Raw genomic sequence first — 57,130 nt, 5'->3', positions numbered from 1 at the left:
CAACTTGGTGTCGGGCATCATCCTCATTTTTGAGCGGCCCTTCCACGTGGGCGACTTCATCGAAGTGGCCGGGAAATCGGGGCGGGTGCAGGACATTGGCATTCGCTCCAGCAAGCTGCTCTCGCTCACGGGGTCGGAAATCATTGTGCCGAACGGCGACTTGCTCTCCGGCCACGTCATCAACTGGACGCGGACGAACGACCACATTCGCGTGGACCTGTCGCTGAAAATGACGGCCACCGCGCCCGAAGCCGACTTGCAGGCCAACCTGCAAACGGCGCGCGAGCTCATTCAGGAGGAAATCAAAAACAGCCCCTACACGCTGCACAACCTGCCGCCCGAAATCCTGCTCAGCAGCATCAACGGGCAGGTGTACGAGCTGAAGGTGCTGTTCTGGATTACCAACATCCGGCAGGAGCAGCTCACCAAGAGCGAGATTCTGGCGGGCATTTATCGGCGCTTTCAGGCCAAGGGGCTGATGCTGGGCTAGGGGCAGCCGCCATCGGTTTGGCAAGCGTCGCAGGCCAGAGCGGTTTCAACGGCGCGCAAGCGGCTCAGGCCCAGGTGTCCCCACTCGATGCTTGGTCGCTCCGACTCGCCCAATTCCCGCAGCTATCGAGGCCAAGGGCTACCAGTCCGGCACAAAGCCCAGCCCGGCAGGCCCGAAGAATTGGGCCGATTCTTTCCGCGCAGCGCAAAAAGCCAAAACTGACTTATTTTTACGCCCCGCCTCACCTAGCACAGTCCTTAGTCGCGTTGCTTTCCTGAAAGCGAATAACCCCTAAGGACTTCGCTCGTACTAGTGCGCTGCTTACCCTGTCCCGACTTTTCCTGAGCTATGAAGGCGGGCGCTCTGCTATTGAAGATGATACACATTGTTTACATGAGCCGGGCCGTGCGTCCGCTCTCCGACCAGGACTTGCAGGCGCTGCTCGACCAGTGCCGCCGCGATAACGCCGCGCGCAACGTGACGGGCGTGTTGTTTTACAGCCACGGCAACATCGCGCAGCTCATCGAGGGCGAAGCGGAAGTGCTGGAGCCGCTGTTCGACGTCATCTCGCGCGACGGCCGCCATTCCAACGTGGTGAAGCTCGTCGACAAGCCCATTGCCGCCCGCAGCTTCGAAGACTGGTCCATGGCTTTCCACCCGCTCGAGCCCAGCGGCTTCGAAGCCTTGCAGGGCTTCCTGCTGCCCCAGCACGTGCCGCCGCCCCCCAGCACCCTCAGCATTGCCGACGCCATGCTCGTCGATTTGGTGCGCTTGGCCGTGTTTGGCGCCGATGCGGCCCCGACCGAATCGGAGCCGGCGCATGCGTAAACCCACTGCGCTGAACCAGCGCCGGCGTCCCGCCCATTCTCCTTCTTACTCCGCGTTGGGCCATGCGTGAGCAACAGCTGCAAGACGTCCTCCGGCGCATTCCGGCCGGCGTGGCCACGCTGCAGGGCGAAGCCCTGCGCTTCGGCTTCGTGAACGAGGCCATGCAGCTTGTGCTGGGCAGCCCCGTGCAGGAAGGCCAGCCCGTGGCCGAGCACCCCGGCACCATTCCGACCGATTTGCTGGAGGTGATGCAGCAGGTTTTTCAGTCGGGCCGGCCCTACGTAGCCAAGGCCTACTGCATCCCCCTGCCCGGCACTGACGGCGAAAAGCCCACGCCGCGCTACTTCGACATTGCCCTGGAGCCCGTGCGCGAGGGCGATGCCCCCGTGAGCGGCCTGCTGCTTTTTGCCGTGGACGTGACCGTGCAGGAGGAGGCCCGGCAGCGCGCCCACCAGCTGTCCATCGAAACCCGCCGCCTCGATACGCGCCTGCGGGTGCTCACCGAAACTGTGCCCCAAATCACCTTCACGGTGGATGCGGCCGGCAAGTACGAGTACGTGAGCCCGCAGTGGTACTACTTCACGGGCCAGCCGCCTACGGCCGACCTGAACGCCATCTGGCCGCTGCTCATTCACCCCGACGACCGGCTGCGCGTGCTTTACCAGTCCGATTCGGCCCGGGCCGCCGGCATTGGCTGGAGCTACGAGTACCGCCTGCGCCGCCACGACGGCCAGTACCGCTGGCTGCTGAGCCGCGCCCTGCCCGAGCTGCACGCCCCCGACCAGGCCGTGTTCTGGCACGGCGCCCTCACCGAAATCCACGACCAGCGCGAGCTGGCCGAAGCCCTGCGCCGCGGCGAAGCCGAGCTGCGCTTCTTGGCCGACAGCATTCCGGAGCTCATCTGGACGGCCACGGCCGAGGGCTTCATCGACTACTACAACGAATACACGGCCGAATACTCGGGCCTGACCAAAGACGAGCTGGGCCCTACCGGCTGGATAAACCTGCTCGACCCCAGCGAGCAGGCCGGCGCCGCCCGCCGCTGGGTGCAAAGCATTGCCTCGGGCCAGCCCTACGAGGGCCTGTTTCGGATGCGGCGGCACGACGGGCGCTACCGCTGGCACATCATCCGGGCGCGGCAGCTTGCCGACGAGCGCGGCCCGCGTTGGTTTGGCGCCTGCACCGACGTGGACGACCAGCACCGCCTGCGCGAAGTGCTGCAAACCCAGTACGACGAGCTGGCCCGCACCAACCGCGACCTCGACACCTTCGTGTACACGGCCTCGCACGACCTCAAGCAGCCCGTGCTCAACCTGCGCGGCTTGTTTGAGGAGCTGCGCCGCAGCGCGTCCTTCGATGACCCGCAGGAAAGCCAAATCGTGCACATGGTAGACGAGGCCCTCGGCCAGCTCGACGCCACCCTGCAGGAACTGGCCGCCACCGTGCAGGACCAGCGCGGCCTCTCGGCACCCGTCGAAACCCTGGACCTGCGCAGCGTGGCCGACGAAGTGCTGCTGGGCCTGCGCGCCCAGGTGCAGGAGTCCGACGCGGTGGTAGAGCTCGATTTTTCGGCCGCGCCCACGCTCATCTACGGCCGCGCCAACTTGCGCAGCATCCTGCACAACCTGTTCAGCAACGCCCTCAAGTTTGCCGACCCCGGCCGGCCGCCGCACATCGTGGTGCGCAGCGCCCTCACCGAGTCCGGCCAGCCCATCCTCACCGTGCAAGACAACGGCTTGGGCATGGAGCTGCCGGGCCGCCCAGCGCCGGTGTTTCAGCCGTTTGCGCGGCAGCACCCGCACATTGCGGGCGCGGGCGTGGGCATGTACCTGGTGCAGCGCATCGTGGCCAGCCGCGGCGGCCACCTCGACGTGACCAGCACCGTGGGCCAGGGCACCACCTTCACGGTGTATTGGTTCGAAGCCTGAGCCGCCTAAGCCATAATCTTGCTTAACTAAATGCGTCGCAGGGCGTACAGAAAAGGGCCGGGAGCACTCCTGGCCCTTTTCCGTTTACGCTTTTTACTTTCCAAAACATCATGAGCTTCTTCAGCAGCGACAAACTCAAGGGCAAGAAAATTGCCATCATTGCCACCGACGGCTTCGAGCAGGCCGAACTCGACGAACCCAAGAAATACCTCGAAGGCGAAGGCGCCGAAACCCACGTCATTTCGCTCAAAAGCGGCTCCATTAAGGGCTGGGACGGCCCCAAGAAAGACTGGGGCAGCAAGGTCGACGTCGACAAAGTCATCACCGACGCCCGCCCGGCCGACTACGACGCCCTGGTGCTGCCCGGCGGCCAGATGAACCCCGACATTCTGCGCGTCAACAAAGACGTGGTGGCCTTCGTGAAAGAATTTGCCGGCTCGGGCAAGGTGCTGGCCGCCATTTGCCACGGCCCCTGGCTGCTGGTGGAGGCCGACGTGGTGCGCGGCAAGCGCGTCACGAGCTGGCCCAGCGTGCACACCGACCTCAAAAACGCCGGCGCCCTGTGGGAAGATTCCGAAGTGGTGACCGACCACGGCCTCATCACCAGCCGCAAGCCCGAAGACATTCCCGCCTTCAACAAGAAAATTGTGGAAGAGATGCTGGAGCCCCAGCACGGCGGCCACAATTAAGGCGCGACGAAACCTGCCCTGTCATAGCGAGCGAAACGCAGTGAATCGCGGCAATCCGCCCTGTTCTCAGCGAACAGCCACACGAGTGACAACCCCAATGAAAAGCCCCGGCACTGCGCAGTGCCGGGGCTTTTTGGTTAAAGGGCGTGTCTGGTCTTGACAGGACGGATTAGCTATGCTGAACTTCGTTTGCTACGGCCTGCGGCCTCGCAATGACAACTTCTCGTTTGCTGCCGCCCTACTTCTGGCTCACAATCCATTTATAGATGTCGGCCGGCGTATCGGGGTTAAACGCGGCCGCGGCCGCATCGGCGGGCGAGTCGCTGGCAAACTGCAGGGTGTGGTTGAGGTTGGGGTAGCGCATTTCGGCCACTTTGGCGTTGGCCCGCAGGCCTTTGCGCAGGGCCGTCAGGTTGAGGGCCGCGTTTACCTCACGGTCGGCCTCGCCCTGCAGCAGCAGCACGGGGCACTTCACCTCTGGCAGCGCAGGCTGCGGGTCGAAGCTCAGGAAGCTGCGGTAGGCGGGTGTGGTGAGGGTTTGCACGGTGGTTTGCACGTCGGCCGGGGCAATGCCGGGGTAGCGCTGGCGCAGCATGTTGCTCAGAATGGCCTGGGCCTGGCTGTTGTCGGGCGTTTGGCGCACGATTTCCAGCATGGCCCGCTGGTGCTTGACGAGGTTTTCCTCGTCGCGGCGCATGGCGGCTTTCTGGCGCAGGCGCTGCTGGTCGAGGTAGGTTTGCACCTGGGCAGCGTTGGAGCCGTGGGCGCGCAGCTTGGCGGCTTCCTGCTCGGCGGCGCGCAGGGCACGCTCGTACTGGTGCTGGCGGGCCAGGTCGGTGGTGTCGTTGCCCAGCACCTTGCCGTACATCACCGGCTGGGTGGCCAGCAGCTCGCGGCCGGGCACGCCGGCGGCGGCCACGGCCACCACAAACGTGGGAGCCAGTGGCTGGGCGCCGGCCAGCAGTGCCACGTTGGCACCTTCGCCGTGCCCGATGAGGCCAAGGCGGGTCACGTCAATCTGGGCGCGGGTGCGCAGGAAATTCAGCGCCGCAATGGCGTCGGCCGAGCGCTCGGCCAGGGTAGTGGTGGTGGCCGAACCGCCCGAACCACCGTGGCCCCGCTCTTTCAGGCGCAGCACGGCCACGCCTTGGCTCACCAGGTAGTCGGCCAGCCCGTTCATCATTTCGCTGTTGGGCGAATGAGGGCCGCTGGCATCGGCGCCGCGCTCGGGCAGCAGCACCGCGGCCGGAAACGGGCCGGGGCCCGAGGGCAGGCGCAGCAGGCCATTGAGGCGCACGCCGCCGGCGGGGCTGGTCACGGCCACGGCCTCTACGCGGTCAAGGGGCTTTGCCGATGAGTCGAAACCAAGTAAAATGCAGAAGGCGGCGAGGGCAAGTACGAATGGGCGCATAAAAACAGCTTAGCAGCAAGGAACCAGAAGCTGCTTTTCCCATTTTTGGGCTAAACAGCGTGCGCAAAATTCAGCCGTGGGCAGAGGCGACGGGCTTTTTTAAGCCGAACCGGTGGTTTTTGTCGACTTACGGCTTCATTTTCCAGCCGAGAATCTACGAAGTTTTTCCCATATCGGGTTTTTAGTTTCAATATGGGAAAAACTATGGGTATAAGCCAACCTGGACGGTTTGAGTCATCTTCCCTCTGAGTATCTGGAGTAATGGCTGTGTCTAGTTGATTGATTTATAGTGTATTTTCCTTCAGATTATATATCGCACTTGTGAACCGTTAAATGGGTGAGCCCCACTTTTGGCTGTCCATCGTAGCCTGACCGCGGCAGTTCCGCTTCTATATCTTCCAGCTACGAGCAGGGCGACGGCCAATGATTCTTGGTGCGTCTGTTGCGCAACTTAGCTGGCTGCTTGCGCTGCTTCTTAAATAGAAATGCCCCACCGGGTAGGTGGGGCATCTTTACTAGGCTTTGGGTCGAGGCCCGGAGAAGTGGGTACTGCCTTGCTACTGCAGCCACGGCAGCCACCCGCGGCCCTGCCAGTGCAGCCACCCCCACATCAGGGCGTCAAACACCAGCAAAAAGCCTCCTTGCAGCCACAGCGAGCGGCCAAAGCCCAGCAGGCGGGCCGGTCGGGTTTCGCCGGGCAGGGCGGCGCGGGCGCGTAGGTAGTAGCCGGTCATTATGTAGGCCACGTCGAGCCCCGCGTTGAAGAGGAACAGGTTTTCGTTGAAGAGCTGGGCCTGCACCACGTCGGCCAGCCCCAAGCCCGACGGCGCCGCGGGCTGTAGGTGGTAGATGCCCCAGGCGGCCAGCAGGCCGTTCACCAGCGCCCAGCCCACGTTCATGCCGTGGAAGTAGTAGGCGGGCCGGCGCTTGTCGGCGCGCGACAGGTAATGCCCGCTCACCAGCAGGTTGAGCAGCACCCAGGCCGCCAGCACGGCCAGTCCCCGGCCCAGCAGGGCCTCGCGCGCCTGGTGCAGGGCCGCCACATCGAGCGCAAGAAACATAGGCAGCTACGGCAAAAGTGAAACCCGGGCCAGCGCCAAGGCCGCTAGTGCTTGAAGCCGAGGCCCAGGTACACCTGAAACACCTGGTTGCGGATGTTGTTGTCGGCCACGGTGGCGCCGGACTTGCTGTTGTACTGCAGCACGGTGCCGTCTTTGTAGATTTTGCCCAGGCTCCAGTCGAAGCGGGCGCCCAGCTTGGCAAAGCCCAGGCGGGCTTCGGCGCCGGCAATGGCCCCGTAGTCGAGGCTGTTGTAGCCGCGGTCGGAGAGGCTCACGGTGGCGTCGCCGTCGCGCACGTTGGTGAGCAGCGACACCTGCGGGCCCACGTGAATGCTGAGGGTCTCGGTGAGGTTGCCCACAAACAGAATGGGCAGCTCCAAGTAATCGAGGCGGGTGTCGCGGGTGGCGGTGCCCAGGTAGTCGGTGCGGTAGCCCTTGCGCGAGTACAGCAGCTCCACCATCAGCGAGGCGAAGTTGTTGAAGCCAAACTGCCCGTACACACCGGCGTGGAAGTCCTTGAGGTTGTCGCGGTTGGTGAACAGGTCGGCGCCCGCACCCTGGATGCTGGCCAGGTTGTAGCCACCCTTGATGCCGAAGCCGGTGTTGCGCGACTCGGTGCCGTCGCTGGCGGCGTAATCAGTGGAGGAGCCCACGCCGGGGCCCTGCTGGGCGCGCACAGCGGGCGTGGCCGCCAGGGCCAGCGCAAATACGAATAAGGCTTTTTTCATGACAATAAAAAGTGAAATGGCCCACTAGCAAACGGCCGCCCGCGCCCAAAGTTGCCCGGCCGGCCAGTTGCCCCACAAAAAAAGGAGGCCCTGCTGGAGCCTCCTTTTTTTTGACGAGCAAACGCAATGCAGCCGCAGGACCTTATTGCGTGAAGCCAAAGCCCAGGTACACTTGGAACACGTTGTTGTACACTTTCGCGTCTTCAAAAATCTTGGTCAGGCCGAGGTTGTAGCGCGCGCCCAGGCGGGCGGGGCCGAGGCGGTATTCCAGTCCGCCCACGCCCGACAGGTCAAAGCTCTTGAAGCCGTTGTCGTTGATGTCGAGGTCTTTGTCGCCCGATACGACTTTAGTCAGCACCGAGGCCTGCGGGCCGATGTGGAAGCTGAAGGCGTCGGTGATGTTGCCCACGTAGAGCACCGGCACCGACAGATAGTCCAGTCGCAGGTTATCGACGCCGTCGGTGAACTTCGTGCCCTGGCGCGAGTACAGCGCTTCCACCTGAATGGAGGAGAAGTCGTTGAACCCGAACTGCCCGTAGAGGCCCGCGTGGAAGGTGTTGGAGCTGCTACGGCCCGAGCCGGCGTCGTCGCCGTACACGTTGGCCAGGTTGTAGCCGCCCTTCACGCCGAAGCCAGTGTTGCCCGATTCGGTGGTGGCGCCGCCGGTGTAGTCCTTCGACGATTGTGCGCCGCCCGGCGCTGCCTGGGCAAAAGCAGCCGGTGCAGAGGCCACGGCGAGCAGCAGAAACAGAAAAAGCTTTTTCATGAGTGAAAGAAAGGGGTAAGGGAAAGCAAAAGCTCGGGAAGATGACTATTCCCGCTTGCCCCTATACTTTACCGGGCCCAGAAAGTTGCCAAGCCAGGCCCGCAGAAGCAAAAAAATGGCCGCCCGGTGTACGGAGGCGGTCGCCGGGCCTTACCTTTGGGGCAGCGCCGCCCACCGGGCGGGCATATTCCGGGGTGTTAGCTCAGTTGGTTCAGAGCGCCACCCTGACACGGTGGAGGTCGATGGTTCGAGCCCATTACGCCTCACGGAAACCCTCATTGCGAATAGCGGTGAGGGTTTTTTAATGCAAAAAAGCCCGTCTGGTTAGCAGACGGGCTTTTTTCGTTCGCCGAGTGGCGGGGCTTATGCCGCGCCCAGCTTCTTTTTCAGGTTGGTGTCCAGCGCTTCCAGGAACTCCTCGGTGTAGAGGTAGTCGCGGCCGTGCTCCACCTTGTTGCCGTGGATGCAGACGGCCAGGTCCTTGGTCATCTTGCCGCTTTCCACGGTTTCGATGCACACTTGCTCCAGGGCGTGGCAGAAATTCACCAGCTCCTGATTGCCGTCGAGCTTGCCGCGGAACTCCAGGCCGCGCGTCCAGGCGAAGATGCTCGCGATGGGGTTGGTGCTGGTGGGCTTGCCCTTCTGGTGGTCGCGGTAGTGGCGCGTCACGGTGCCGTGGGCGGCTTCGGCCTCCATGGTGTTGCCGTCGGGCGTCACCAGCGTGGAGGTCATCAGGCCGAGCGAGCCGAAGCCCTGGGCCACGGTGTCGCTTTGCACGTCGCCGTCGTAGTTTTTGCAGGCCCACACGAAGTTGCCGTTCCATTTCAGGGCCGAGGCCACCATGTCGTCAATCAAACGGTGCTCGTAGGTGATGCCGGCGGCCTGGAACTTGGCCAGGTAGTCCTGCTCGTAAATCTCCTGGAAGATGTCCTTGAAGCGGCCGTCGTACTTCTTCAGAATGGTGTTTTTGGTGCTCAAATACAGCGGCCAGCCCTTCATCAGGGCCTGGTTGAAGCAGGCGTGGGCGAAGCCGCGGATGCTTTCGTCGGTGTTGTACATGGCCAGGGCCACGCCGTCGGACTTGAAGTTGAACACCTCAAACGACTGCGCCTCGCCGCCGTCTTCGGGCTGGAAGGTGATTGTGAGCTTGCCCTTGCCCTTGGTCACAAAGTCCGTCGCGCGGTACTGGTCGCCGAAGGCGTGGCGGCCGATGCAAATCGGAGCCGTCCAGTTGGGCACCAGGCGGGGCACGTTCTGCATCACAATGGGCTCGCGGAACACCGTGCCATCGAGGATGTTGCGGATGGTGCCGTTCGGCGACTTCCACATCTGCTTCAGGTTGAACTCCTTCACCCGCTCTTCGTCGGGGGTGATGGTAGCGCACTTGATACCCACGCCGTACTGCTTGATGGCGTTGGCCGCGTCGATGGTCACCTGGTCGTTGGTTTCGTCGCGGTACTCTATGCCCAGGTCGTAGTACTTGATGTCGAGGTCGAGGTAAGGCGTAATCAGCTTGTCCTTGATGAACTTCCAGATGATGCGCGTCATTTCGTCGCCATCGAGCTCCACTACGGGGTTGGCTACTTTGATTTTGGTCATGAACTTGGGAGGTGGTTGAGAAGAATTGGTGGTCTGCTGCCGCGCCGCTGCGCCGGGGCCGCCCGTCTGGCCCGGAAAGGGGCTTCAGCGGAAGGCAACGGCTTCTGACGCGACGCGACAGCACCCAAAGGTAGCAGCGCCCGCAGGCTCGTGCCCCCTGTTTGCCCCGAAATCACACAATGGTTTGTGTAGAATGAGGAGGCCCGCCGCCGGGCCAATGCGGTGCTTATTTTGTTGCCGCATGATGCTGCCCATTGCCTTCGCGCCCACCTACGCCCACCCGCTGCCCAGCGGCCACCGCTTTCCCATGCTCAAGTATGAGCTGCTGCCCGAGCAGCTCCTGCGCGAAGGCACGGCCACCGAAACCGACTTTTTCAGGCCCCAGCCGCCGCCCGATGCCGACGTGCTGCGGGTGCACGACGCCGACTACTACCAACGCCTGCGCCGGGGCCAGCTCACGCGGCAGGAGGAGCGGGCCACCGGCTTTCCGTGGTCGGGGGCGCTGTTCGAGCGCGAAGTCACCATCCTGGGCGGCACCATCGAGGGCGCCCGCCGCGCCCTGCAAACGGGCGTGGCGTTCAACATTGCGGGCGGCACGCACCACGCTTTCCGGGCACGGGGCGAGGGATTTTGTCTCCTCAACGACCAGGCCGCGGCCGCGGCCTGGCTGCTGGCCCACGTGCCTGCGGTGCGCCAAGTTCTCATTGTCGACCTCGACGTGCACCAGGGCAATGGCACGGCCGCCATTTTTCAGCACGAGCCGCGCGTGTTCACGTTCTCCATGCACGGCGCCCGCAACTACCCCGCCCGCAAGGAAACTTCCGACCTCGACCTGCCGCTGCCCGATGGCACCGACGACGCCACCTACCTCCGGCTGCTGGCCGACACGCTGCCGCGCCTCCTCGACGACGTGCAGCCCGATTTTGTGTTCTACCTCGCCGGCGTCGACGTGCTGGCCACCGACAAGCTGGGCTACCTCGCCCTCAGCCGCGACGGCTGCCGCCAGCGCGACGAATTCGTGCTTGGCCTTTGCCATCGCCACCGCTTGCCCGTGGTGACGTGCATGGGCGGCGGCTATTCCGAGCGCATCATCGACATCGTGGAAGCCCACGCCAACACGTTTCGCGTAGCGGCCGGGTTGTGGGGATGACGGCCGTCCGTGCTGCGTGCTGCCTGCCTATTTTAATAGCACCAGCTGCCAGCGGAAGGCCCAGCGCCAGCGCAGCTCGTAGCGCGTGATGCCGGCGCGCTGCAGCAGCGCGACCCAATCGGCGCGCCGGAACGCGCGGGCCACCGACAGCGGCGCATCGTGCCGCACCAGATACGAACCGCCCAATAGCCGCGTGAGCCACTTAATGCTGTGGTAGGCCAGCCAGTGCCGGTGCAGGTCGTTGATGACCACGGCCACGCCGGCTTGCTGCTGCCATTGCCGCAGCAGCGTCACCAGCTCCTCGTCGCTGAAATGGTGACAGAACAGGCTGCACGTGAGCACATCGTAGGGCTGCGCCTGAAATTCGGGCGAGAAAATGTCGAACTGCTGGTAACTGATTTCGGGGTAGTCCCGGCTTTTGGCGGCCGCGTAGTCCAGCATGAATTCGTTGGCGTCGATGCCCACAAGCTCCACCGGAAAGGCCTTTTTGCGGGCCCAGCGGGCTACCTGCCGCAGGGTATCGCCGCCGCCGCTGCCCAGGTCGGCCACGCGCAGGGGGCGCCCGTGGGGGAAGCGGGGCCGCAGGCGGTGCAGCGCGTTCAGCACCGGCTGATAGCCGCCCAGCCAAGTGTTGATGGTTTCGAGCTCGTCGAGGTTCTGGCGCAGGGCGTCGGTGGCCAGCGTCAGGTCGTCCATCAGTTCCGGACCGGAAGCGCGTTCTGCGAACATCTTCAATGAGCAGGGAACAGTTAGCAGGGAACAGTTAGCAGTTAGTAGTTAACAGTTTTGCTGCCCGGCTCATCTTTTCCTGTGGCAGGTGCGCCGCAGCATTTAGGTGCTCACTACTCACTGCTAACTGTTCCCTGCTAACTGCTAACTGCAACAGCATGGCCTCCATCGTCAGGCCCGGCCCGAAGGCAAAGCTGAGCACCGGCGCACCGTTGTCGGCGGGCGTGGCATGGGCCAGCACCTCGCGCAGCACAAACAGCACCGTGGCCGACGACATGTTGCCGTAGTCGCGCAGCACGCGGTAGGCGTGGCGGTTGTCGTCGCGCGTCAGGCCCAGCTCGGTTTCGATGGTTTCGAGAATTTTGCGTCCGCCGGGATGGATGGCGAAGTGGCGCACGTCGCCGAGCTGCACGGGCAGGCTGTTCAGCAGCCCGTCGGTCAGGCTGCGGATGCCGCGCTGAATGAGTTTGGGCACGTAGCTGCTCAGCGTCATCTCAAACCCGAAGTCGTTGATGTGCCAGGCCATGTCGTCGTGCCCGTCGGGTTCCAGCCCGCAGTGGAAGGCTTGCAGCGCCAGGCTAGGCGCCTCGTTGGGCAGCGGCCGGGCCTGCACCAGGCAGGCCGCCGCGCCGTCGCCAAACAGGGCGTTGCTCACCAGGTGGTCTTCCTCCGGGCTTTTCTGGAAATGCAGCGTGCACAGCTCCACGCTCACGATGAGCACGCGGGCCTGGGCATCGGCCAGGCAAAAGGCATCGGCCAGCTTCACGGCGTTCACGGCGGCGTAGCAGCCCATGAAGTTCACGCAGGTGCGGCGCACGTCGGGCCGCAGGCCGAGGGCCTGCACCAGCTCAATGTCCAGTCCCGGGGCGTACATGCCCGTGCAGCTCACCGTGACGAGGTGGGTAATGCTGCCCAAGTTCACATCGGGTACCTGACTCAGGGAGTTGCGCACGGCTTCCACGGCCAGGGGCAGGGCCTCGCGGCGGTACGCGGCCATGCGCTGGCCCACGCTCGGGAACGGCTCCAGGTCGGGCGTGTTGGGGAAAAAGGTGTACTCGCCGTTGGCCCGGCCGTAGTCGGGCAGCACCGAATAGCGGTGCTCGATGCCCGACACGCGGTACAGCGCCCGCAGCTTGCGCGTGTCGGCTTCGCCAAAGCCCAGCGCCTGCGCCATAAATTCCGCAATCTGCGGCTGAGCAATGCGATGAACGGGGTTGGCCGTGCCAATGGCACCTAAATAACTCGGCATTCGGGAAAGGAATTACGGGCGAAAGAGCAGGAGCAAGGCCGGCGCCCGGGCCCTGCCCCGGCATCGACTCGCCCTATTTACGGGATAACAACCGGTTTTGCGCCGGGCCGGGCCAAAATCGGGCTAATAACTTTTTGGCGTGGGGCGGCCGGTCCTAAAATTCCTGGCCATGGGTGCGCCGCATCAGCGCCTGCACAGCGCCCGGCCAGTGGCGCAGGCCGCCCACCACCAGCTCGCTCAGCACCGGCCCGCCAAACAGGCGCTGCACCGCGCGCCCCACCCGCAGCCGCGCGCCAAACTGGGCCTGCCAGGCCCGGGCATAGGCCGCCTCCATGGCCGGGCGGGTGGTGGTGTGGGCAAGAAAGCCGTGCGCCGCCGCTGCTGCCAGCGCCGCGCCGTGCAGGGCCATGGCCATGCCGTTGCCGCACAAGGGCGTGATGAGGCCCGCCGCGTCGCCCACCATCAGGATGTGCTGCTCCACCGGCTGCTTGGGCGCAAACGAAATCTCGTTGATGACTTCCGGCTGCGGATACAGCACCTCGGCCGTGTCCAGAATCTCGCGCAGGCGCGGGTTGCGGGCCAGCACCGCGGCTTCCATGGCCGGAATGGTGCCGTGGCGCCGCAGGTTTTCGCGGGTGGTGAGGTAGCAAAAGCACAGCTTGTCTTCCTCGATGGCCGAGATGCCCGCGTAGCCGTCGGCAAAGTTGTGCAGAGCAATCACGTCGCGCGCAAAGCCCGGCAGGCGCAAGTGGTATTTCACCCCCAGGTAGGGCGAGCGCTGCGCAAAAAAGCCGCGTTGCAGCTGCCGGTCGAGGTTGGCGCGCTTGCCGTAGGTGCCCAGCACCACGCGGGCCGTGAGCTGGCGGCCATCGGCCAGGGCCACGCGGTGCTGGTCGGTGGCGGCTTCGTAGGCCACGTCGGTCACCGTGCTTTTCAGGTAGAACTCGACGCCGCGCGCTTGCGCTGTCTGGTAGAGGAAGTCGTCGAGCCGGTAGCGGCTCACCCCAAAGCCGCCCAAATCGAGCGGCGCCGTGAGCGTGCGCCCGCCCGGCGACGACAACTCAAACCGCCCGATGGCCGCCGGCGCCAACGCGGCCGGGTCGGCCCCGAGGCGGCGCAGGTAGGGGAGCACTTCGTTGCTCACGTACTCGCCGCACACCTTGTGGAAGGGGTAGTGCTTGCGTTCCACCACCGCCACGCGGTGGCCGCGGGCGGCCAGGTCCAGGGCCGCCGCCAAACCGGCTAAGCCGCCGCCAATCAAGAGAATATCCACCTAATTGGTCGGTAAAATGAGAACAATGAAAGCGAAATTACCGTAATTCATCGAGGTTTCTGTATATACGCGTGGCCCTAAAGGGATGGCCGCCGTATCTTTGTCAACTAAAATTTCCCCTTTTCGTTACGCTAGTACCACACGCGCTTCCTTTCCCACCTTAAGTTTACTATGATGCAACGCTACTTTCTACCTCTATTGCTGTGTATGTGTTTGTGCTTCGGCCTAGCTCCGGCACTCCGCCTGCCCGCCGCCTCGGCCGCCGTGCTGAGCCGCCCCGGCCAGCAAGGCGCTAAACCCGGCAACGACGAGAAAACCCTGGTGGTGTACCCCAACCCCAGCACCGGCATCGTGCACCTCACCATCAACAACCTGCAGGGCAAAAAGGTGGAGTTGAGCGTACTCAACGTCATCGGCTCGGTGATGTACCGCGAAACCCTCACGGAACTGAACGACCGGTACACCAAAATGCTCGACCTGAGCAAATTCGCCAACGGCCTCTACTACGTGCGCCTCGAATCCGACAACACCAGCCAGATGTGCAAGCTTGTTATTCGCTAATCTGGTCTTCGCTCTGTAGCCAGACACAAAAAAAGCAGCCCGTAAGGCTGCTTTTTTTGTGTCTGGCTACAGGAGACTATTTCACCCGCACCGGTTCCGGGGCGAGCATCTCCTTCACGTTGTTCACGGTGCTATAGGCCATAATGGCCGTGAGTACCAACAGGCCGAGCATGAAGATAAACATGATACTAAGGTGAATTCGGGTGGAAAATGGGCGGCCCGGTCAGGGAGCCGCCGCTGAGGTATTCAACCCCGAAATGCCGAAGCGGGTTTCAATAAGATTTCGGCTTTTGCTTCACGCCTGCTCCGGAAACTCGGTGCGCAGCGCGGCCATCACCTCTTCGGTCACGGCGCGTACCTGGGCCACTTTCTGAGCCGCTGCCGCCGGCTCGGGGGCATTTTCGCCGTAGGCTTCTATTTCGCGGATGACCTGACGCAGGCTTTCCACGCCCAGCCCGTCGAGGGAGCTTTTGAGGTGGTGGGCGGCGTCACCCACGGCTTCCCAGTCGGGCTTGGTCAGGGCCTCGTCGAGGGCGGTGAGGATGGCCGGCGTGGTTTCGATGAACGCCCAGGCCAAGCGGCGCACAATGGCTTCGTCGTGGCGCACCAGCTGGCGCACGTTGCTCAAGTCGTAGAGGGGAGCTGCAGAGGGCATGGAAAATAGAGGTTGATGAGGTGAGGCAGGTTCGGGGGCGGGGCGGTGCCGGGCCAGTACTTCCTGCATGGTTTCGAGGAGTTGTTCTTCGCGGTAGGGCTTGGCCAAGTAGCCGGCAAAGCCCGTGGCTTTGAGGCGCTCGGCCTCGCCGGCCTGGGCGCGGGCCGTGAGGGCGATGATGGGCGTGGCGGCCCGGGTGGCGTCGGGGTGGGCGCGCAGGGCGCGGGCGGCGGTTTCGCCGTCCATGCCCGGCATCTGAATGTCCATGAGCACGAGGTCGAAGGGCCGGTGCTCAAACAGCTGAATGGCCGCCAGGCCGCTAGCGGCGGTGGTCACCTGCCAGCCCCAGTTGCGCAGCACGGTTTCGGCCAGCAGGCTGTTCACCATGTTGTCTTCCACCAGCAGGATGCGGCCGGCCACCGTTTCGGCGGGCGGCGCGGCGGGGGCCTGTTCTGGCTCGGGCGCTGCCGCCAGCACCGGCTGAAAGGGCAGTGTGAAGGCGAAGGTGCTGCCCTGGCCCAGCTCGCTGCACACGCGCAGGGTGCCGCCCATGAGGCGCACCAACCCCTCCGAAATGCTGAGCCCCAGGCCCGAACCGCCGTATTCGCGGTCGGTGCTGGCCGTGGCCTGCGTGAAGGGCTCAAACACTTTCTCGAGGGTTTCGGGCGCTATGCCCACGCCCGTGTCGCTCACCGCGAACTGCAGCCACACGGTGCCCACGGGGGCGGCGTGCAGGCTCGGGCCGGGCACCGTTCGGCAGCGCAGCCGCACCTGCCCTTCCTCAGTAAACTTAAGGGCGTTGCTGACCAGGTTGAGCAGCACCTGGCGCAGCCGGTGGGCGTCGCCCAGCACCTGGGGCAGGTGGGCGGGCTTGTCGAGGCGCAGGCGCAGGCCCTTTTCGCGGGCCCGGGGCCGCAGCAGCGCCGCGCAGCCGGTCAGGAGCTCGTCGGGGTCGAAGGGCGTGCGCTCGGCGCGCAGCTTGCCAGCGCCCAGGCGGGCGGTGGTTAGCACGTCGTTCAGCACGTTCAGCAAGTGCTCGGCCGATTCGGCCAGCAGGCGCAGGTAGTCGTGCTGGCTGCGGCTGAGCGTGGTTTTCGACAACACCCCGGTCAGGCCCAGAATGCCGTGCAGCGGCGTCCGAATCTCGTGGCTCATGTTGGCCAGAAAGTCCTGTTTGGCCTGGGCGTCTACCTGGGCTTCGCCAATGGCCTGCTCCAGGGCCTGCTGCGTGCGCTTGAGCTCGCTGATGTCGCTGTCGACGCCCAGCACCTGGGCCGTGCCGTCGGCGCGCTCAAACAGGCGCTTCACGCTGCTGAACCACGACACCGTGCCGTCCGGATAGGTGTACGATTCCTCCAGGATGAGGTCTTCGCCGGTGGCCAGCACCTGGCGGTCCTGCTCCTGGTAGCGAGCCAGCTCGGCGGTGGTCACGGCGGGCACGCCAGCCGCCCCAAACCGCACCAGCTCGTCGGGCGTCAGCCCATACAGCGCGGCCAGGGCGCGGTTGGCCAGCAAGTAGTTGCCGTGCCCGTCTTTGAGGTAGATGGGGTGGGGCAGGGCGTCTATTACCTGCCGGAACAGGCGGTGCTGCTCGGCCAGCCGCTCGCCGGCCGCGCGGCGGTGGGCGTCGGTGGCGCGCCGGTCGGTGATGTCTTCGGCCACGCCAATAATGCTCGTGACGGTGCCGTCGGCATCGCGGGCAAAGGGCGTGTGGCTGCTGCGCAGCCAGCGCAGGGAGCCGTTGCGGTGGCGGGCGGAAAATTCCAGGGTCAGCACTTCGCCCTGGGGCAGGCGGGCCACGGCGGCCCAGTGCTCGCGCAGGCGCTGCTGGGCCTCGGGGGGCATCAGGCCGGGCAGCAGGGCGCCGTCGGGGAAAGCCAGCAGTTCTTCGCTGGTGTAGCCCAGCACCAGCTCAATGCGGCGGTTGGAGTAGGTGTTGCGCTCCAGGCGCAGGTCGTAGATGTAAATCAGGTTGGGCACCAGGTCCACCACTTGGCGCAGCAGGTGGCGGTTGTGGCGCAGCTCTTCCACCGCGGCGCGGTGGCGGCTCACGTCTTCGGCGCTGCCCATCAGCTCGCGCACCTGCCCGTCGGGCGTCCAGGCGCTGGCGCGCACCCGGATGCGGAGCCAGCGCCAGTCGCCGTCGCGGTGGCGCACGCGGCAGTCCCAAGTCAGGTCACGGTCCTGGTCGAGCAGCACGTTCAGGTTGGTGCTCTGCACACGAGCCAGCGAAATGGGGTGCAGCATGTTGGGCCCCAGCAGGTGTCCCTGGCTCACCAGGTCGCGGGGCGTGAAGCCGAGCACGGTTTCGCAGTGGCGGTTGCAGTGCAGCAGCTGGCGGCGCTGGGCGTCGTAGCTGAACAGGATGAGCGGGACCTTGTCGGCCAGCCCATTGCCAAAGAGGGGCGCCTCGGGCACCGGCCGGTGGGGGCTCTCCGAATGGGTTTCTCGCGCCACCGCGCGCCGCGCGGCCGGTACCGGGGCGCGGCGGGCCAGGCGAGGAGAACGGGAGCGGCGCATCATCGGAATAGCAGAAGAAAACGGGGCCAACGGAACGGCAAAGTACGATACGGGCGGCACGCCCGTCGGCTAGCTCACGCGCAGCTCCTGTTGCTGAATCATGCGGTAAATGGTGGACTTGCCGATGTGCAGGCGCGCCGCCACCGCCAGCACGTCGCCGTCCATCTCGTCGAGGCAGCTTTGCACGATGGCCGTGGTTTGCTCGCGCAGCGAGAGCTGGCTGCCGGGCCCGATGGTGGTGGCCCGCCCGGCGCGCAGGGGCAGGTCGTCGCCGTCAATCAGATCGCCGTCGGCCAGCACGGTGGCCAGCTCGACCACGGCCTTCAGTTCGCGCACGTTGCCGGGAAACGGGTGGGCGCGCAGCCGCTCGCGGGCGTCGTCGGTGAGTTGGCGCGGCGGCAGGTTGTTCTGGTAGCAAAAGTCGCGCACAAACACTTCGGCCAGCAGCAGCACGTCGGCGCCGCGCTGGCGCAGCGGCGGCAGCGCAATGGGCAGGCCCAGCAGGCGGTAGTACAGGTCTTCGCGGAAGCGGCCGGCCTGCACTTCGGCCAGCAGGTCGCGGTGCGTGGCCACTATCAGGCGCACGTCGAAGGCAATGGCCTGGTTGCCGCCCACGCGCGTCACTTCCCGCTCCTGCAGCACGCGCAGCAGCTTGGCCTGCAGGCTGAGGTCCAGGTCGGCAATTTCGTCCAGAAACAAGGTGCCGCCGTTGGCTTCTTCGAGGCGGCCCACGCGGCGGGCCACGGCCCCCGTGAAGGCCCCTTTTTCATGGCCAAACAGCTCGCTCTCCACCAGCTCGCGCGGGATGGCCGCCATATTAACGGCCACGAACGGCAAGGTGGCCCGGCTCGATTGGAAGTGAATGGCCTTGGCCACCAGCTCCTTGCCGGTGCCGGTTTCGCCGCTTACGCTCACGGTAATGGTGGTGCGGGCAGCTTTGGCAATGAGCGTTTGCACGTGCTGCATGGTGGGGTGCTCGCCCAGAATGGGCTGCCCGGCGCCGTAGCGCGCGCCTATTTGCCGGCGCAGCTGGTTGTTTTCGCGGCGCAGGCGGGCCTGCTGCTCCACCTTGCCCACAATGTTCCAAAGGCGGTCGAGGGTGTTTTCGTCCTTCACCAAGTAGTCGTAAGCGCCTTGGCGGAGCATGCTAACGGCCGTGCCCACGTCTTCCTGCCCCGAAATGACGAGGACTTCCACGCCGGGCAGCCGTTCCTTTATCTGGCGCAGCACTTGCTCGCCCTTGGCGTCGGGCAGGGAATAGTCGAGGGTGATAAAATCGGGCTGTTCTCCCAGTTGCTCGAGGCAGGCCTTGGCCGTAGCAAAGCGGTGCACACTGTGGTTGGGGTTCTGGCCCAGGCGGTGCACCAGCAGCTCGCCGTACCACTCGTTGTCTTCCACCACGAAAATCTTAAACGGTAGAGTAGGCATCATAGAAGAGAGAAAGTGTGAAACAAGCAAGGCTTGGCTGCTGCCTGGCTAAGCACTTAAGCAAAGCAGAAGCTTTCCTGTACGGACGGCATTGGAAAAGTTATATTGCAAAAATAAGCCGAAATTAACATTCTTGTTAAAATAACTGACAAAATGAGGCATATACGAAGTGAAATGACTGCCGGATTGCGCATGATTTTTTCTTGTATTCTAGTTTTAGGAACAAAATCCCAAATTGAGACAAGCGCAAAGCAAGCCAAAAAAACTATGTAGTTGATACTTAGGCAGAGAGTACGGAAGCGGCTTGATGGCCGCGGAATTGCATGAAATGGAGCGGCAGGGTGCCAAACTTTCAAATATTTTCTACGACTATCATGCAATTCTTTACTCCCACTGCTACATCGTTGGTCCGGTTGCGGACGTGGTTGCTGGCCGCCCTAGTCTTATCACTGGGCACAGGCGCGGCGCTGGCTTCCCCGTCGCCAGCTTACTCGACTTCCAACGTCTACTCAAACTACACCCCTTACCAAAAGACTTTTCTGGGGGTGGAAAGCGGAGTGCAAAACCCCGGGTTTGCCGCCGACGCGGACCTAACCAATTACGCCGTTCTCAACACTTTCCTCAGCGTGGCCTCGACGGCCAGCATCCGGCTGGGGCTGAGTGGGACCGGCGGTGCAGCGGGCGACCGCGCCGGCGTGCTGGTGAGCAACGCCACGACGTCTTCCAACCTGCTCAACCTGAGCCTGGTGAACGTGATTACCCTCTCTACCTATGACGGCGCGCAGTGGAGGGAGTCGTGGTTGGTATCGGCCGAAGTGGCGCGCGACTTGCTGCTGGGCAGCACGCGGCCCACGCAACTGGAGTTTGTGGCCAAGGCGCCGTTTACGCACGTGCAGCTTGAAGTAGGTGGCCTGGCCTCGGTGTCGTTCAAGCTCAACGTTCACTACGCCTACGCTGTGCCGTCGTTGGTACAGCCGCAGGCCAAGGGGGCGTTGTCGCAGTTCACCGCCAGCGGCGCGGCCCTGTCGCAATACTACGGCGCGGGCACTTCGAATGCGGGCGTGATTAGCGCCTGCGTGGGGGCCGGGGTGAGCAACCCCGAGCGGGCCGTCGACAACGACCTAACCAACTACGCCACCTTCAACAGCCTGGCCACCGTGTCGTGCCCGGCGGCGTTGTCGGTGAAGCTGGCCAGCAACCTCGACGCCCCGGGCGGCTACTACGCCGGCTTTGTGATTGGCAACGACGACCTGCTGGACCTGAGCATCTTGTCGGGCCTGCGCCTGAGCACCTACCGCGACGGCCTCCCCACCGGCGAAACCGCCACCGGCGCCGAGCTGCTGGAACTGCACGCGCTGCCCGACGGCAAATACCAGGTGAGCTTCCGCACCAAGCTGCCCTTCGATGAGGTGAAGATTGAGCGCATCGGCCTGGTGTCGGTGCTTGATGACCTGAAGCTGTATTACGGCTTTGGCGTCGAGCCCCGCGCCTTTGAGGGCACCACGCACGTGCAGTCGGACTTTCCGGTGGGCCAGACGGCTGGCAAATACGCCACCAACACCACTGGCATCTGCGTTCTCGGGCCCTGCGGCGTGACCAACCCGCAAGGCGCGGCCGACAACGACCCCAGCACGGTGGCCACCATGAACATCCCCACCGGCCTGCTCACCACCGCCGAGCTGAAGCTGGCCCTGAACGGCACCGGCACCGCCGGCAACCGCGCCGGCATGGTGGTGGGCAACGGCACCGGCCTGCTCGACGCCACGCTGCTCGACCAACTGACCCTGACTACCTACGACGCCGACGGCAAGGTGCTCGAAAGCGCCTCGGGCAGCTCCTTGCTCTCCCTGACCTTGCTGCCCGACGGCCGCCAGGAAATTTCCTTCCTCACCACCCGTCCCTTCGCGTCGGTGCAAATCACCGCCTCGGCTGGCGCCTCGGCACTCACCAGCTTTCCCATCCACTACGCCTTCGCCGACGACAAAACCGGCGGCATCCCGTCCATCATCACGCCGCTGCCGGTGCAGCTGACGTCCTTCGGCGCCAAGTGGGCCAACAACGGCGCCGACGTAGCCTGGACCACGGCTTCGGAGAAAAACAGCAGCCACTTTGTGGTGGAGCGCTCCACCGGCGTCGACGTGCCGTTTGCGGCCGTGGGCCGGGTAGACGCTGCCGGCAGCAGCACCCGCAGCCTGAGCTACAAGCTGCGCGATGCCGAAGCCGGCGCCCTGGGCGTGGCCGTGGTGTACTACCGCCTGCGCCAGGTAGACTACGACGGCAGCAGCACGCTGTCTTCCATCGTGTCGGTGGCCGTCGGCAAGTCGGCCGCGGCGGCCCCGCAACTTGAAGTATACCCCAACCCTGCCACCGATGCCCGCGCTGTGCTGGTGCACTGCCCCAACCTGCCCGCCACGGGCGGCGTGGTGCAGGCCTACTCACAGCTGGGCCAACTGGTGGGCCAAGTGGCCGTGCCCAACGCCGCTGCCAACGTGGCCATGCCGGCCCTCGCGCCCGGCCTCTACCACGTGGTGCTGCGCGGCGCCGCCGGCCAAGCGCTGGCCACCCAGCGGCTGGTAGTCGGGGCTCGCTAATCACACCTGACCTTTCTGCAAAAAAGCCCTGCCGATTCGTATCGGCAGGGCTTTTGAATTGAAAAGAGCACCGTTGCGGGCTATTGCGCGGCGCTGCGGAGCAGGCGCACGGCCGGGCCCCCATCGGCAGGGCGGGCGAGGTAGAGGCCGGCGGGCAGCTCGGCGGCGGGCAGCCAGCGCACCGAGCCGTCGGGCTGGCTGCGCACGGTGGCCACGGCGCGGCCCAACTGGTCGCAGATGGTGAGGGTTTGGGCGCCGGGCGTGCTCAGCTGGAAGCGCACTTCCTGGGTGAACGGCGTGGGGTAGGCGGTGGGGTGCGGCGCCGCGGCGGTGCGGGTGGCCAGCGGCCCGCTGGCCGACACCCGGAAGGTGAGCAGCTGCGTCTCGCTGCCTTTGATGGGGCAGGCGTCGTCTTCGGCCGTCACGGCCACGCGGTACAGGCCGGGCGTGGTGTTCAGCGGCGGGGTGAACGTGAGGCGGGCCTGGCCGTTGCCGAGGTTTTGCAGCGTGGTGCCAGGCATGGCATTGTAATCCAGGGTAAGGGTGAGGGTCTGGCCGGCGTTGCGGTCGGTGGCCGTTATCAGCACCGAAACCGGTTCGCCGGCGAGGGCCGGGATGACCTGGCTCAGCGTCTGCGTGGTGGTGCGGGTGCCGTTTTGCACCGTGAGCAGCGGGCTCACCACGGGCAGCAGGTTGGTGCCGCAATCGTATACCATGAAGTACAGCTCGCGGCGCGTGGTGCCAATGAGCACATAGCTGCCGTTGAGGCGCCGGTACTCGCTGATTTTAACGGCCGCCGCGTATTTGTTGACCCCGGTGGCCGGGAGCGCCGTGCTGTTGTAGGAGCCGGGCTGCAGGCTGATGGAGCCCGTGCGCGCGTCGAAGCGGAAGCGGGGGTTTACGCCGGATTTTTGCGGGCAGGTACCCACGGTGTCCATGTCCACCGCAATCGGTAGCGTGGCGCTGTAGTTGCCGATGGGCATGGGCTGATACACGCACAAGGGGTTGCTGCTGAGCACGGTAGGGGTAGAGGCCGGGTAGGGACTGAACGTGATGGGCGTGTTGCAAGCCTCCAGGGGCGTTTCGAGCGAGTACACCAGCGAGTCGCCGTCGGGGTCGAAGGCGTTGTTGCTGAGGGTGGAAAGGCGGTGCACCGGCACAAAGAAGGCCGGCTGCACGCTGCTCACCGGCGAGCTGTTGGCGATGGCCAGGCCGGTGGTGCCGGGCCCGGGCACCAGGTTGCTCAGCGTGGCCTCGAAGTAGAGGTCGCCGGGGTTGGCAATGTTGGCGGTGGCGGGGCGGGCGTTCTGGAAGGTGCTGAGCACCCAGCGCGCGGCCGGCGGCAGGGTCACGGTGGCGGTGTAAGTGAAGGCTTCGGTGTTGGTGATGGTGCTGTTGCACACGCCGTTCAGCGTGGCGCAATACTGCCGGGCCGCCACCCCGGGCCCCACCTGCACAAACGGCGCCGTGACGGTGGCCGCGGTGTTGCACCCGCCCGAGCGGCATTCCAGCGTGAAGGGCGACAGCGTGATGCCGGAACAGTCGCGGTAGATGTGCAGCGTGACGAGGTAGCGGTTGTTGCCCAGCGCGGCGTAGGTGAGGTCGCCGCCCTGCATGTGGCTGGCGGCCGCCGGCCGGGCCCACAGCAGCCCAATGAGGACCAGAGCCCAAGAATACCGTAGCATTTTATGCATATGAAAAAGGAAAAAGGGTGAAAGGAATGAGTGCCAAGGGGCTGCGCCCAGTCGCAATGGGCTAGCACCTCAACGTTATTATTTTGCAATAATGAAGGATTTATATCCTCAAACATCATTCCAAAAAAGCTGAGTATCAAGGCCAAAATCTTGTGGGTGCGGCCCCTCGGATAATGATAACCGAGACGTAACATTGCGGCGGTGGCCCCGCAATGCCGGTGTCGGAATTTTGTGGGCACCATTCACCATCTCATCCCACCATCTTTTTATGAAGCAAAACTTTTTACGCATGGGCAGCATGGCGCTGCTCGCGGCCCTGGCGGTTTCGTGTTCGCGCGATGCACAGGTGGCTCCGGCCGCTGGTCCTACCGCAGCCGTGGTGAACCAGGACGCCACCCGCGACAGCAACCTGGCCATGGGCAACCCCAGCGGGGCCGTGACCGACGCCACCAACTACCCCAACAACTACCTGATGACCAAAACCCAGTACAGCCTGTCGTATAGCCGCGACAAGGGCAAGCCGAACTGGGTGAGCTGGCACCTGAGCAGCGCCTGGCTGGGCAGCACCCCCCGCCAGGACAACTTCGCCTCCGACGCCACGCTGCCCAGCACTTGGTTTCACGCCACCAGCAGCAGCTACACCGGCTCGGGCTTCGACCGCGGCCACAACTGCCCCTCGGCCGACCGTACGGGCTCGGTGGCCGACAACTCGGCCACGTTCCTCATGACCAACATGATGCCCCAGGCCGCCAACAACAACCAGCAAACCTGGGCCAACCTCGAAAACTACGAGCGCACCCTCGTGAGCCAAGGCTACGAACTCTACGTCATCTGCGGCAGCTACGGCAGCGGCGGCACCGGCGTGAACGGCTACGCCACCACCATTGCGAGCGGCAAAATCACGGTGCCGGCCCGCTGCTGGAAAGTCGTGGTGGTATTGCCCGAAGGCAGCTCCGATGCCAGCCGCGTCACCACCAGCACGCGCATCATCGCCATCGACACGCCCAACACCACCAGCATCAGCTCCAGCTGGGGCAGCTACCGCACCACGGTCGACGCCATTGAGCAGGCCACCGGCTACAACATTCTCTCGGCCGTGAACAGCACGGTGCAGGCCACCATCGAGTCGCGCGTGGACACCGGCCCCACGAGCTGATAGCGCGCTCGACTACCGGGTACGGCTTCCGCCTCACCAACACACCGGAAAGCCGTCCGGCAACAGAAAAGGCCATGCAATACCTTGTATTGCATGGCCTTTTCTGTTGCCGGACGGGAGGAATGCTTTGCAGCTTTCTGCACGCGAAAGCTAAAGGTACGGCGGCTTGTGGCTGCAAAGCAATGCGTTACGAAGTAGCAAGTTTTTTTTAAAGTGAAAAAAACAGTCCGAAATATCCGCTGATTAGCCAGTTAGGGCGAAAACGCCGGCTGAAAATTTTCGCACAATTTAAAGTTAACATTACCTGAGGTTGGCCGGGTGTAATGCTTTCTTAATTTTGCATCGTGCTTCACCCCAAACACCCGTTGATGAAGCGCGGGACCTTGCTCAGCAGCAGCCCGCGAGAAGACCGGAAGGTCTGCGCTGCCATCGGTTTCCACGATTTTTCTGCTGGTATTGCCGCTGTTTTTTTGGGTTATTGCCCCGTTACCGTTTCGGATTCCGAAACGGTTTTTTTATGCACGTCTGGTTTGGATAGATAAGGTATTCCGGCGCTTCGGCGCTGTTCCCTCACTCATTAAATGCAAGCGGCTCGGCCCGCGGTCGGCATCCGGCCCGACAACCGCCAACGAGCCGTCGATAACTACAAGAAGCATGAAACTCGGCGCCATTACGTTACAAAATCCGGTGTGCCTGGCCACCGCTCCCTGGGACCTGGCCGGGGACGGTTGCGAGCACCTGGGCGCGATTTTTACCAAAACCGTGACCATGGAGCCCCGCCCGGGCCTGCCCGGCGACGAAGGTATCCTGCAAGTGGCCGACCAAACCCTGCTCAACCGCACCGACATCCGCACCGAAGGCGCCGAAGGGCTGGTGCAGGAGCACCTGCCGCGGCTGCGCCGCTTCGGCGTGCCGGTGTTTGTGAGCGTGACCGCGCCGGGCGTGCCGGGCTTCCGCAAAATTGCGCGCTACCTGCAGCGCGAAGCCGGCGAGCAGATTGCCGGCCTCGAAGTGTACATCACGGCGCCGCACTCCGGCGCGGGCCCCGACATCACGGCCCGCTACGTGCGCGAAGCCACCGAGGCCGTGCGCAACGAGCTGCGTCCCGACGCGGCCGTGATAGTGAAGCTGCCGCCGTGGCCCGACCACATCCGGGGCCTGGCCCTGGGCGCCCAGGAAGGCGGCGCCACCGCGCTGGCCGCCACCAACACCCTGAAAGTGCTGCACCTGCCCGCCGACTCCGGCGCCGCGCCCCTGGTGGGCGGCCTCTCGGGCGAGGCGCTGCGGCCGCTGGCCCTGCGCTGCGTGTGGGAGCTGGCCAACGACGCCAACCTGCACCTGCCCATCTTCGGCACGGGCGGCATTTTCACGCTGCGCGACGTGCAGGACTACCTGCGCGTGGGCGCCCAGGCCGTGCAGGTGGCCAGCGGCGAATGGCTCTCGCCGGGCCTCACGGCGCGGCTCGCGGCCGAGGTGGCGAAAATGGCCCCCGCAACTCGATAAACTGCTTCACACCCTCCCTCCCAAAATTCCCACAACCGACCACGCCGCCATGCAAAAGCTCATCACCCGTGTTCAGACTGCTAATTCCCTGCTGTGCGTGGGCCTCGACCCCACGGGCGACGATGCCGCCGTGGCGCAGCGCATGCACGAAGTAATAACCGAGACGGCCGCCTACGCGGCCGCCTTCAAGCCCAATCTGGCCTTCTTTCTGAGCCGTGAAAACGGAGTGGCCCTGCTCCAGCAAACCGTGCGCAGCATCCCCACGGACATCCCCGTGATTCTGGATGGCAAATTCGGCGACATCGCCAACACCGCCGAGCAGTACGCCCGCTTCGCCTACGACGTGGTGGGCGCCGACGGCGTGACCGTGAACCCCTACATGGGCGACGACACCATCCGGCCCTTTGCCCGGCCCGGCAAAGTAGTATTCTCCCTGGCCAAAACCTCCAACAAGCCCGTGCACGGCCTGCAGGACGCGGCCATGACGCGGGGCGGCTCCATCAGCGACTGGGCTGCCCGCCTGGCCCGCCTGATGGACGAGGAGCTGACCGAGTCGACGGTGGGCCTGGTGGTGGGCGCTACGGAGCCCGCCACCGTGGCCAAGCTCCGCGCCGCCTGCCCCGAGCAATGGTTCCTGGTGCCGGGCATTGGCGCGCAGGGCGGCGACTTGTCGGCCACCCTGCGGGCGGGTCTGCGCAAAGACGGCAGCGGCCTGCTGATAAACTCGTCGCGGGGCATTTGGCAGGCCAAAGACGCCGGTGCCGCCGCCCGCGAACTGCAAGAAGAAATCAACCACTACCGGGCCGTGACGAGCCCGCAACCCGCCTAACCCCAAAGCCGCTTCACCGCGGCTTTTTGCGTTTTTACCTCTCCTCAGCCAATGACTTCACCCCCCGACAACCCGCTTTCCGCCATTGCCCTCGACGCCGAGCTGCTGGAGCAGCAGCTGCGGCAGGAAGACGCCCTGCTGCGCGGGCACTTCCGGCTGTCGTCGGGCCTGCACTCCGATACCTACGTGCAGTGCGCCCGCTTCCTGCGCCGCCCCGACCTGGCCGCCCCGGCCGCGGCCTCGCTGGCCGGCCAGATTCAGGCCGCCGACCTGCAGCCCGACGTGGTGGTGGGCCCGGCCATGGGCGGCGTGGTGATAGGCTACGAGCTGGCCCGGCAGCTGGGCGTGCCCGGCATCTTCACCGAGCGCGACGCCGAGGGGCAGATGACCCTGCGCCGCGGCTTTGCGGTGGCCCCGGGCGAGAAAGTCATCATTGCCGAAGACGTGGTGACCACCGGCAAAAGCACACTGGAAGTGGCCCGCGTGCTGCGCGAGCTGGGCGCCGAGGTGCTGGGCGTGGCCTCGCTCATCGACCGCACCGGCGGCACCGGCGGGCTCGACTTTCCGCACTTTGCGCTGCTCTCGGTGCAAGCGGCCACCTACCAGCCCGATGCCTGCCCGCTCTGTGCCGCCGGCGTGCCGGTGGTGAAGCCGGGCAGCCGGCCGGAGAAAGCGTTTTAGTTGCGAGCAATAATAAGAACGTCATGCTGAGTATTCTGCGAATCAAGCAGAGACCAAAGCATCTCTCCCGCTTCGTTGCAATAGAGAAGGTTTACTAATGAAGTAGAGATGCTTCGGCTCCGCTGCGCTGCGCTCAGCATGACGTCGTCTCTCTGACATTCTGAATAGCATCAATGTCCGACAACACCGCCCAAAGCACCCACACCATTCAGCTCACGCTGAAACCCGGCCAGCACGACGGCGACGGCCAGCGCGTGGCCGAAGCCGCCGCCCGCCACCTGGGCCTGCGCACCGGCCGCGTGCGCAGCGCCGCCCTCTACACGGTGCGCTACCCCCTCAGCGAAACCCAGCTGCGGGACTTCGCCACCCGCTGCCTCGCCGACCCGGTGCTGCATGAGGTGCGCTTGAACGAGTTGAGCGGCGCCGATGGCTACGCCACTTACATCCTGGAGGCCCGCCGCCCTGGCGTGACCGACGACGAAGGCACCTCGGCCCAAAACGCCCTGGCCGACCTGCTGAACGAGCCGCTGGACGTGCACACCCAGCACATCTTCAGCAAGAAGCTCTACCTGCTCGAAAACGACCTACCGGCCGACGACCTGCGCCGCATTGCCGAAGAGCTGCTCGGCAACAAGCTCATCAACTGGCTGGAAGTGGGCCGCGTGGCCGATGGCATCCGCGACTACACGCCGCGCCCCGGGGGCGGCGCCGAAGCCATTACCGAGGTTGTTTCGCTCACTGGTCTGAGCGACGCGGAGCTGCTGCAGCTCTCGAAGGAGAACATCTACGCGCTGAACCTGGAGGAAATGCGCGCCGTGCGCGACTACTTCGCTGCCCCTGAGACACAAGAGGAGCGGAAGGCCGCCGCCCTGCCCGCCGACCCCACCGACTGCGAGCTGGAAATCATTGCCCAAACGTGGTCGGAGCACTGCAAGCACAAGGAGTTTGCGGCCATTATCAATTACAAGGACACCGAAACGGGCGAGGAAAAGCAGATTGATTCGCTCTTCAAAACATACATCAAAAACGCCACGTCGGAAGTGGACCGCAAACTGCGCGCCAACGGCAACGACTGGCTGATTAAGGTGTTTTCGGACAACGCCGGCGCGGTGCGCATCAACCCCGATTCGCTGTTTGTGTGGAAGGTGGAAACGCACAACTCGCCCTCGGCCATTGACCCCTACGGCGGGGCCATCACAGGCATTTTGGGCAACAACCGCGACCCGCTGGCCACCGGCATTGGGGGGGCGCGGCTGCTGTTCAACACCAACGTGCTGTGCTTCGGCAACCCGCAGTACGACGGGCCGCTGCTGACCGGGCAGCTGCACCCGCGCCGCATTCTGGAAGGCGTGCGCAAGGGCATTGAGGACGGCGGCAACAAGTCGGGCGTGCCGACGGTGAACGGCGCCATTGTGTTCGACGACCGGTACGCCGGCAAGCCGCTGGTGTATTGCGGCACCGGCGCGGTGATGCCCATGCAATTCGCGGGCAAAGACTCCTGGGAGAAAATTATCGATGCCGGCGACCGTATCATCATGGCCGGTGGCCGGGTAGGTAAGGACGGTATTCACGGAGCTACGTTCTCCTCGATTGAGCTAGACGAAACCGCGCCCGCCACAGCCGTGCAAATCGGCTCGCCCATCACCCAGAAGCTGGCGATGGATTTCCTGCTGCTGGCGGCCCGCCGCGGCCTGCTGAAATGCAGCACTGACAACGGCGCGGGCGGCCTCTCATCGTCCGTAGGCGAGCTGGCCGGCATCTCGGGCGGCGCAGTGGTGGAGCTGGAGCGCGTGCCGCTGAAATACCCCGGCCTGCGGCCCTGGGAGATTTTCGTGAGCGAGTCGCAGGAGCGGTTTACGCTGGTGGTGGAGCCCGGCAAGATGGCCGACTTGCTGGCGCTGGGCCAGGAAATGGAGGTGGAGCTGACGGACATCGGCTACTTCACCGCCGACGGTTTCCTGGACGTGCGCTTCGATGGCGCCCCGGTGGCCCGGCTGAACATGGAGTTTTTGCACGAGGGCGTGCCGCGCAAAATCCTGGAAGCGGAGTGGACCAAACCCGCCGCTGCGGAGCCGGAGATTCCGGCTGCTACCGACTACACCCCCACGCTGGGCCAGCTGCTGGGCTCGCTCAATATCTGCTCGCGCGAGTCGGTCATTCGGCAGTACGACCACGAGGTGAAGGGCCGCACCATTGTGAAGCCCCTGATGGGCGCCACCGGCCAAGCCCCGCAGGACGCGGCCGTGGTGCGCTTCAATTTCGAGAGCTGGGAGGGCGTGGCCGTGAGCAACGGCATCCTGCCGCGCTACGGCGATTTGGACGCCTACCACATGTCGGCCGGCTCGTTTGACGAGGCCGTGCGCCAGATTATTGCGGTGGGCGGCAAGCTGCCGAACCTGACGCCCGGCGACGGCATTTTCTGGTCGGTAAACGACAATTTCTGCGTACCCGATTCGGTGTACGACGCCACGACGAACTCCGACGGCAAGCAGAAACTGGCCAAGCTGGTGCGCATGTGCGAGGCCCTGCGCGACGCCACGGCGGCCTACTGCATCCCGCTCACCAGCGGTAAGGACTCGATGAAAAACGACTTCAAGGCCGACGGCGTGAAGATTTCGGTGCCTCCCACCGTGCTCTACTCGATGACGGCCAAGATGGAAGACGTGCGCCGCGCCATCACCTCCGACTTCAAGCAGGCCGATGATGTGGTGTACCTGCTGGGCGAAACCTACGACGAGTTGGGCGGCTCCGAATACTACGCCCTGCACGGCCAGCTGGGCGCCAACGTGCCCAAGGTTGATTTCGAGAAAGCCAAGGCGCTGTACACCCTCGTGGGCCAGGCCAACGACCAGCACCTGATTCAGTCCTGCCACGACCTGAGCGACGGCGGCCTGGCCGTGGCCCTGGCCGAGTGCACCTTCGGCTACGACTGCGGCGCCAGCATTGAGCTGCCCGCCACGGGCCTGCCGCTGCCGGTGCAGCTGTTTTCAGAATCGCACTCGCGCTTCCTGGCCACGGTGGCGCCCGAAGACGTGGTGGCGTTTGAGCAGCTGCTGGGCCAGCGGGCCACCCGCCTGGGCCTGGTAACCAAAGAAGCGCGGCTGCTGGTGCGGCACGCGGGCAGCACGGTGATTTCGGCCGATGCGGCCACCTTGCGCAGCATCTGGAGCAACGGGCCGGTGAATCAGCTGCTGGGCGTGGGCGAAGTGGCCCACCTCAACCACCCGCCCGCTGTGTAATGGCACAAGACGACAACCCATCGGCCCAAAACACTTTAGAAATGGTACAAGAAGCCCAGGAGGCAGCACATAAAGTTCAATCGGAAGCACAAACCCAGGCCGGCGGTGCCTCCGCCGCCGTGCGCGCCCTGATTCTGACCGGCTTTGGCATCAACTGCGAAGAAGAATTTGCGGCCGCCTATCGTCTGGCGGGCGCCGAGCCCACCATCGTGCACCTCAACCAAGTGCTGCACGGGCAAGTGAGCATCCACGATTTTGATGTTCTGAACTTCCCCGGCGGCTTTTCCTTCGGCGACGACCTGGGCTCGGGCGTGGTGCTGGCCAATAAGCTGCGCTACCGCCAGACCGGCGCCAATGGCCGCACGCTGCTCGACGACATCCGGCAGTTCATCGCCGACGGCAAGTTTGTGCTCGGCATCTGCAACGGCTTTCAGGTGCTCGTGAAGCTGGGCCTGCTGCCCAACCTGGGCGGCAACGTGACCCCCGAAGTGACCCTGACCCACAACGCCAGCGGCCGCTACGAAGACCGGTGGGTGACGCTGCGCGTGAACCCCAACACCACCACGCCCTTCCTCACAGGCATCGACACGCTGGAGGTGCCCGTGCGCCACGGCGAAGGCCGCCTCGTGATTCCGGACGCCGCCCTGCAGCAGCGCATCGAAGCCAGCGGCCTCAACTGCCTGAGCTACCTCGACGCCAACGGCGACGGCACCCACGTGTACCCCTTCAACCCCAACGGCGCGGCCCTGAACTGCGCCGGCCTGACGGACCCCACGGGCCAGGTGTTTGGCCTGATGCCGCACCCCGAGGCGTTTTTGTCGGCCTACAACCACCCGGACTGGGCGCGGCGCCGGCGCCAAAACCCCCACGCCGGTGAGGAAGGGGAGGGGCTTCGCATTTTTAAGAACATCGTGGCGCACATTGCCCACGCGCGCAGTGCCGCCACACCCGCGGCGGAATTAGCCACTCAGAAGTAGTCCCCTTTCTCGCCCAGAACCAGCCCTGCAGAAACGTCGCTCAATGAACACCCTCACCCACTTCGCCACTCCTCAACTTCCATTGCTACACCGGGGCAAGGTGCGCGACAGCCTGCGCGCGCCCAGTGGCGACCGCCTCATCATCGTGACGGACCGCCTCTCGGCCTTCGACAGCGTGCTCGAAACGGCCATCCCGCACAAAGGCGCCGTGCTGAATGGCCTGGCCAACTTCTGGTTTGAAAAGACGGCCCACATCATTCCGAACCACGTCATCAAACTTGTGGACGCCAACGCCATGCTGGTGAAGGAGGCCGCGCCCATTAAGGTGGAAATGGTGGTGCGCCAGTACCTGACGGGCTCGATGTGGCGCGGCTACCAGGCCGGCCAGCGCACGTTTTCGGGCGTGACCGTGCCCGATGGGATGACCAAGCACCAGCCCTTCCCGCAGGCCATCGTGACGCCGACGACGAAGGAGGAATCGGACCGCGAAATCACGCCCGACAACCTGGTGAGCGAAGGCTGGGTGACGAAGGAGCTGTACGACCAAATGGCCGTGAAAGCCCAGATGCTCTTTGCCGTGGGCTCGCAGCTGCTGGCCGAAAAGGGCATCATTCTGGTCGATACCAAGTACGAGTTTGGCCTGCTGAACGGCAAGCTGATTCTCATCGACGAGATGCACACGCCGGACTCCTCCCGCTTCTGGGCGGCAGAGGACTACGCCAAGAACCCCGAAACGGCCGAGCAAATGGACAAGGAGTACGTCCGTCAGTGGCTCATTGCCAACAAAAAAGACGGCCAGTACCCGCGCGCCCTCACCCCGGAAGTAGCGCAGGAAGCCAGCCGCCGCTACCTCGACATCTATCAGCGCATCACCGGCGAGGCCCTGCCCACGGCCGACACCCACGGCCCCGACGCCCCCCACACCGGCCGCCAGGACGCCCGCGCCCGCATGCTGGCCAACCTCGTGCAGGCCGGCCTGATGAAGGACGCCTGGGTGAACATTGTGATGGACTCGCCGGCCGACAAGGAGCATTGCGAGCAACTCCGCCGGCAGTTCGACGGCTACGACGTCTTCACCCAGTTGCGCGTGGCTTCGGCCCTTAACTTCGGCGAAGCCCTTGCCGGCATGGCCGAAATCTGGAACAACAGCCTGGAGCCCGGCGTCGTCCTCGCCGTGGCCGGCCTCGGCGGCGCCCTGGCGGCCACCGTGAACGTGCCCGTGATTTCGTGCCCGCCCTACCAGGACTACGCCGAGCTGGCCCTGAGCCTGAGCTCGCTGGCCCTCGTGCCCAGCGGCACGCCCAGCCTCACCGCGGTGCGCCCCGACAACGCCGCCCAGGCCGCCCTGCGCGCCCTGAACCTGCCCCGGCTGCGCGAGCGCCTGCGCCAAGAACTCAATGCCACCAAAGCCCGGCTGAAAGCAGCGGACGAGGAGCTGCGGGCACTGTAAGCAACCCCACCCCTGATGAATGCCACGGAACAGAAGCAGCTGGTTGAAGCCTACATCGCAGCGTACAACCGCTTTGATGTGGACGGCATGCTTGCGCCCCTGCACGACGACGTGGTGTTTCAGAACATTGCCGACGGCGCCGTGAATCTCACCACCACCGGCAAAGAGAGCTTCCGGCAACAAGCCGAACAGGCGTTGCCGTATTTCTCGCAGCGGGAACAGCGGGCCACCGAGTGGCAGGTGACCGATGACCAGGTGGAAGTGGCCATTGACTACACCGGCGTGGCGGCCCTTGCATTTCCGAACGGCTTGAAGCCTGGTGACACCCTGCGCTTGCAGGGCAAGTCCGTTTTCCGCTTTGCCCACGGCCAGATTATTTCCATTCAAGACATCAGCTAAGCCGCTACAGGCTTCCCCATGTTGACCACCTCAAAAAACGTTTTGCTCCTTGGCTCCGGCGCGCGCGAGCACGCCCTGGCCGAAAAGCTGACCCGCGACGGGGCCACGGTGCACGTGCTGCCCGGCAACGCCAGCATCCCGAACAGCCAGTTGGGCTTCAACCCGCTCGATTTTGAAGCGGTGCGGGCCTATGCCCAGGCCCAGGACTCCACGCTCATCGTGGTGGGCCCCGAAGCGCCGTTGGCGGCCGGCATCGCCGACTTCTTTGCCGGTTCCGACATCCGGGTGTTTGGCCCGACCCGCTCGGCGGCGCGGCTGGAAAGCTCGAAGGTGTGGAGCAAGGAGTTCATGCGCCGCCACGGCGTGGCCACGGCGCAGGCCTGGCCGTTTCGGAGCGACAACATTGCGGCCGCTCGCGCCAAAGCGGCCGAGCTGGGCGGGCACGTGGTGGTGAAGTACGACGGCCTGGCCGCCGGCAAGGGCGTATACGTGTGCTCGTCGCCGGCCGAAGCCGAGGCCGCTTTCGATGACCTGCAAGCGAGCTATTCGGGCTGGTTTTCTTTTCTGCTCGAAGAAAAGCTGACCGGCCCCGAAATCAGCATCATCGGCCTCACCGATGGCATCACCATCCGCCTGCTGGCCACTTCGCAAGACCACAAGCAGCTGCTGGCCGGCGACCAGGGCCCCAACACCGGCGGCATGGGTGCCTACTGCCCCGTGCCCTTCGCCGACGACAACGTGCTGGCCGCCGTCCGGCGCGACATTGTGGACCCCACGCTACGAGGGCTGCAACGGGAGCAGTTTGCATTCCGGGGCTTTCTCTATTTCGGCATCATGCTCACGCCCAGCGGCCCCAAGCTGCTGGAATACAACGTGCGCCTCGGCGACCCCGAGGCCGAAGTCCTGCTGCCCGCGCTGGACAGCAGCCTGCTCACGCTCATTGAGGCGACGCTGGATGGCAGCCTGGCCCAGCAGGGCGTGCGGCAGCGGCCGGGCGCGTTTGTGGGCGTGGTACTGGCTTCGGGCGGCTACCCGGCGCCGACGTTTCCCACCGGCTTCCCCATCTCCGGCCTCGACCACCTGCCGGCCGACGTGCGCGCCTACCACGGCGCCACCCGGCGCAATGATGCCGGCCAGCTGGTGACCAACGGCGGCCGCGTGCTCGTGCTCACCGCCCACGGGCGCGACCTGGAAGAAGCCACCGCCCGCGCCTACGACGCCTGCGCCCGCGTCACCTTCGAAGGCGCCTACTTCCGCCCCGACATTGCCCAGCGCCCCGCGCCGGTGCTAACCGCCAGCGCCGTAAATTGAGACCAGAAGCCCAACTGAAACTGATGAAGCTCCTCGCCTCTTTTGAGCAATTCAAGCAGTCGGCCCTTTCGTTTGGCGAGGGGGCGGGGGGGAGGAAGGTCCGCCTGGCCATCCTGCTGTCGGGCCGCGGCTCCAACATGCTGGCGCTGGTGGCAGCCACCAAAACCGGCGTGCTGAAAGACCTGGCCGAAGTGGTGGTGGTCTTCAGCAACAAGCCCGATGCGCCCGGCCTGGCCTTTGCCGCCGAGCAGGGCTGCCCGGTGGCCTCGCTGCCCAGCCAGGGCCGCAAGCGCGAAGCATTCGATGCCGACGCGGCGGCGCTGCTGCAGCAGTACCGGCCCGATGTGGTGGTGCTGGCGGGCTACATGCGCATTCTGTCGCCGGCCTTCATTCAGCCCTTCGCGGGCCGCATTCTCAACATTCACCCCGCCGACACCCACCAGCACCAGGGCCTGCACGCCTACGAATGGGCGTTTGAGAACCAGCTGCCCGAAACCAAAATCACCGTGCACCTGGTTGACGAAGGGCTCGATACCGGCCCCATCCTCGCCCAGCAAACCGTGGATTTGCGCGGGGCCGATACCCTGGCCGAGGTGGAGCGCCGCGGCCTGGCGGTGGAACACGAACTGTACGCCCGAACGCTGGCGTGGCTCATTACCAGCAAGCAATACGGCTTAATTGACCAGAAATAACCCCCCTTTGATATGTGCGGAATAGTAGGTTTTCACGGTCCCGATGATGTAGTGGCCGACATGGTGGTGGGCCTCACCGCCCTGCAGCACCGCGGGCAGGATGCGGCCGGCATTGCCACCTTCGACGGCATGGCTTTCCACCTGCACAAGGGGCAGGGGCTGGTGAACGACGTGTTCAAGAAAAAGCACGTGAAGAAGCTCAAGGGCAATAGCGGCATCGGCCACGTGCGCTACACCACGCAGGGCGCCAACGACTCGAACCTGGCCCAGCCCTTCACCACCAGCTACCCCTTCGGGCTGGCCATGGTGCACAACGGCAACGTCATCAACTTTCGCGAGGTGGCCAAGCGCCTGCACGACCAGTACCACGTGCTGCCCAAAACCACCAACGACCTGGAACTCATCATGTACACCTTCGCCTCGGAGCTGCGCGTGAAAGACCTGGACCACCTCTCCGTGGTCGACATTTTCGACGCCGTGGAAACCACCCAGGAGCTGGTGAAGGGCGCCTACGCCACCATTACGCTCATTGCCGGCCACGGCCTGCTGGCCTTCACCGACCCGCTGGGCATCCGGCCGCTGGTGCTGGGCCGGCGCGACACCGCCGCCGGGCCCGTGTACGCCTTTGCGTCGGAAAGCACCTGCTTCGATTTCCTGGGTTTCGAATTCATTAAAAACGTGGGCCCGGGGCAGGCCGTGTTCATCGACAACAACTTCCAGGTTCACTTCAAAAACCCCTACGCCCTGCCCAAGGCGTTTTGCGCTTTCGAGCAGATTTATTTCGCCCGCGAAGATTCCACCATTCACGGCCGCCTGGTGGCCCGCGAGCGGGTGCGCCTCGGCAAGCGCCTGGCCCGCAAAGTGGCCGACGCCGGCCTGCGGCCCGACATGGTGATTGACGTGCCCAGCTCCGGCTATTTCGCCGCCTCCGGGCTGGCCGAGGCCATCGGCGTGCCCTACCGCCGCGCCCTGGTGAAAAACAACCACATGGGCCGCTCCTTCATCGTGGCCACCCAGGCCGGGCGCGAGGACGTGGTGAAGAAAAAGCTGAACCCCATCCGCGAGTTTGTGGAAGGCAAAAAAGTGGCCGTGGTCGACGACAGCATCGTGCGCGGCACCACGTCGCGCCGCATTGTGCGGCTGCTGCGCGACGCCGGAGCCACCGAGGTGTATTTTATTTCCAGCGCCCCGCCCATTGTGTCGCCCTGCATCTACGGCATCGACATGGCCATGAGCACCGAGCTCATTGCGGCCAACTACACGGAGGACGAAATCTGCCGCTACATCGAGGCCGACAAGGTGATTTACCAGGATTTGGCGGATTTGGAGGAGCTGTTTGCCGAAGAAAAAGGCCACGGCGGCAGCTGCTTCGCCTGCTTCTCGGGCAAGTACCCCACCGGCGACGTGACGCACTACCTGCGCCACATTCAGGAGGAGCGCGCCAGCCACCGCAACAGTAAAAAAGGCCAGTCGGTGAGCGCGAAAGCGCCGGCGCCCACAGAACATTAACGGGCGCCTCACCCCCCGGCCTCCGCTCCTCAGGGAGAGGGGGCGCCAGACGAAGAAATCCAGTTAATCAAGCTTACCAAAACTCCTGCGCCGCCTCGGCTCCCCCTCTCCCTTCGGAGAGGGGCCGGGGGGTGAGGCGAACCGCATGAACGACACCACCAACAACCCCGCCGGCTACTCCATCGAAGAAGGCAACGCCGCTTCCCGCAACGCCTACGGCTGGGCCAAAAAAACTTTCGCCAACCGCGCCGGCAAGCCCGGCGAAGCCGCCCAGGACCTCGACGGCGGCTTTGCCAACGAAATTCGCTTCGGCAACGCCCGCCTCGGCATCAGCTCCGACGGCATCGGGACCAAGATTGAAGTGGCCGAGCGCACCGGCCGCTACGACACCCTGGGCTTCGACCTGGTGGCCATGACCGCCGACGACCTCATCGTGGCCGGCTTCGTGCCCACCAACCTTTCCAACATCATCGACGTGAACCACCTCGACTACGACGTGGTGGACCAGATGATGCGCGGCCTGCACGACGCCTGCAACTTCGCCCAAATCGCCATCACCGGCGGCGAAATTGCGGAGCTCGGTAACCGCATCGGCGGCTGGCCGGGCGCGAAAATGAACTTCAACTGGTGCTCCACGGCCATCGGCAGCCTGCACCCCCGCCTGGCGCGGCCCCTGAGCGGGCACACGGCCCAGGCCGGCATGGCCGTGGTGGCTTTGCAGTCGCCCTCGTTCCGCTCCAACGGCTACTCGCTGGCCCGCAAAACGCTCACGCGCCTCTTCGGCGACAACTGGCACGAAGCGCCCTACGACGGCACCGACGCCGACCAGTACGCCACCTGGGGCGAGGCCATGCTGGCCCCTTCGCTCATTTATTCGCCCGGCGTGGCGGCCCTGCTCGATGCCGGCCTGCCGCTGCACGGCGCCGCCCACATCACCGGCGGCGGCGTGGCCGACAACTTCCAGCGCGTGCTCAAAAACGGCCTGGGCGCGGTGCTGGATAATCTTTTTGCTCCGCTGCCCGCCATGCAGCGCCTCTGCGAAATTGGCGCCATTGACACCGAAACGGCCTACCTCTACTGGAACATGGGCACCGGCATGCTGCTCGTGACCGAGCAAGCCAGTGCCGCCGCCGTGGTGGCCTCGCTGCAGGAAAATGGCTACGTGGCGCAAGTGGCCGGCCACCTCACGGCTGAGCGCGGCGTGACGCTGCGCGTGCAGGCCGGGGAGCTGCGCTACGCTTAGGCGCGGCACCTGACAGCCCCGGCCTGCCTCGCTGCCGGGGCAGGCCGGGGCAATTATATAGTGTTGTTTGAGTAATGCGGGGCGCGGTTTGCCGTTATTTGTGCTAAACGGCATCTCTTCTGCATGAATAGGAAACGACTCCTCAACGGCGCGGCGCTGGTATGTGGCTTGGTGGGCGTGTATTTCAAGCTCAATTGGTGGGCCGGCGCCGATGCGCTGTTGCTGTCCGGCTTTGGGGCCTTGCTGGGTTCGGTGCTGGGCTTCACGGCCCGCGCCAATGCCGAAGCCGGCACCTCCGACGTGCTCAATTACGTCATGGTGGCCACCCTCACGCTGGGCATTCTGACCGTGGTGTTCCGCCTGATGCACTGGTCCGGCGACGGCCTCCTGGTCTGGGCTTCCGACGGCCTGCTCCTCGTGCTGGTCGTCATGCTCATCTTCTCCAAAAACCGCGTGGTGTCCCATCAGTTCGTCACCGTGCTGGCCATCTTCTTCACGTTGGTCATTGCGCTGCTCAGCTTTGTGCCGGGCCACCGGCCGGCGCCGCGCACCCAGCCAGAGCGTGCGGCGCCCCAAGAAGAGGCCTGGCTGGAACTCGACTAAACCGGCAGCGCCTTGTCAGCGCGCGCGCGCCGTGGCTACGCTCCGCGTACCGGCTTTTTCTCCAGAATCAGCTCTGTGCGGTACTCGCAGAGCGTTTTTTCGAGGCCCACCGGAAAAATGTGGGGGTTGAGGAAGCGGCGGATGCTGGGGTCGAGGCTTTGCACCTCGCGCTGGGCGTGGGCACGGCTTTCGGCCAGCGTGGGCAGCTCCAGCACCCGTTTGCCCTGGCGGAACACCGGCTCCAATAGCTCCTTGAACTTGGTTTCGGGCTTGATGGCCAGGCGGCGTGTGAGGTCGGCCGGGTCGATGAGGATGAGCTGGTCGGGGAGGGGCTGGGCGGTGTTGTAGAGCATGTCGGCGCGGGGCTTGCCGTACTCGTTGAGGTAACGGCGCACCTGCAAAATGCCCGGAATGCTGGTTTTGGCCACCTGCTCCGAGAGCTTGATGGTGAAATCCCAGCCCGAGTCGTCGGCCTTGCGCAGGGCGGCCAGCTTGTACACGCCGCCCAGCGCGGCCTGGTTGTAGGCCGTCACCAGCTGGGTGCCCACGCCCCAGGTGTCGATGCGGGCCCCCTGCTGCTTGAGGCTGGTGATGAGGTTTTCCTCCAAGTCGTTGCTGGCCACGATGCGCGTTTCCGTAAAGCCGGCCTCGTCGAGCACCGCGCGGGCCTCGCGGCTGAGATAGGCCAAGTCGCCCGAATCGAGCCGGATGCCGGCCAGCTCGTGCCCCTGCGCCCGCATGTCGCGCGCCACCGAAATGGCCCGGCGCACGCCCTCAATCGTGTCGTAGGTATCCACCAGAAACACCGAGTCGTCCGGAAATGCCTGCGCGTAGGCCGAAAACGCCTGCGTTTCGTCGCCGAAGGCCTGCACCCAGCTGTGGGCGTGCGTGCCCTTCACCGGAATGCCGTAGCGCTGCCCGGCCAGCACGTTGCTGGTGGCATCGGCGCCGCCCAGGTAGGCCGCCCGGCTGGCGCCCAGGCCGCCGTCGAAGCCCTGGGCGCGGCGCAGGCCAAACTCAAGCACCTGGTCGGCGGGCCCGGCGGCCTCGCGGATGCGGGCGGCCTTGGTGGCAATCAGGGTCTGGAAATTGATGAGCGTGAGCAGGGCCGTTTCGAGCAGCTGGGCTTGCAGCAGCGGCCCGCGCACGCGCACCAGCGGCTCGTTGCCAAACACCACGGTGCCTTCGGCCACGGCGTCGATGTCGCAAGTGAACTTCAGCTGGCGCAGGTAGTCCAGAAAGTCGGCCGGAAACATGGCCGCGCCTTTGCTGCCGCGCAGGCTGCCCAGGTAAGCCAGGTCGTCTTCGGAGAAACGCAGGTTTTCCACCCAGTCCACGGCCAGGGCCAGGCCCGCCGCCACCGCGTAGCCGCCCTGGAAGGGGGCCTTGCGAAAGTAGAGGTGAAACACGGCCTCGCGGTCTTGCATGCCCTGCTGCCAGTAGCCATAGGCCATGGTGAGCTGGTACAAGTCGGTGACGAGGGCGAGCGAGGGCGCGTAGAGGCCGGAAAGGGGGGCTGTGTTCATACCGCGAAGTAACAGCGGGGCCGGACTTTTTGCTTTTTGGGGCTGGGAGCAACGGCCCGCGCGGCCCTACCTTGGCGGCCCCATGAGCAAGAAACGCGCCGCTGCCCCCGTCCCCACGCCCGAGAAAACGTCCCCCGAACTGGTCCGCTCGCTCGACGTGCGCTGGCGGCTGGGGCTGGCGCTGCTGGTGGGCGGGCTGGCGGCCTGGCTGCTGCCCTACGCCCTGGCCCCGTGGATACCGGCGGCCGAAATCGGTCCGCTGGCCCGCACCGTCATGGGCTGGGTCGGGTTTGGGGCGGCCGATTTGGTGCAGGTGCTGCTGGGCATGTGGGAGGCCGATACCGAAGACATTCGCTGCGTGGCCGGCACCGAAGACCTGCCCCGCACCTTGGGCTTTGTGCTGGTGCTGGTGGCGGCCTTGGCCAGCCTGGGCGCGGTGGTGGGCCTGCTGCATTCGCTCGACAAGCTGCCGCCCCACGTGAGCACGCTGCACGTGACGCTCAGCGTAGCCGCCGTGGTGCTGGCCTGGCTGCTGGTGCACGTGGTGTTCACGCTGCGCTACGCCCACACGTATTACGACCAGGACGAAGAAACCGGCCGCGACGTGGGCGGCCTCGTGTTCCCCGACGACCAGGGCGACGCCACCCGGCCCAAGCTCAAGCCCAACTACATCGACTTCGCCTACTTCTCCTTCGTCATCGGCATGACGGCCCAGACCGCCGACATCGCCATTGCCAGCCGCGAGCTGCGCGGCGTGGCGCTGCTGCACGGCTGCGTGTCGTTTCTGTTCAATACCGTCATCGTGGCCCTCACCATCGGCACCGTGGGCGGCCTGTTGAATTAGTGATTAGTGATGAATGTCTAGTAACGCAGTACCCACCATTAATCAATAACCATTCATTATTAAGAAATCAGCCCCCGGCTCACGGCCAGCTTGATGAGGGCGGCGGTGTTCTTGGCCTGGGTTTTGGCGATGATGTTCTGGCGGTGGGTTTCGATGGTGCGCTTGCTGGTGAAGAGCTTGTCGGCGATTTCGCCGTTGGTGAGGCCTTCGGCGATGAGCTTGAGCACTTCCAGCTCGCGGGCCGTGAGGTCGGCGCCGGCGTGGGCGGCGCCGTCGTCGGAGGAGGCGCTGCCCACGCCCGTGGAATTGGCCACGGCTTTGTAGAGCATGTTCAGGCCGATTTCGGTGCACAAAAACGGATTCCCGGCCGCCACCGTGCGAATGGCGTAGGTGATTTCGCTGATGGCCGCGTTCTTCAGCACGTAGCCCAGGGCTCCGGCTTCCAGCATGCGGGCCACGTAGTTTTCGTGGTCGAGCATGGTGAGCACCAGCACGTGTACCTCCGGGAAGCGGCGGCGCAGCTCCGGCATGGTGGCAAAACCGTCCATGACGGGCATTTGCACGTCCATCAGCACCACGTCGGCGGGCGTGGTTTCGAGCATGGCCAGCACCTCGGCGCCGTTGCCGGCTTCGCCCACCACGTCGAGGTCGGCGTCGGCAGAAAGTAACGCCCGAATGCCGTCGCGCAGAATGGTGTGGTCGTCAGCTAGCAGGATGCGGGTCATAGCAGGGAAGAGGTTAGCAGTGTCGAAACGGGCATTGGGCAGCAAAGTTGGGCCCACAAGCGTATACGGAAGAACGGGCTCCGTATTTGTACCATTTCGGCGCCTCACACCCTGCTTTTTTAAGGGATTAATACGGCTTTTGTTGCCTTATTTGGGGTTCAGCTTCGCGCACCCAGTATTTTCGGGTTGCTAAAAACCAATTTTTCAGTGGCCGGTTCTGCCAACGGCTTGCTACGGTTCCCCGCTTTATTTCTATGATTCGCTTGCTTCTCACCGATGGCCACGCTCCTGCGCGCGCGGCACTGCGCTCGGGATTGGTGGGGACCAAGGGCATCGAAATAGTGGGCGAAGCCGGCCACGGCGATGAGCTATTGGCCTTGCTGGCCACCGCCGCGCCCACCGTGGTGCTGCTCGACCTGAGCCTGCCCGGCCCCGACGCCTTTGCCTTGCTGCCGGCCCTGCGCGGCCAATACCCGCAGCTGCGCGTGCTGGCCCGCGGCGAGCTCACCAACGAGCAATACGTGGCCCGGGCCTTCGACCTCGGCAGCCACGGCTACGTGCTCAAGAACGCGCTGCTGCCGGAGCTGGCCCACGGCCTGGCCGCCGTGGCCGCCGGCCGGCCCTTCCTGTGCTCGGCCATTGGGCTGGCGCTGCTCAGCCGTCTCCACGCCGGCACGCCCACCGACGGCGACGCCGCCCGCCTGGCCCTGGGCCTGAGCAAGCGCGAAATGGAGGTGCTGAGCCTGGTGGCCGAAGGTTTCACCAACGCCGAAATTGCCATCAAGCTTTTCACCAGCAAGCGCACCGTCGAAACCCACCGCCAAAACATCATGGAAAAGACCCAGACCCGCAATACGGCCGCCCTCATCCGGCTGGCCGCCATCCAGGGCCTGCTGCCGGAATAGCAAGGAGGTGAATGAGTAAGTGAGCAAACCACGGCACTTTACTCATTTACCACTTTACCCATTGCTCTGCGCGGCGATGATGAACTCGGCCAGCTCGCGGAAGCAGCCGTGGCCGCCGGCGGCTTGGCAATGAAAATCGGCCGCCGCGCGGGCAAACGACGTGGCATCGCCGGGGCAGGCCGAAAAGCCCACCATGCCCAGAATCTCGAGGTCGTTGGTGTCGTCGCCGATGAAGGCAATCTCGTCGGCCGCCAGCCCGGTGCGGGCCATGATTTCGCGCAGGCAGGCGGGCTTGTCCTTGATGCCCAGATGCAGCTCTTCGATGCGCAGCTTGGCCGCCCGCGTGCGCACCGACGGCGACACCTCGCCCGTGACGATGCCCGTGGCAATGCCGTGGTGGCGCAGGCGTTCCACGCCCATGCCGTCGCGGATGTTGAAGCGCTTCATTTCCTCGCCGCGCTCGGAATAATACACGCCCCCGTCGGTGAGTACGCCGTCGCAATCGGTGAGCACCAGGCGCACACGGCGGGCACGGGCAGTGAGGTCGGCTAGTTTCATAAAAACAAGAAAAAGCAAGAAAGAGAAACGGCCCAAAAGCGCAGGCCAGGCGCAATGTGAGCGCAAGAACGGCACAGAACCGCAAACCAGCGCCGCCCACGAATTGGGATTATCCCGCAGTGCCTATCTTAGCTGTAGTTAACTTATCCGGCTTGTATCATATGAAGAATTACTTGACTATCGTGGCCCTGACGGGCAGCCTGCTACCGTTTCAGTGCCTGGCGCAGCACCGCGATGCCGTGATTGCCGCCGAAAACGCTTTTGCCGCGCAGGCCGCGCAGGCCGGCACCCGGGCCGCTTTTTTGGCCAATAGCGCCCCCACCGCCCTGGTGGCCGAAAACGGCCGCCTGGCCAACGCCCAGGAGGTGTGGCAGGCCCGCCCGGCCCAGGCCAATATCCGCCTGCTGTGGTACCCCGTGCTGGCCGACGTGGCCCAGTCGGGCGACGTGGGCTACACCACCGGCCCCTGGAACATGCTGAAAGACGGCCGGCCCCAGACCAGCGGCGAATACGTGACCGTGTGGCGCAAGCAGCCCGACGGCACCTGGAAATTTGCCGTCGACATGGGCATCGAGCGCATCGGCAGCGCACCGGCCAAGGCGGCCACCGTGCCGCAGCCGCGCCTGCAGGTGGCCGTGGCCACGCCCAGCATGGCCCCCTCCAGCGTGGTGCTCGACGTAGACCGCCGCTTTGCCGAAGCCGAGCTGTCGAAGCCCGGCGCCACTTACCAGCAATACCTCAGCGCCGAAGCCCGCCTCTACCGCCCGGGCCTGTCGATGATGCAGGGCGCCGCGGCCGTGGCCAACATGAAAAACCTCGACTCCGGCTACGCGTTTGCCCCCACCACCGGCTACCTGGCCGCGGCCGGCGACCTGGGCTACGTGGTGGGCACGTTGCGCCGCTTCGCCACGGCCAAGCACCCCGAAGAAAACGGCAGCTACCTGCGCATTTGGCGCCGCGAGGCCGTGGCCGGCTGGCGCCTGGTGCTGGAAGTGTTCAACCTGACCAATCCCCCGGTAGACGCCGCCGCCGTGCCCACGCCGGCGCCCGAAAACGTGAGCGGCAGCGCCGGCCCATCAAAGCGGGCTCAGTAAATAAAAGCTTGCATGTAAAAACCCTCGTTGCACCAGCAGCGAGGGTTTTTTTGTATCTTTTGGGAAGCCCCCGCCGGGCCGCGGGGAACGGGCGCGTAAGGCTCGGCAAACCGGTGCGTCTAGCCCGGCACGGCGCCGATTTCGTTGGGCCCTGTTCCTTACTTTCATAATTTCCAGACCATGAAGAACTACACGCTGCTTGCGCTGCCCCTCGGCGGCATTGTGCTGGCGCTGGCCTCGGCCGCCCCTGCACCAGAAGCGCCGGGCCGGGTGCCGGTGGTGGTGGAGCTGTTCACGTCCGAAGGCTGCTCCAGCTGCCCCAGCGCCGACGCGGCCCTGCGCGAGCTGGAAAACGCCCAGACGGTACCCGGCGTCGAGGTCATCGCCCTCGGCGAGCACGTGGACTACTGGAATCGGCTGGGCTGGAAGGACGGGTTTTCTGCGCCGGCCTACACCGAGCGCCAGCGGCAGTACGCCCGCGGCTTCGGCACGGGCTCCTACACGCCCCAGGCGGTGGTGGCCGGCCGCTACGAGTTTGTGGGCAGCCGCACCGGCGAGTTGGCCGCCACCGTGGCCAAGGCCGCCCGTGCGCCGCAGGCCGCGCTGAGCGTGGCCGTGAGCGGCAGCCAGGCCCGGGTAGAGGTGCGCAGCCTGCCCGCCGGCACCCCTGCGGCCGAGGTACTGCTGGCCATCACGGAGAAGGGCTTGGCGTCGCAGGTGGGGCGGGGCGAAAACTCGGGCCGTCTGTTGCACCACGCCTCGGTGGTGCGCCGGCTGCTGCCGCTGGGCCGCGTGCGCGCCGATGGCACCTTTGCCGCTACCGCCGAACTGCCGCTGGCGCCCGACTGGAAGCGCGCCAACCTACGGGCCGTAGTTCTGGTGCAAGAAACGGCCTCGCGGCACGTAGTGGGTGCCGCCTCGGCCGCCCTGCAGGACTGATGCGAAACGCGCTGGCCGTGCCTATAGCCCCACCAATCCAGTCGCTGGCGTAATCTTGTAGCGCAACTTGTGCCCTTTAGCCTGCATGACCCCAGCCACCCCCGTTCCGGCGCTTTGGCCCGACCGTTTTGGCGACGAGCTGTACCGCTTCGCCCTCAGCCGCGTGAGCGACGCCGATGTGGCCGAAGAACTGGTGCAGGAAACGTTCCTGAGCGCCCTCGACGGCCTGACCACGTTTCGGGCCGAAGCCTCCGAGCGCACCTGGCTGTTCGTCATCCTGCGCCGCAAAATCATCGACCACTACCGGCGGCAGGCGCGCGCCACCCAGGTAAGCCTCGACGACCTAAGCGAAAACGGCGCCGCCGAAGCCGACTTCTTTACACCTGAAAACGGCCACTGGACGGGTCCGCAAGCGCCGGCCAGCTGGCTCAATGCCGACGCGGCCCTGGAGCAGCAGGAGCTGCACGAAATCCTGCAGCGCTGCCAGGAGCGCCTGTCGCCGCAGCAAGGCGCCGTGTTTGCCATGCGGTTTGTGGAGGAATTATCGGCCGAAGAAATTTGTCAGGAGCTCGGCCTGAGTTCGGCCAACTACTGGGTCATCGTGCACCGCGCCAAGCTGCAGCTGCGCCGCTGCCTCGAAAAACACGGCCTCGGCAAGAAGTAAGAACTGATTATGCTACGACTCATTACCTGCCAACACGCCACGCTGCTGCTCGAAAAGCGCGCCGACGGTGCGCTCCCGAAAGAGCAGCGCGCCAGCCTGTGGCTGCACCTGCGCTACTGTCCCTACTGCAACCGCTACGCCAAGCAAACGGTGCTCATTGCGGAATGGGCCCGCGCTGCGGCTGCCAGCCGCGCCCATTCTGCCGCCACGCTGTCGGAGGCCGCGAAGGAGCGCATGCGCCAGCGTTTGCGCGCGACCGGGTAGCCGTCCGTCATGGCCACAGCCGCGGAGCCGCACGCCCTGCAAGGCTCAAACCTTTAATCGCAAAAAGCCCCGACACTGCGTAGTGTCGGGGCTTTTCACGTTATTCGATTGGTCGCTGCGCGCCGGATGGATTACCCCGTGGCGTACGCCATGACGGCGGCTCCCGGGCAAAGCCCGTTTAGGCGCCCGTCGGGGCCAGGCGCACCACTAGGCCGTCGGTGCGGGGCGTGAGGCGAATCTGGCAGCTCAGGCGCGAGCCCAGGTGCACCACGGGCAGGGTTTCGAGCATGTCGAGCTCGGCGTCTTCGGGCTCGGGCAAGGCGGGGCCGGCCAGCACTTCCACGTGGCAGGTGGCGCAGAGGGCCATGCCGCCACAGGTGGCCATGATGTCGTAGCCGCTGGCTTTGAGCAGCTCCATCAGGCTCAGGCCCATGTCGGTGGGCGCCGTGATTTCGCGGCGCTGGCCGGGGGCTTCTTCAACGTAGATGCGGATATCTTCTTCCATATTTAGGGTAGGAGGGTAGGAGGGTAGGAGGGTAGGAGGGTAGGAGGGTAGGAGGGTAGGAGGGAGAAAGGAGCTACTAACTCCTACCCTCCTACCCCCATACCCTCTTACCCTTATTACATGCTGGGCGCACCGTTCACGGTGGTATACTTCAGCGTGTACTTTTTGTCGGGAAAAATGTATTTGAAAGCACCCTGGCACATGAGCGCAGCCTCGTGGAAACCGCACAAAATGAGCTTGAGCTTGCCGGGGTAGGTGTTGATGTCGCCGATGGCAAACACACCGGGCAGCGAGGTGCTGTAGTCCAGGGTGTCCACCTTCACGGCGTCGTTCTCAATCTCCAGGCCCCACTCGCCGATGGGGCCGAGCTTGGGCGTGAGGCCGAACAGCGGAATGAAGCAGTCGAGCGGTACGGTCTCGGCCTGGCCGTCGTTGCCGGTGATGGTTACTTCCTTCAGCATGCCGTTGCCGTGCAGGTGCGTCACGTTGGAGCTGAGCACGAGCTTGATTTTGCCGGCCTCGGCCAGCGTCTTCACTTTTTCGGCCGAGTCGGCGGCGCCGCGGAAGGTGGTGCCGCGGTGCACCAGCGTCACGTCGGAAGCCACGTTGGCGAGGAAGTTGGTCCAGTCGAGGGCCGAGTCGCCGCCGCCGGCGATGACAATTTTCTTGTCGCGGAAATGCTCGGGGTCGCGCACCATGTAGTGCACGCCGCGGCCGCCTTCAAACTGCTCCAGGTTCTCCACGGCGGGCTTGCGCGGCTCGAAGGAGCCCAGGCCGCCGGCAATGGCCACGGCCTTGCAGTGAATTTCGGTACCGTCGGTGGTGTAAAGCTGGAACGAGCCGTCGTCGAGCTTCTTGAATTGTTCGACCCGTTCGCCCAGCGTGAAGGTGGGGTGGAAGGGCTCAATCTGCTTCATCAGGTTGTCCACGAGGTCGCCGGCCAGGATTTCGGGGAAGCCCGGAATGTCGTAAATCGGCTTCTTCGGATAGATTTCGGAGAGCTGGCCGCCGGGCTGGGGCAGGGCGTCCACCACATGGCAGCGGAGCTTGAGCAGGCCGGCTTCGAACACGGCAAACAGGCCCACCGGGCCGGCCCCGATGATGCAGATGTCAGTGGAAATGGAGTTGGGCATAAGGGAAATAAAGTGCCTTTAACCGGGCGTCGGGTTTGAAGCGGCTACAACGTAGGAAGCCGTTGGGCAAAGGTACGGCCACCGGCCGGGGCCGCCAACGCGGGCCCGGGTTATAACAGCGCGCCCGCCTAATTCGTTGGCCCAAAGCCCCGAAAACCCCAAAATGCGGTGGCGTCAGGCGGCCGTGCCGGTGCGCAGCTGCAGCTCGTCGAGGAACTGCGTAGCATCCCAGATGTCGAGGAAATACTCCACGGGCATCGCCTGGCTGGTGGTCACGGCGTCGGTGTAATGGCGGGTGGGCAGGCCGGGCACATGCACCTCGGCCACCAGTGTCACGCCGCGCTGCACAATGAGTTGTTCCACGGCCTGAAACTCGGCGAGCAAGCTCACGCCGTGCTCATTCACCACCTGCATGTCGCTGAGAATGACGAAGCCCGGGCTGACTTCGGCCAGCGCCGCCTCCCAATCGTCGCGGTAGTGAGGAAGGGAAGTGGCGGCACGCATCTGACCAAAGTTCTGGTAGAAAATTCGGTTCTGGGCGGAGTCGACGGTGAGTTGATACTCGGGACGGAAAGCAATTATGCGCATTAGACAACACAAACCAAACAACCATTTCCGGCCATTCTTTGCACAATGTTACTAAAGTTTAAAAGAAAGGTGCAATAAACAAGCACGGCCTTGGGACAAGGACCCCAAATCAAGACCCAAAATAGGTATGGATGAGGTAACCCAAGCCGAACCCTTTGGCGAGCGGCCGGTGAAAGGGGAGGGGCAATACCGCCGAGGCTCCTGCGTTTAGCGCGGCACTGGTTTTCGGCCGCGGGGCATTTCGCTGCGTAATGCCTATACTTCGCCCCAAATCCTTGCCTAGCGCTTACCCTATGCCGACATCTGTTTCCGCGAAGCCCCTGGCTTTGCGTTTTTTTCGTGGCTTCCGGCTGGCCGGGGTGCTGCTGGGAACTGCCCTGCTGGCCAACTGCGGCGGCTCCGAGCCCGCCGAAACCCCTGCCGCCAAGCCCACCAAAGGGGCCAAGCCCGCAACCACGCCCACCGAGGCCGAAACGGCGCCGCTGAACGTGAGCGTCTTTTTGGAATACTCAGGCGGCATGAAGGGCTTTGTGCCCCGCGGCGGCGCCGACAAGCCGGCCACGGAGTTTCAGCAGCGCATCGGCGCCCTCATCACCGAAACGCAGGTGAACGGCGCCGTGGCCAACCGCAAGTACTACCTCTGCGAAAACGCGGCGCCCAAAGCCGTGCCTTTCTCGGAGCTGCGCAACCTGGTGCAGGGCAACGTGGCCCAGGCCGCCCTGGGTACCGAGCTGCCGCAAATGCTGGAAGGCATCTTGGCCCGGCCGCAGGCGGCGCAGGAGGTGAGCGTCGTGATTTCCGACTTCATCTACGGGCCCGAGGACCGGTCGGCGTTTTCGCAGCTGCCCAACCTCATTCGCACGTCCATCGCGCCCGTGAGCCAGAAGCAGCTGGCCGTGGCCGTGTTTGGCGAAACCTCGCGCTTCTACGGCAGCTACTTCCCGGCCGTGAAAACACCGGTGCCGAAGCGCACGCTCAACGGCGAAAAGGTGCCGTACTACGTGTGGGTAATTGGGCCGCCCGCGCTGGTGGCGCGCTACTCGGCCGAAGTATTCAAGAACGCGCCGGCCCAGCAGGCTTTCTTCGGGCTGAAGACGAGCACGCCGGCTTTCGCGCCCGTGCTGGTGAAACTGACCGACCCCAAACTGAAGCCCAGCGGCAGCGTGTACGCCGAGGATAACGGCCTGACCATGAAAGTGTCGGACGACCCGGCCGAATTTACGGTGGGGCTGAACCTGAAAGAATTGCCCGCCGCGTGGCAGCAACCGGCGTTTTTGGCCCAACATCTGCAGGTGCGCCTACCCAACGGCCAGGCCGCGGTGGTGCCCAACTCGGTGCGGACGCTCACCGAAGAGCAGCAAAGCGGGCAGCCGGTGCTGGCGCCCTACACCCACGCGCTGCGCCTGCGCGTGACCAAGCTGGCGGCTCCCACCGCCACGCTCAGCCTGGCCCTGCCCGCTCCGGAAACGCCGGATTGGGTGAGTGCCTGGAGCACCGCCAACGACAATACGCCCGCCCCGCGCACGTTTGGCCTCGACCAAATCCTGACGGGCGTCCGGCAGTCGTACCCCACGCCCTTGCCGCCCGTATTCACGGTGCAGCTTCCGCTCAAAAACGATAAATAACCCGCCATCCTTTTCATGCAAACCTTCTTCACCAGCCTGTACTCGGCCCTGATTTCCATCTTCCAAAGCCAGCGCCCGGCCGACTACGGCCTCTACAAAACCGATATTTTCTCGCTCGTGGGCTGGAGTACGTTGGGCGTGGCCCTGCTGTTGGTGCTGGCGTATTACTACGTGTTCAACTCGGCCCTGCGCACGGGCATGTTTCGCACCACGCACTGGGTGCTGACCCTGGCGCTGGCCGCCGGCCTGGGCGTGCTGCTGGCCAACTCCCTCAGCAAAAGCCACGGCGCCGAGCCCAGCAGCTACCTCGGCTATTTTATGGTGGTCAACATGATAGTGGCCGCGCTGTGGTTCTTCCTTTTCTCGGTGCTGCTGAAGCGGTGGAGCACCTACGCGCGCACCACGCCCTTTGTGGGGCCGTTTTAGTTTTTTCTGTTAACGCCTGTCATCCTGAGCACCGCGAAGGACCTTTTCACGTCTGGATGTTTTGAAATTACCGCGAACTGTTCTAGCCTGAGAAGGTCCTTCGCGGTGCTCAGGATGACAGGCGTTAAAATGACAGCTCTTTCAATCCGCTAGAAAACAATGTCCAAACTATTCATCTTCGCCGTGGGCGGCACCGGGGCCCGCGTGCTGCGCTCCCTCACCATGCTGCTGGCCTCGGGCGTGCGCATCCCGAACTGCGACCAGGTGGTGCCCGTCCTCATCGACCCCGACACCCAAAACGGCGACGTGACGCGCACCGTGGCCCTGCTCAAGCGCTACGCCCGCATTCACGAGGCCCTGTACAGCGACGGCCAAAAAGAAAAAACCGGCTTCTTCAGCCAGCCCATGAACACGCTGGCCCACCTGAACACCAGCGGCGGCGGCGAGGAGCTGCGCGACTCGTTTGTGTACGACTTTGGTGGCATCAGCCAGCCCTTCCGCGACTATTTGAAGTACAACGACCTCTCGGTGGAAACGCAGGGCCTGGTCGATTTGCTGTTTACGCAGGACAGCCTCGCGGCCAACCTCGACGTGGGCTTCCGCGGCTCGCCCAACGTGGGCTCGGTGGTGCTGAATGCGGTGGTGCAATCCAAGGAAATGCGCTACCTCGCCCAGAGCCTGCAAGACGGCGACCGGGCGTTTTTCATCAGCTCGATTTTTGGGGGCACCGGCGCGGCCGGCTTCCCGCTGCTGGTGAAAAACCTGCGCGACGCCAACTCGCCGCTGGCCCACCCCGAAGTGCGCCGCCGCCTCAAAGCCGGCGCGCTGGTGATGCTGCCCTACTTCAAGCTGCAGGAGCCGTCGGCCGACGAAAAGGCGGCCGGGCAGGATTTCATCGACTCCAACACCTTCATCACGAAGACGAAAACGGCCCTGTCGTACTACGCCGACAACCTGAAAGGGCTGGAAGCCATGTACTACCTCGGCGACCAGCCCGGCCAGCCGCTGGCCAACCACCCCGGCCGCGCCGAGCAGCGCAACCAGGCCCACCTGCTGGAAATGCTGGGCGCCCTGTCGGTGCAGCACTTCATGGAAGTGCCCGACAATCAGCTCGACGGCAACCAGCCGCTGTTCCACGAGTACGGCCTGAAATCGGACACCACCGACGTGGACTTTGCCCAGCTGCCCAGCGACCTGCGCCAGGAAGTGGCCCGCCCGCTCATTCAGCTGCACTATTTCGCCCGCTACTTCCTCAAGCACACGCCCGAAGACGAAAAAGCACCCTACTACGAAGCCGGCGACCTCTCGGCGCAGCTGCGGAACAACCGCGCCCTGCGCGAGCTGTACGACTTCTTCGGCGAGTACAACGAGTGGATTCGGGAGCTGGGCGTGAACCAGCGCCGCTACACCGCCATTCGGGCCGAGGAAATGGATTTCAACAAAATGGTGGCCGACAAGACGGTGGAAACCGGCATTTTCAGCAAAGGCATCACGCCGGGCTATTTCCGCGACGAGCTGACCAAAGCCGTGGGCAAAGCCACGCTGAAAAACCCCACCGAAAACGAGGCCCTGCGCTGGATAGTGAAGGCTTTTGAAGAAGCCACGGGCGAGATTCTGGACAAGAAGCTGCAATACTCTTAATCCAGTTGTCAGTTGCTAGTTGTCCGTTGTCAGTTATTAACGACAGCCGGGATACTAACGACTGACAACGGACAACTAGCAACTGACAACAAACTGATTAATGGCTAAAATCCTGCGTTTGCACGATACCGGTTCCAGCACCCACGAGGGCTGGGGCCCGACTGGAAAAATTGGCCCCCACGAAGTGGAGCGCCTGCGCGACCCGCAGGGCGGCCGCGCGGCCAAGGTGGCCGTTTCGATTCCCTCGCCCTTTGCCCGCATGCACTTGGTCGAAACCGCCCTGCGGTTTGTGACCCAAGGCGGGGCTGCCCACGACTCGGTGTACCACCAGCTGGTGAGCCATTTCTGGGACGTGTGGGAGATGGTGTTCAACTTCCACCAGCGCAAGCTGGCCAGCCAGCGCCTGCAAATCCGGGCCTGGCGCAAGGACGAGGAGCTGGCCAAGCTGCGCCAGAACCCTGCTACCCGGCCGCTGGCCGACGTGCTGAGCTTGTACCTCGATGGCCGCTTTGCCAAGCTGACCGAGCTGCACCTGATTTATTTCCCCGGCCCGAACGGCGTGCCGCAGCTCATTGGCGGCACTTCGCCGCTCACGCTGTTTTTCCCGGCGCCCAACGTGCGCCCGCTACCGGTGCAGCGGCCCCAGGGCGGCGGCTACTATTTCGATAGCACCTACGTGCCGCTGGAAGCCCGCGAAGCCGCTTTCCGCGACTACGTGTACCAGCTTTTCACCGGCGACCCGGCCCTGACCTCGCTGGCCCCGCTGGTGCGCGATACCCTCGACCGCAGCCTGCTGCAGAAGTGGGCCATGGACGGCAGCGCCAACCTGAGCAACTTCCCGGTGCTGACGGACGCGTCGAACAACCAGATTGACGTGGCCGGCGTGCTGCTGCGCGTGCGCCCCGACGAGGGCACGGTGCGCAATTCCGACCTGTTCATCCGGCCCAGCCGGCCGGGCGTGGCGGGGCCGCTGCCCATCGTGCTACGGCCCGGCCTGAAGGCCGTGGGCAAGCGCTATTTCAACGAAACCATGTTTGCCGACAGCGGCGCCATTGTGCCCGCCGCCGACGCCCGCCCGCTGAAGGAGCGCACCCTGCCCGGTCCGGAACTGCCGTACCCCTACCTCACGGTGAACGACCTGCTGGAGGAAACGCTGCTCACGGTGCCTTATGAGGTGGATGACGCGCGCTTTTTTTCCGGCAACCTGAAAATTGCGCCGGGCTTTAAGCCCAGCAACTGGCCGCTGCTGCCGCTCAAGCCCGCGTATTTCGACTATTTCACGGCCCAGGATTTGGCCGAGCACCTGACGGTGGAAATGGACCCGGCCAGCGTGCGGGTGCGCCTGCGCGTGCCGGTAAGCGGCGGCGACTACGTGGACTACGAGCGCGCCTACTACCCCAACCCGCAGGGCGACAACATCGGCCGCCTGCTGGTGACCAACGTGGCGCTGTCCATTTTCCCCTTCGTGAAAGTGGCCGACGCGCCGCAATACAACGACTTCTACAAAGTCATGCTGGTGGATGCCAACAACATCGACCCCAGCATGGTGACCAAGAAAGTTGACCTGAAATTCTGGGCCAACGGCCACCAGCTCAGCGAAACCGGCACCGACCAAAGCGCCACCCGCTACGAGCGCACCCCCAAAACCGGCCAGGACGAAGGCAGCACCTACTACGAGGTGCGCGGCACCCATTTCGACTACCTCGAAGTGCTGAACCCGGCCCCGGCCGAGGGCCGCGCGCTCATCATCCCGCGCTGGCCCGAAGTGCGCCAGGGGACCAAGGAGTACCGTTTTGCCATCGACTTTGGCACCACGAACACGCACGTGGCCATGCAGGACAGCCCCGGCCAGGAGCCCAAGCCGTTCAGCTTCGGCCTGACTGATACGCCGGTGGCCCTGCTGAAAAAGAGCACCGCCGAGCCCGACCGCACTGCCTACGAGCGCCTCTACCGTGGCATCGACGACGACCCGGCCAACTTCGTGCAAATCAAGCGCTGGCAGCAGTACCAGGAGCGCGAATTTGTGCCCCCGATTATCGGGGCCGACAATTCGCCCTACGCCTTTCCGGCCCGCACCGCGACGTATGAGGCGGCCAACTACGCCACCCAGGAGCTGAGCGTGCTCGGCAACATCAACGTGGCCTTTGGCATCATCACCGAGGAGCAGCGCCGGCCGAACTACCACACCAATTTGAAGTGGGACAATTCGCTGAACATCGCCAACACCAACCGCGTTCGGGCGTTTTTCAAGGAAATCTTGCTGCTGTGCCGTGCCAAAGTGGCCCTGAACGGCGGTAACCTCGCGGCCACGCAAATCACCTGGTTTGCCCCGCTGAGCTTCAGCACCTACCAGCGCAACCTGTACCAGCGCGAGTGGGACACGCTGTTCCATCAGGTGTTCCACACCACCGCGTCCATGCCCTGCATGGTCGAGTCGACGGCGCCGTACTACTACCTCACGCGCCGCAACATCGTGACGCTGGGGCCGGGCGAAAACGCCGCTTTCATCGACATCGGCGGCGGCACCACCGACGTGCTGCTCTACGCTGACCGCAAGCCGGTGCTGAGCACCTCATTCCGCTTCGCCGGCAATGACCTGTGGGGCGACGGCGGGGCGGAGGTGCGCGGCTCGAAGGACAACGGCCTCGTGCGTTTCGGCGTGGCCGGCGTGCAGAGCGCGGTGCTTTCGCCCGCCGCCCGCCGGGCCCGCGAATACGTGCTGGTGGCCGAAGGAACCGATAATTTCGGCTCCGAGGACGTGGCCAGCTTCCTGTTCAACTACGACCAACTGCTGGGTTTCAGCGAGCGGCTGCTGCGGGCCGAGCACCTGCGGGTGCTGTTCTACCTGCACTTCGGCGCCCTCATTTACCACGTGGCGCAGGTGACGGTGGCCAACGGCCAGCAGCTGCCGCGCTACCTGTGCTTCACGGGGCGCGGCAGCCTCTACGTGCGCCTGCTGGCCGCCGGGGCCAACCTGCAACCGGTGGAGAAGCTGGCCCGTCTCATCATGGAAAAAGCCACCGGCCAGACCGTGCCGGCCGATTTCCGCATCAAGCTGGCCGACGACCCCAAGCAAACCACCGCCAACGGCGGCGTGCTCGCCACCGGCCAGATTCCGCAGGACCCGCCGCTGGTGCGCCCCGTGGGCATTGCCCCCGACCCCGAGAACCCGCTAGCTGACAAAGGCGAGCACCACCTCGAAGCCGCCGGCGTGACCGACGAAATCAAGCAGGCCGTGCTGAGCAACGCCCGCGCCTGCCTCAAGCTGCTGCTCGAAGACCCCGAACTGAAGCGCGTGCAGGCCGACCTGGGCGTGAAAAACGACCAGGGCCTGGTAATGAGCACGCTGGAGCGCAGCCTCGGCGACTCCTTCAACCTCTACCGCCAGCAGTACGCCGACGTGCTGCGCGACGGCGACACCATTCCCGAAACCCTGTTCTTCCTGCCGTTCAAAAACGCCCTGTATGAGCTATCCAAGGTGCTTCATGACGCGCAGCCGCTCAACTAGCCCCGTACGGCGGTGGGCGCTGCTGCTCTTGCTGGCTGTGGCCAGCGGGGTGGCGGCGCACGCCCAGCCCAGCGCTACCGACTCGGTAGCAGGAGCGCCGGCGGCGCCGGCTTCCAACTGGCCCTGGATGCTGGGCCTGCTGGTGGGCGGCATCGCCATTGGCGTGCTGGGCGCGCGCTGGCTGGCCCGCCAGCCCCGCAAAGTGGCCGACACGGTGGACCCGCGCCCGGCCTCCGGGGCGCCGTCGCCGCCCAAAAAGCGCGCCGAAAACGTGCCCAAGGCCCCCGCAGAGCCGAAGGCGCCGCCACCGGCTGAAAACACCTCCAAGGCAGCGAACGTCCAGTCGCTGAGTAAAATGCAGGGGCGCGAGCCCCGGCCTTCCACTTCTTCAAAACCCTCGTCTAAGTCCGCCGGTGGCGCTGGAAAATCTGCTCAGCAAGCGCGCAGGCACTCTTCCCGCGGCGACTCTCAGGACTGGACGGTACCCCACCGCGCCGCAGCTATGAACCCAACCCCTCCTTCTTCGCCCACCGACCAGCCGTTGGAGCCGGGCCAGACCGTCGAATGGTCGGCGCCCACTTCCACGCCGGCGGCCATTCAGGAATTGATTGACGCCACGGCCGGCGACGTGTCCATCAATCCGGATGCCCGCGGCGAAGCCCTGACGGCCCTGGAAGAGGCGGCTACTGCCCCGGCGGAAACCGCCAGCGGCCCCGTGCACTACTATGCCCCGGCGCCCGACACTCCGAGCATCGAACACCGCAAGCTCAGCCCCAACCCGCTCCCGCAGATGCCGCTGCTCATCACGCTGCCCCATGCGAATGCTGATGCGGCGCAGTTCTCGTTCAGCCCGCAGGCCGACCAGTCGCGCATCATCGGCAACGGCGTGCGCGAGCTAAAGGAGTTCTTCCAGTTTGAGCTGCCGCCCACCGAACAGTTCACCACGATTAAAAACGTGGCTCCCGGCAAGCTCGAAAAGCGCGACGACGCGTGGCACGTGGTGCAAAAAGCCAGCATTGCGCTGAGCTAACCGTAGAGACGCATATTTGCGTCTCGTCGTTGAACATTCCATCTGGACGGTGCTTTCATCCAATGTCGAATGGCTTGGTTCCGGCTGTCCAACGACGAGACGCAAATATGCGTCTCTACGGTTTGTAGACCCATTTTATGCTGTTAATCGAAATTCTACTCATCCTGGCCCTGGTGGCGTGGCAGGGCGTGGTGTTCTTCCGCAACCGCCAGC

General features: G+C 64.6%; 50 protein-coding genes and 1 tRNA gene (2 of these 51 cut by a window edge). 34 read left to right on the top strand and 17 right to left on the bottom strand.

Annotated elements, in window-relative coordinates; all coding sequences use genetic code 11:
* The 4 genes from IC234_RS19890 to IC234_RS19875 all read left to right on the top strand — a co-directional run.
* Window positions 1–490: the 3' end of a mechanosensitive ion channel domain-containing protein gene (locus IC234_RS19890; protein WP_190928109.1), read on the top strand. Its footprint begins 1,904 nt before the window's first position; the window shows 490 of its 2,394 coding nt (coding positions 1,905–2,394); the start codon falls outside the window, past its left edge; its stop codon occupies window positions 488–490.
* Window positions 491–865: 375 nt separating this feature from the next.
* Entirely contained in the window at window positions 866–1,318 is a 453-nt protein-coding gene (locus IC234_RS19885; protein ID WP_190928107.1) for a BLUF domain-containing protein, read from the top strand.
* A 62-nt stretch (window positions 1,319–1,380) separates the two neighbouring features.
* Complete coding sequence (locus IC234_RS19880) at window positions 1,381–3,246, top strand: sensor histidine kinase (RefSeq protein ID WP_190928104.1); 1,866 nt, start codon at window positions 1,381–1,383, stop codon at window positions 3,244–3,246.
* A gap of 110 nt (window positions 3,247–3,356) precedes the next feature.
* Window positions 3,357–3,935 carry a type 1 glutamine amidotransferase domain-containing protein gene (locus IC234_RS19875; protein ID WP_190928102.1) on the top strand — a complete coding sequence of 193 codons (579 nt, stop codon included), beginning with the start codon at window positions 3,357–3,359 and terminating at the stop codon, window positions 3,933–3,935.
* Window positions 3,936–4,173: 238 nt separating this feature from the next.
* Here the strand turns inward: IC234_RS19875 and IC234_RS19870 are convergent, their stop codons facing one another.
* The 4 genes from IC234_RS19870 to IC234_RS19855 form a co-directional block, all read right to left on the bottom strand.
* Complete coding sequence (locus tag IC234_RS19870; RefSeq protein ID WP_190928100.1) at window positions 4,174–5,346, bottom strand: alpha/beta hydrolase family protein; 1,173 nt, start codon at window positions 5,344–5,346, stop codon at window positions 4,174–4,176.
* A 557-nt stretch (window positions 5,347–5,903) separates the two neighbouring features.
* Complete coding sequence (locus IC234_RS19865; RefSeq protein WP_190928098.1) at window positions 5,904–6,407, bottom strand: DUF6992 family protein; 504 nt, start codon at window positions 6,405–6,407, stop codon at window positions 5,904–5,906.
* 44 nt (window positions 6,408–6,451) lie between these two features.
* Entirely contained in the window at window positions 6,452–7,135 is a 684-nt protein-coding gene (locus IC234_RS19860) for a porin family protein (protein WP_190928096.1), read from the bottom strand.
* Window positions 7,136–7,277: 142 nt separating this feature from the next.
* Window positions 7,278–7,901: a porin family protein gene (locus IC234_RS19855; protein ID WP_190928094.1), complete on the bottom strand. Its 624-nt coding sequence runs from the start codon at window positions 7,899–7,901 to the stop codon at window positions 7,278–7,280.
* Between the two features lie 191 nt (window positions 7,902–8,092).
* On the opposite strand from IC234_RS19855, the gene IC234_RS19850 reads away from it, so the two are divergent.
* Window positions 8,093–8,167, top strand: a tRNA-Val gene (locus IC234_RS19850).
* Window positions 8,168–8,264: 97 nt separating this feature from the next.
* Here IC234_RS19850 and IC234_RS19845 read toward each other — a convergent pair.
* Window positions 8,265–9,500 (bottom strand): NADP-dependent isocitrate dehydrogenase, encoded by a 1,236-nt coding sequence (locus tag IC234_RS19845; RefSeq protein ID WP_190928092.1) that lies wholly within the window; start codon window positions 9,498–9,500, stop codon window positions 8,265–8,267.
* Between the two features lie 244 nt (window positions 9,501–9,744).
* Here IC234_RS19845 and IC234_RS19840 point away from each other — a divergent pair, with 244 nt between their 5' ends.
* Window positions 9,745–10,650 (top strand): histone deacetylase family protein, encoded by a 906-nt coding sequence (locus IC234_RS19840; RefSeq protein WP_190928179.1) that lies wholly within the window; start codon window positions 9,745–9,747, stop codon window positions 10,648–10,650.
* Window positions 10,651–10,677: 27 nt separating this feature from the next.
* On the opposite strand, the gene IC234_RS19835 is transcribed toward IC234_RS19840, so the two are convergent.
* The 3 genes from IC234_RS19835 to IC234_RS19825 all read right to left on the bottom strand — a co-directional run bounded on the left by IC234_RS19835 (window position 10,678) and on the right by IC234_RS19825 (window position 13,901).
* Window positions 10,678–11,379, bottom strand: coding sequence for a methyltransferase domain-containing protein (locus IC234_RS19835; protein ID WP_190928089.1), 702 nt, complete (start codon window positions 11,377–11,379; stop codon window positions 10,678–10,680).
* Window positions 11,380–11,413: 34 nt separating this feature from the next.
* Window positions 11,414–12,628, bottom strand: coding sequence for a type III polyketide synthase (locus IC234_RS19830; protein WP_190928087.1), 1,215 nt, complete (start codon window positions 12,626–12,628; stop codon window positions 11,414–11,416).
* Window positions 12,629–12,782: 154 nt separating this feature from the next.
* Window positions 12,783–13,901 (bottom strand): NAD(P)/FAD-dependent oxidoreductase, encoded by a 1,119-nt coding sequence (locus IC234_RS19825; RefSeq protein WP_190928085.1) that lies wholly within the window; start codon window positions 13,899–13,901, stop codon window positions 12,783–12,785.
* A gap of 207 nt (window positions 13,902–14,108) precedes the next feature.
* On the opposite strand from IC234_RS19825, the gene IC234_RS19820 reads away from it, so the two are divergent.
* Window positions 14,109–14,462: a T9SS type A sorting domain-containing protein gene (locus tag IC234_RS19820; protein ID WP_190928083.1), complete on the top strand. Its 354-nt coding sequence runs from the start codon at window positions 14,109–14,111 to the stop codon at window positions 14,460–14,462.
* Between the two features lie 295 nt (window positions 14,463–14,757).
* Here IC234_RS19820 and IC234_RS19815 read toward each other — a convergent pair whose 3' ends face one another.
* Together IC234_RS19815 and IC234_RS19810 are read right to left on the bottom strand one after the other, a co-directional pair.
* A complete protein-coding gene (locus IC234_RS19815) occupies window positions 14,758–17,640 on the bottom strand; it encodes a PAS domain S-box protein (RefSeq protein ID WP_190928081.1) in 2,883 nt (960 codons plus the stop codon).
* 66 nt (window positions 17,641–17,706) lie between these two features.
* Window positions 17,707–19,068 (bottom strand): sigma-54-dependent transcriptional regulator, encoded by a 1,362-nt coding sequence (locus IC234_RS19810; protein WP_190928079.1) that lies wholly within the window; start codon window positions 19,066–19,068, stop codon window positions 17,707–17,709.
* Window positions 19,069–19,439: 371 nt separating this feature from the next.
* Between IC234_RS19810 and IC234_RS19805 the strand changes: the two genes are divergently transcribed.
* Window positions 19,440–21,656 (top strand): hypothetical protein, encoded by a 2,217-nt coding sequence (locus tag IC234_RS19805; protein ID WP_190928077.1) that lies wholly within the window; start codon window positions 19,440–19,442, stop codon window positions 21,654–21,656.
* Between the two features lie 80 nt (window positions 21,657–21,736).
* Here IC234_RS19805 and IC234_RS19800 read toward each other — a convergent pair whose 3' ends face one another.
* The gene (locus tag IC234_RS19800) at window positions 21,737–23,341 is read right to left on the bottom strand and encodes a hypothetical protein (RefSeq protein WP_190928075.1); all 1,605 of its coding nucleotides are present in this window, start codon (window positions 23,339–23,341) and stop codon (window positions 21,737–21,739) included.
* Window positions 23,342–23,618: 277 nt separating this feature from the next.
* Here IC234_RS19800 and IC234_RS19795 point away from each other — a divergent pair, with 277 nt between their 5' ends.
* From IC234_RS19795 to IC234_RS19730, 14 genes are all read left to right on the top strand, one after another.
* Window positions 23,619–24,506 (top strand): DNA/RNA non-specific endonuclease, encoded by an 888-nt coding sequence (locus IC234_RS19795; RefSeq protein WP_190928073.1) that lies wholly within the window; start codon window positions 23,619–23,621, stop codon window positions 24,504–24,506.
* A gap of 344 nt (window positions 24,507–24,850) precedes the next feature.
* Window positions 24,851–25,048 (top strand): hypothetical protein, encoded by a 198-nt coding sequence (locus tag IC234_RS19790; protein ID WP_190928071.1) that lies wholly within the window; start codon window positions 24,851–24,853, stop codon window positions 25,046–25,048.
* Between the two features lie 112 nt (window positions 25,049–25,160).
* On the top strand, window positions 25,161–26,009 hold the full coding sequence (locus tag IC234_RS19785) for a dihydroorotate dehydrogenase (protein WP_190928069.1): 849 nt from the start codon (window positions 25,161–25,163) through the stop codon (window positions 26,007–26,009).
* Between the two features lie 49 nt (window positions 26,010–26,058).
* Entirely contained in the window at window positions 26,059–26,838 is a 780-nt protein-coding gene (gene pyrF / locus IC234_RS19780) for an orotidine-5'-phosphate decarboxylase (protein ID WP_190928067.1), read from the top strand.
* 51 nt (window positions 26,839–26,889) lie between these two features.
* Window positions 26,890–27,519 (top strand): orotate phosphoribosyltransferase, encoded by a 630-nt coding sequence (gene pyrE, locus IC234_RS19775; RefSeq protein ID WP_190928065.1) that lies wholly within the window; start codon window positions 26,890–26,892, stop codon window positions 27,517–27,519.
* A gap of 173 nt (window positions 27,520–27,692) precedes the next feature.
* Window positions 27,693–30,758, top strand: coding sequence for a phosphoribosylformylglycinamidine synthase subunit PurL (locus IC234_RS19770; protein ID WP_190928062.1), 3,066 nt, complete (start codon window positions 27,693–27,695; stop codon window positions 30,756–30,758).
* A 41-nt stretch (window positions 30,759–30,799) separates the two neighbouring features.
* Entirely contained in the window at window positions 30,800–31,735 is a 936-nt protein-coding gene (locus IC234_RS19765; protein WP_190928060.1) for a phosphoribosylformylglycinamidine synthase subunit PurQ, read from the top strand.
* 43 nt (window positions 31,736–31,778) lie between these two features.
* Entirely contained in the window at window positions 31,779–33,185 is a 1,407-nt protein-coding gene (locus IC234_RS19760) for a phosphoribosylaminoimidazolesuccinocarboxamide synthase (protein WP_190928058.1), read from the top strand.
* A gap of 15 nt (window positions 33,186–33,200) precedes the next feature.
* The gene (locus tag IC234_RS19755; protein ID WP_190928056.1) at window positions 33,201–33,584 is read left to right on the top strand and encodes a nuclear transport factor 2 family protein; all 384 of its coding nucleotides are present in this window, start codon (window positions 33,201–33,203) and stop codon (window positions 33,582–33,584) included.
* A gap of 18 nt (window positions 33,585–33,602) precedes the next feature.
* Window positions 33,603–34,895 (top strand): phosphoribosylamine--glycine ligase, encoded by a 1,293-nt coding sequence (purD, locus tag IC234_RS19750; RefSeq protein WP_190928054.1) that lies wholly within the window; start codon window positions 33,603–33,605, stop codon window positions 34,893–34,895.
* 23 nt (window positions 34,896–34,918) lie between these two features.
* Window positions 34,919–35,587, top strand: coding sequence for a phosphoribosylglycinamide formyltransferase (gene purN, locus IC234_RS19745; protein WP_190928051.1), 669 nt, complete (start codon window positions 34,919–34,921; stop codon window positions 35,585–35,587).
* A 12-nt stretch (window positions 35,588–35,599) separates the two neighbouring features.
* A complete protein-coding gene (gene purF / locus IC234_RS19740) occupies window positions 35,600–37,096 on the top strand; it encodes an amidophosphoribosyltransferase (RefSeq protein WP_190928049.1) in 1,497 nt (498 codons plus the stop codon).
* A gap of 145 nt (window positions 37,097–37,241) precedes the next feature.
* Window positions 37,242–38,339, top strand: a complete 1,098-nt coding sequence (locus IC234_RS19735; RefSeq protein ID WP_190928047.1) for an AIR synthase-related protein — start codon at window positions 37,242–37,244, stop codon at window positions 38,337–38,339.
* 123 nt (window positions 38,340–38,462) lie between these two features.
* Complete coding sequence (locus tag IC234_RS19730) at window positions 38,463–38,942, top strand: hypothetical protein (protein ID WP_190928045.1); 480 nt, start codon at window positions 38,463–38,465, stop codon at window positions 38,940–38,942.
* Window positions 38,943–38,977: 35 nt separating this feature from the next.
* On the opposite strand, the gene IC234_RS19725 is transcribed toward IC234_RS19730, so the two are convergent.
* Entirely contained in the window at window positions 38,978–40,468 is a 1,491-nt protein-coding gene (locus IC234_RS19725; protein ID WP_190928042.1) for a nicotinate phosphoribosyltransferase, read from the bottom strand.
* Between the two features lie 82 nt (window positions 40,469–40,550).
* Between IC234_RS19725 and IC234_RS19720 the strand changes: the two genes are divergently transcribed.
* Window positions 40,551–41,312, top strand: a complete 762-nt coding sequence (locus tag IC234_RS19720; RefSeq protein WP_190928041.1) for a DUF1345 domain-containing protein — start codon at window positions 40,551–40,553, stop codon at window positions 41,310–41,312.
* A gap of 59 nt (window positions 41,313–41,371) precedes the next feature.
* Here IC234_RS19720 and IC234_RS19715 read toward each other — a convergent pair whose 3' ends face one another.
* Complete coding sequence (locus IC234_RS19715) at window positions 41,372–42,037, bottom strand: response regulator (RefSeq protein ID WP_190928039.1); 666 nt, start codon at window positions 42,035–42,037, stop codon at window positions 41,372–41,374.
* 254 nt (window positions 42,038–42,291) lie between these two features.
* Here IC234_RS19715 and IC234_RS19710 point away from each other — a divergent pair, with 254 nt between their 5' ends.
* Window positions 42,292–42,942: a LuxR C-terminal-related transcriptional regulator gene (locus tag IC234_RS19710; protein WP_190928037.1), complete on the top strand. Its 651-nt coding sequence runs from the start codon at window positions 42,292–42,294 to the stop codon at window positions 42,940–42,942.
* A gap of 54 nt (window positions 42,943–42,996) precedes the next feature.
* On the opposite strand, the gene IC234_RS19705 is transcribed toward IC234_RS19710, so the two are convergent.
* Entirely contained in the window at window positions 42,997–43,500 is a 504-nt protein-coding gene (locus tag IC234_RS19705) for a KdsC family phosphatase (RefSeq protein ID WP_190928035.1), read from the bottom strand.
* Between the two features lie 161 nt (window positions 43,501–43,661).
* On the opposite strand from IC234_RS19705, the gene IC234_RS19700 reads away from it, so the two are divergent.
* The 4 genes from IC234_RS19700 (at window position 43,662) to IC234_RS19685 (ending at window position 46,461) form a co-directional block, all read left to right on the top strand.
* Window positions 43,662–44,594 carry a DUF4440 domain-containing protein gene (locus IC234_RS19700; protein ID WP_190928033.1) on the top strand — a complete coding sequence of 311 codons (933 nt, stop codon included), beginning with the start codon at window positions 43,662–43,664 and terminating at the stop codon, window positions 44,592–44,594.
* Between the two features lie 180 nt (window positions 44,595–44,774).
* Complete coding sequence (locus IC234_RS19695) at window positions 44,775–45,533, top strand: DUF1223 domain-containing protein (RefSeq protein ID WP_190928031.1); 759 nt, start codon at window positions 44,775–44,777, stop codon at window positions 45,531–45,533.
* Between the two features lie 85 nt (window positions 45,534–45,618).
* On the top strand, window positions 45,619–46,197 hold the full coding sequence (locus IC234_RS19690) for a sigma-70 family RNA polymerase sigma factor (RefSeq protein WP_190928029.1): 579 nt from the start codon (window positions 45,619–45,621) through the stop codon (window positions 46,195–46,197).
* Between the two features lie 9 nt (window positions 46,198–46,206).
* Entirely contained in the window at window positions 46,207–46,461 is a 255-nt protein-coding gene (locus IC234_RS19685; RefSeq protein WP_190928026.1) for an anti-sigma factor family protein, read from the top strand.
* A gap of 178 nt (window positions 46,462–46,639) precedes the next feature.
* Here the strand turns inward: IC234_RS19685 and IC234_RS19680 are convergent, their stop codons facing one another.
* From IC234_RS19680 to IC234_RS19670, 3 genes are all read right to left on the bottom strand, one after another.
* A complete protein-coding gene (locus tag IC234_RS19680) occupies window positions 46,640–46,966 on the bottom strand; it encodes a 2Fe-2S iron-sulfur cluster-binding protein (protein WP_190928025.1) in 327 nt (108 codons plus the stop codon).
* Window positions 46,967–47,082: 116 nt separating this feature from the next.
* Entirely contained in the window at window positions 47,083–48,099 is a 1,017-nt protein-coding gene (locus IC234_RS19675) for an NAD(P)/FAD-dependent oxidoreductase (protein ID WP_190928022.1), read from the bottom strand.
* Window positions 48,100–48,273: 174 nt separating this feature from the next.
* Window positions 48,274–48,687 (bottom strand): hypothetical protein, encoded by a 414-nt coding sequence (locus IC234_RS19670; RefSeq protein WP_190928020.1) that lies wholly within the window; start codon window positions 48,685–48,687, stop codon window positions 48,274–48,276.
* Between the two features lie 326 nt (window positions 48,688–49,013).
* Here IC234_RS19670 and IC234_RS19665 point away from each other — a divergent pair, with 326 nt between their 5' ends.
* From IC234_RS19665 to IC234_RS19640, 6 genes are all read left to right on the top strand, one after another.
* Entirely contained in the window at window positions 49,014–50,312 is a 1,299-nt protein-coding gene (locus tag IC234_RS19665; protein ID WP_190928018.1) for a hypothetical protein, read from the top strand.
* Window positions 50,313–50,327: 15 nt separating this feature from the next.
* The gene (locus IC234_RS19660; RefSeq protein ID WP_190928016.1) at window positions 50,328–50,738 is read left to right on the top strand and encodes a hypothetical protein; all 411 of its coding nucleotides are present in this window, start codon (window positions 50,328–50,330) and stop codon (window positions 50,736–50,738) included.
* A gap of 159 nt (window positions 50,739–50,897) precedes the next feature.
* Complete coding sequence (locus IC234_RS19655) at window positions 50,898–52,379, top strand: hypothetical protein (RefSeq protein WP_190928014.1); 1,482 nt, start codon at window positions 50,898–50,900, stop codon at window positions 52,377–52,379.
* A gap of 100 nt (window positions 52,380–52,479) precedes the next feature.
* The gene (locus IC234_RS19650; protein WP_190928011.1) at window positions 52,480–55,887 is read left to right on the top strand and encodes an acetate and sugar kinases/Hsc70/actin family protein; all 3,408 of its coding nucleotides are present in this window, start codon (window positions 52,480–52,482) and stop codon (window positions 55,885–55,887) included.
* A 28-nt stretch (window positions 55,888–55,915) separates the two neighbouring features.
* Window positions 55,916–56,917: a hypothetical protein gene (locus tag IC234_RS19645; RefSeq protein WP_223827789.1), complete on the top strand. Its 1,002-nt coding sequence runs from the start codon at window positions 55,916–55,918 to the stop codon at window positions 56,915–56,917.
* Between the two features lie 137 nt (window positions 56,918–57,054).
* Window positions 57,055–57,130, top strand: partial view of a hypothetical protein gene (locus tag IC234_RS19640; RefSeq protein WP_190928007.1) — the beginning only. It continues 1,418 nt past the right edge of the window; only the first 76 of its 1,494 coding nucleotides appear in the window; the start codon lies at window positions 57,055–57,057; its stop codon lies beyond the right edge, outside the window.

Origin of the sequence: Hymenobacter armeniacus, from assembly GCF_014699055.1 — a bacterium.
GTDB classification, from domain to species: domain Bacteria; phylum Bacteroidota; class Bacteroidia; order Cytophagales; family Hymenobacteraceae; genus Hymenobacter; species Hymenobacter armeniacus.
Note: the sequence above shows the minus strand (reverse complement) of the source record. Positions and strands in the feature narration are given on the sequence as shown.

Bases quoted from the DNA above. Each gene is read 5' to 3' on its own strand.
- IC234_RS19680 (WP_190928025.1), bottom strand. From the start codon at position 46,966: ATGGAAGAAGATATCCGCATCTACGTTGAAGAAGCCCCCGGCCAGCGC.
- IC234_RS19730 (WP_190928045.1), top strand. From the start codon at position 38,463: ATGAATAGGAAACGACTCCTCAACGGCGCGGCGCTGGTATGTGGCTTG.
- IC234_RS19815 (WP_190928081.1), bottom strand. From the start codon at position 17,640: ATGATGCGCCGCTCCCGTTCTCCTCGCCTGGCCCGCCGCGCCCCGGTA.
- IC234_RS19840 (WP_190928179.1), top strand. From the start codon at position 9,745: ATGCTGCCCATTGCCTTCGCGCCCACCTACGCCCACCCGCTGCCCAGC.
- purF (WP_190928049.1), top strand. From the start codon at position 35,600: ATGTGCGGAATAGTAGGTTTTCACGGTCCCGATGATGTAGTGGCCGAC.
- IC234_RS19695 (WP_190928031.1), top strand. From the start codon at position 44,775: ATGAAGAACTACACGCTGCTTGCGCTGCCCCTCGGCGGCATTGTGCTG.
- IC234_RS19735 (WP_190928047.1), top strand. From the start codon at position 37,242: ATGAACGACACCACCAACAACCCCGCCGGCTACTCCATCGAAGAAGGC.
- IC234_RS19870 (WP_190928100.1), bottom strand. From the start codon at position 5,346: ATGCGCCCATTCGTACTTGCCCTCGCCGCCTTCTGCATTTTACTTGGT.
- IC234_RS19770 (WP_190928062.1), top strand. From the start codon at position 27,693: ATGTCCGACAACACCGCCCAAAGCACCCACACCATTCAGCTCACGCTG.
- IC234_RS19660 (WP_190928016.1), top strand. From the start codon at position 50,328: ATGCAAACCTTCTTCACCAGCCTGTACTCGGCCCTGATTTCCATCTTC.
- IC234_RS19655 (WP_190928014.1), top strand. From the start codon at position 50,898: ATGTCCAAACTATTCATCTTCGCCGTGGGCGGCACCGGGGCCCGCGTG.
- IC234_RS19765 (WP_190928060.1), top strand. From the start codon at position 30,800: ATGGTACAAGAAGCCCAGGAGGCAGCACATAAAGTTCAATCGGAAGCA.
- IC234_RS19710 (WP_190928037.1), top strand. From the start codon at position 42,292: ATGATTCGCTTGCTTCTCACCGATGGCCACGCTCCTGCGCGCGCGGCA.
- IC234_RS19830 (WP_190928087.1), bottom strand. From the start codon at position 12,628: ATGCCGAGTTATTTAGGTGCCATTGGCACGGCCAACCCCGTTCATCGC.
- IC234_RS19860 (WP_190928096.1), bottom strand. From the start codon at position 7,135: ATGAAAAAAGCCTTATTCGTATTTGCGCTGGCCCTGGCGGCCACGCCC.
- purD (WP_190928054.1), top strand. From the start codon at position 33,603: ATGTTGACCACCTCAAAAAACGTTTTGCTCCTTGGCTCCGGCGCGCGC.
- IC234_RS19650 (WP_190928011.1), top strand. From the start codon at position 52,480: ATGGCTAAAATCCTGCGTTTGCACGATACCGGTTCCAGCACCCACGAG.
- IC234_RS19785 (WP_190928069.1), top strand. From the start codon at position 25,161: ATGAAACTCGGCGCCATTACGTTACAAAATCCGGTGTGCCTGGCCACC.
- IC234_RS19725 (WP_190928042.1), bottom strand. From the start codon at position 40,468: ATGAACACAGCCCCCCTTTCCGGCCTCTACGCGCCCTCGCTCGCCCTC.
- IC234_RS19855 (WP_190928094.1), bottom strand. From the start codon at position 7,901: ATGAAAAAGCTTTTTCTGTTTCTGCTGCTCGCCGTGGCCTCTGCACCG.
- IC234_RS19820 (WP_190928083.1), top strand. From the start codon at position 14,109: ATGTGTTTGTGCTTCGGCCTAGCTCCGGCACTCCGCCTGCCCGCCGCC.
- IC234_RS19675 (WP_190928022.1), bottom strand. From the start codon at position 48,099: ATGCCCAACTCCATTTCCACTGACATCTGCATCATCGGGGCCGGCCCG.
- IC234_RS19865 (WP_190928098.1), bottom strand. From the start codon at position 6,407: ATGTTTCTTGCGCTCGATGTGGCGGCCCTGCACCAGGCGCGCGAGGCC.
- IC234_RS19810 (WP_190928079.1), bottom strand. From the start codon at position 19,068: ATGATGCCTACTCTACCGTTTAAGATTTTCGTGGTGGAAGACAACGAG.
- pyrF (WP_190928067.1), top strand. From the start codon at position 26,059: ATGCAAAAGCTCATCACCCGTGTTCAGACTGCTAATTCCCTGCTGTGC.
- IC234_RS19700 (WP_190928033.1), top strand. From the start codon at position 43,662: ATGAAGAATTACTTGACTATCGTGGCCCTGACGGGCAGCCTGCTACCG.
- IC234_RS19805 (WP_190928077.1), top strand. From the start codon at position 19,440: ATGCAATTCTTTACTCCCACTGCTACATCGTTGGTCCGGTTGCGGACG.
- IC234_RS19795 (WP_190928073.1), top strand. From the start codon at position 23,619: ATGAAGCAAAACTTTTTACGCATGGGCAGCATGGCGCTGCTCGCGGCC.
- IC234_RS19835 (WP_190928089.1), bottom strand. From the start codon at position 11,379: ATGTTCGCAGAACGCGCTTCCGGTCCGGAACTGATGGACGACCTGACG.
- IC234_RS19720 (WP_190928041.1), top strand. From the start codon at position 40,551: ATGAGCAAGAAACGCGCCGCTGCCCCCGTCCCCACGCCCGAGAAAACG.
- IC234_RS19880 (WP_190928104.1), top strand. From the start codon at position 1,381: ATGCGTGAGCAACAGCTGCAAGACGTCCTCCGGCGCATTCCGGCCGGC.
- IC234_RS19705 (WP_190928035.1), bottom strand. From the start codon at position 43,500: ATGAAACTAGCCGACCTCACTGCCCGTGCCCGCCGTGTGCGCCTGGTG.
- IC234_RS19800 (WP_190928075.1), bottom strand. From the start codon at position 23,341: ATGCTACGGTATTCTTGGGCTCTGGTCCTCATTGGGCTGCTGTGGGCC.
- IC234_RS19755 (WP_190928056.1), top strand. From the start codon at position 33,201: ATGAATGCCACGGAACAGAAGCAGCTGGTTGAAGCCTACATCGCAGCG.
- IC234_RS19845 (WP_190928092.1), bottom strand. From the start codon at position 9,500: ATGACCAAAATCAAAGTAGCCAACCCCGTAGTGGAGCTCGATGGCGAC.
- IC234_RS19760 (WP_190928058.1), top strand. From the start codon at position 31,779: ATGAACACCCTCACCCACTTCGCCACTCCTCAACTTCCATTGCTACAC.
- pyrE (WP_190928065.1), top strand. From the start codon at position 26,890: ATGACTTCACCCCCCGACAACCCGCTTTCCGCCATTGCCCTCGACGCC.
- IC234_RS19885 (WP_190928107.1), top strand. From the start codon at position 866: ATGATACACATTGTTTACATGAGCCGGGCCGTGCGTCCGCTCTCCGAC.
- IC234_RS19690 (WP_190928029.1), top strand. From the start codon at position 45,619: ATGACCCCAGCCACCCCCGTTCCGGCGCTTTGGCCCGACCGTTTTGGC.
- purN (WP_190928051.1), top strand. From the start codon at position 34,919: ATGAAGCTCCTCGCCTCTTTTGAGCAATTCAAGCAGTCGGCCCTTTCG.
- IC234_RS19685 (WP_190928026.1), top strand. From the start codon at position 46,207: ATGCTACGACTCATTACCTGCCAACACGCCACGCTGCTGCTCGAAAAG.
- IC234_RS19715 (WP_190928039.1), bottom strand. From the start codon at position 42,037: ATGACCCGCATCCTGCTAGCTGACGACCACACCATTCTGCGCGACGGC.
- IC234_RS19670 (WP_190928020.1), bottom strand. From the start codon at position 48,687: ATGCGCATAATTGCTTTCCGTCCCGAGTATCAACTCACCGTCGACTCC.
- IC234_RS19875 (WP_190928102.1), top strand. From the start codon at position 3,357: ATGAGCTTCTTCAGCAGCGACAAACTCAAGGGCAAGAAAATTGCCATC.